General features: G+C 64.7%; 56 protein-coding genes, 1 tRNA gene and 1 riboswitch (2 of these 58 only partly in view). Of the genes, 27 read left to right on the forward strand and 30 right to left on the reverse strand.

The features are described 5' to 3' along the window. Positions 1–198, reverse strand: partial view of a MerR family transcriptional regulator gene (locus tag LZ536_RS07565; protein ID WP_249847799.1) — the start only. The gene continues 210 nt to the left of window position 1, outside the view; the window shows 198 of its 408 coding nt (coding positions 1–198); the start codon lies at positions 196–198; its stop codon lies beyond the left edge, outside the window. A gap of 640 nt (positions 199–838) precedes the next feature. Between LZ536_RS07565 and LZ536_RS07570 the strand changes: the two genes are divergently transcribed. Together LZ536_RS07570 and LZ536_RS07575 are read left to right on the forward strand one after the other, a co-directional pair. Then, complete coding sequence (locus LZ536_RS07570; RefSeq protein ID WP_249847800.1) at positions 839–1513, forward strand: hypothetical protein; 675 nt, start codon at positions 839–841, stop codon at positions 1511–1513. Between the two features lie 16 nt (positions 1514–1529). Then, complete coding sequence (locus LZ536_RS07575) at positions 1530–2726, forward strand: hypothetical protein (RefSeq protein WP_249847801.1); 1197 nt, start codon at positions 1530–1532, stop codon at positions 2724–2726. A 5-nt stretch (positions 2727–2731) separates the two neighbouring features. Here the strand turns inward: LZ536_RS07575 and LZ536_RS07580 are convergent, their stop codons facing one another. The 4 genes from LZ536_RS07580 to LZ536_RS07595 form a co-directional block, all read right to left on the reverse strand. Next, on the reverse strand, positions 2732–3034 hold the full coding sequence (locus LZ536_RS07580; RefSeq protein ID WP_249847802.1) for a hypothetical protein: 303 nt from the start codon (positions 3032–3034) through the stop codon (positions 2732–2734). 108 nt (positions 3035–3142) lie between these two features. Next, positions 3143–3535 (reverse strand): hypothetical protein, encoded by a 393-nt coding sequence (locus LZ536_RS07585; RefSeq protein WP_249847803.1) that lies wholly within the window; start codon positions 3533–3535, stop codon positions 3143–3145. 21 nt (positions 3536–3556) lie between these two features. Beyond that, positions 3557–5461, reverse strand: coding sequence for a phosphomethylpyrimidine synthase ThiC (gene thiC / locus LZ536_RS07590; RefSeq protein WP_249847804.1), 1905 nt, complete (start codon positions 5459–5461; stop codon positions 3557–3559). Positions 5462–5473: 12 nt separating this feature from the next. After that, positions 5474–5884, reverse strand: a complete 411-nt coding sequence (locus LZ536_RS07595; protein ID WP_249847805.1) for a DUF2065 domain-containing protein — start codon at positions 5882–5884, stop codon at positions 5474–5476. Beyond that, positions 5875–5982: riboswitch (TPP riboswitch) on the reverse strand. It overlaps the preceding gene by 10 nt. 189 nt (positions 5983–6171) lie before the next feature. Here LZ536_RS07595 and LZ536_RS07600 point away from each other — a divergent pair. Continuing rightward, a complete protein-coding gene (locus LZ536_RS07600) occupies positions 6172–7092 on the forward strand; it encodes a hypothetical protein (RefSeq protein WP_249847806.1) in 921 nt (306 codons plus the stop codon). A 1-nt stretch (position 7093) separates the two neighbouring features. Here the strand turns inward: LZ536_RS07600 and LZ536_RS07605 are convergent, their stop codons facing one another. Then, positions 7094–7594 (reverse strand): EF-hand domain-containing protein, encoded by a 501-nt coding sequence (locus LZ536_RS07605; RefSeq protein WP_249847807.1) that lies wholly within the window; start codon positions 7592–7594, stop codon positions 7094–7096. A gap of 221 nt (positions 7595–7815) precedes the next feature. On the opposite strand from LZ536_RS07605, the gene cysD reads away from it, so the two are divergent. The 3 genes from cysD to LZ536_RS07620 are packed head-to-tail and all read left to right on the forward strand — an operon-like array spanning position 7816 to position 10819. Then, positions 7816–8718, forward strand: a complete 903-nt coding sequence (cysD, locus tag LZ536_RS07610) for a sulfate adenylyltransferase subunit CysD (RefSeq protein WP_249847808.1) — start codon at positions 7816–7818, stop codon at positions 8716–8718. Continuing rightward, the gene (gene cysN, locus LZ536_RS07615) at positions 8718–10571 is read left to right on the forward strand and encodes a sulfate adenylyltransferase subunit CysN (protein WP_249847809.1); all 1854 of its coding nucleotides are present in this window, start codon (positions 8718–8720) and stop codon (positions 10569–10571) included. The genes cysD and cysN overlap by 1 nt, the downstream gene beginning before the upstream one ends. After that, a complete protein-coding gene (locus LZ536_RS07620; RefSeq protein ID WP_249847810.1) occupies positions 10568–10819 on the forward strand; it encodes a hypothetical protein in 252 nt (83 codons plus the stop codon). The genes cysN and LZ536_RS07620 overlap by 4 nt, the downstream gene beginning before the upstream one ends. Before the next feature lie 7 nt (positions 10820–10826). Here LZ536_RS07620 and LZ536_RS07625 read toward each other — a convergent pair whose 3' ends face one another. The 4 genes from LZ536_RS07625 to LZ536_RS07640 are packed head-to-tail and all read right to left on the reverse strand — an operon-like array spanning position 10827 to position 15293. After that, positions 10827–12062, reverse strand: a complete 1236-nt coding sequence (locus LZ536_RS07625) for an MlaA family lipoprotein (RefSeq protein WP_249847811.1) — start codon at positions 12060–12062, stop codon at positions 10827–10829. Positions 12063–12099: 37 nt separating this feature from the next. After that, entirely contained in the window at positions 12100–12438 is a 339-nt protein-coding gene (fdxA, locus tag LZ536_RS07630) for a ferredoxin FdxA (RefSeq protein WP_249847812.1), read from the reverse strand. 30 nt (positions 12439–12468) lie between these two features. Further along, positions 12469–12735, reverse strand: coding sequence for an RNA-binding S4 domain-containing protein (locus LZ536_RS07635; protein WP_249847813.1), 267 nt, complete (start codon positions 12733–12735; stop codon positions 12469–12471). Next, complete coding sequence (locus LZ536_RS07640) at positions 12732–15293, reverse strand: helicase-related protein (protein WP_249847814.1); 2562 nt, start codon at positions 15291–15293, stop codon at positions 12732–12734. The genes LZ536_RS07635 and LZ536_RS07640 overlap by 4 nt, the downstream gene beginning before the upstream one ends. A gap of 111 nt (positions 15294–15404) precedes the next feature. Between LZ536_RS07640 and LZ536_RS07645 the strand changes: the two genes are divergently transcribed. Continuing rightward, entirely contained in the window at positions 15405–16826 is a 1422-nt protein-coding gene (locus LZ536_RS07645) for a M23 family metallopeptidase (protein WP_249847815.1), read from the forward strand. On the opposite strand, the gene LZ536_RS07650 is transcribed toward LZ536_RS07645, so the two are convergent. From LZ536_RS07650 to LZ536_RS07680, 7 genes are all read right to left on the reverse strand, one after another. Continuing rightward, positions 16823–17242, reverse strand: a complete 420-nt coding sequence (locus LZ536_RS07650; RefSeq protein WP_249847816.1) for a hypothetical protein — start codon at positions 17240–17242, stop codon at positions 16823–16825. The two genes, LZ536_RS07645 and LZ536_RS07650, sit on opposite strands and share 4 nt — an antisense overlap. Before the next feature lie 12 nt (positions 17243–17254). Continuing rightward, positions 17255–17647 carry a DUF1810 domain-containing protein gene (locus LZ536_RS07655; protein ID WP_249847817.1) on the reverse strand — a complete coding sequence of 131 codons (393 nt, stop codon included), beginning with the start codon at positions 17645–17647 and terminating at the stop codon, positions 17255–17257. 1 nt (position 17648) lies between these two features. Beyond that, entirely contained in the window at positions 17649–18173 is a 525-nt protein-coding gene (locus tag LZ536_RS07660; protein WP_249847818.1) for a peroxiredoxin, read from the reverse strand. Between the two features lie 79 nt (positions 18174–18252). Continuing rightward, complete coding sequence (locus LZ536_RS07665; protein WP_249847819.1) at positions 18253–18954, reverse strand: transglutaminase-like cysteine peptidase; 702 nt, start codon at positions 18952–18954, stop codon at positions 18253–18255. A gap of 153 nt (positions 18955–19107) precedes the next feature. Beyond that, a complete protein-coding gene (locus tag LZ536_RS07670; RefSeq protein WP_249847820.1) occupies positions 19108–19260 on the reverse strand; it encodes a hypothetical protein in 153 nt (50 codons plus the stop codon). Between the two features lie 79 nt (positions 19261–19339). Continuing rightward, positions 19340–19525 carry a PspC domain-containing protein gene (locus LZ536_RS07675; protein WP_249847821.1) on the reverse strand — a complete coding sequence of 62 codons (186 nt, stop codon included), beginning with the start codon at positions 19523–19525 and terminating at the stop codon, positions 19340–19342. Between the two features lie 298 nt (positions 19526–19823). Continuing rightward, the gene (locus LZ536_RS07680) at positions 19824–20069 is read right to left on the reverse strand and encodes a hypothetical protein (protein ID WP_249847822.1); all 246 of its coding nucleotides are present in this window, start codon (positions 20067–20069) and stop codon (positions 19824–19826) included. A gap of 125 nt (positions 20070–20194) precedes the next feature. On the opposite strand from LZ536_RS07680, the gene LZ536_RS07685 reads away from it, so the two are divergent. From LZ536_RS07685 to LZ536_RS07700, 4 genes are all read left to right on the forward strand, one after another. Further along, positions 20195–22003 (forward strand): ABCB family ABC transporter ATP-binding protein/permease, encoded by a 1809-nt coding sequence (locus LZ536_RS07685; RefSeq protein ID WP_249847823.1) that lies wholly within the window; start codon positions 20195–20197, stop codon positions 22001–22003. Beyond that, positions 22000–23766 carry a DNA helicase RecQ gene (gene recQ, locus LZ536_RS07690; protein WP_249847824.1) on the forward strand — a complete coding sequence of 589 codons (1767 nt, stop codon included), beginning with the start codon at positions 22000–22002 and terminating at the stop codon, positions 23764–23766. The genes LZ536_RS07685 and recQ overlap by 4 nt, the downstream gene beginning before the upstream one ends. Then, entirely contained in the window at positions 23763–24170 is a 408-nt protein-coding gene (locus LZ536_RS07695; RefSeq protein ID WP_249847825.1) for a protein tyrosine phosphatase family protein, read from the forward strand. Before recQ ends, LZ536_RS07695 begins: the two co-directional genes overlap by 4 nt. Before the next feature lie 101 nt (positions 24171–24271). Beyond that, positions 24272–26431, forward strand: a complete 2160-nt coding sequence (locus tag LZ536_RS07700) for a M3 family metallopeptidase (protein ID WP_249847826.1) — start codon at positions 24272–24274, stop codon at positions 26429–26431. A 41-nt stretch (positions 26432–26472) separates the two neighbouring features. Here the strand turns inward: LZ536_RS07700 and LZ536_RS07705 are convergent, their stop codons facing one another. From LZ536_RS07705 to LZ536_RS07720, 4 genes are read right to left on the reverse strand one after another with little or no spacing between them, the layout of a single operon-like run. Beyond that, positions 26473–27012, reverse strand: a complete 540-nt coding sequence (locus LZ536_RS07705) for a DUF924 family protein (protein WP_249848584.1) — start codon at positions 27010–27012, stop codon at positions 26473–26475. Beyond that, entirely contained in the window at positions 27009–28430 is a 1422-nt protein-coding gene (gene tldD / locus LZ536_RS07710; protein ID WP_249847827.1) for a metalloprotease TldD, read from the reverse strand. Before tldD ends, LZ536_RS07705 begins: the two co-directional genes overlap by 4 nt. Further along, a complete protein-coding gene (locus tag LZ536_RS07715) occupies positions 28427–28627 on the reverse strand; it encodes a zinc-finger domain-containing protein (protein WP_249847828.1) in 201 nt (66 codons plus the stop codon). Before LZ536_RS07715 ends, tldD begins: the two co-directional genes overlap by 4 nt. A 38-nt stretch (positions 28628–28665) precedes the next feature. Next, positions 28666–29184 carry a DUF4402 domain-containing protein gene (locus tag LZ536_RS07720; RefSeq protein ID WP_249847829.1) on the reverse strand — a complete coding sequence of 173 codons (519 nt, stop codon included), beginning with the start codon at positions 29182–29184 and terminating at the stop codon, positions 28666–28668. A 246-nt stretch (positions 29185–29430) separates the two neighbouring features. Here LZ536_RS07720 and LZ536_RS07725 point away from each other — a divergent pair, with 246 nt between their 5' ends. From LZ536_RS07725 to LZ536_RS07745, 5 genes are all read left to right on the forward strand, one after another. Then, entirely contained in the window at positions 29431–30369 is a 939-nt protein-coding gene (locus LZ536_RS07725) for an ABC transporter ATP-binding protein (RefSeq protein WP_249847830.1), read from the forward strand. Then, positions 30366–31946, forward strand: a complete 1581-nt coding sequence (nadB, locus tag LZ536_RS07730) for an L-aspartate oxidase (RefSeq protein ID WP_249847831.1) — start codon at positions 30366–30368, stop codon at positions 31944–31946. The genes LZ536_RS07725 and nadB overlap by 4 nt, the downstream gene beginning before the upstream one ends. A gap of 194 nt (positions 31947–32140) precedes the next feature. Further along, the gene (locus LZ536_RS07735) at positions 32141–32671 is read left to right on the forward strand and encodes a GAF domain-containing protein (protein ID WP_249847832.1); all 531 of its coding nucleotides are present in this window, start codon (positions 32141–32143) and stop codon (positions 32669–32671) included. Positions 32672–32713: 42 nt separating this feature from the next. Then, positions 32714–34486 (forward strand): DUF885 domain-containing protein, encoded by a 1773-nt coding sequence (locus LZ536_RS07740; RefSeq protein ID WP_249847833.1) that lies wholly within the window; start codon positions 32714–32716, stop codon positions 34484–34486. A gap of 26 nt (positions 34487–34512) precedes the next feature. Further along, positions 34513–34908 carry an MAPEG family protein gene (locus tag LZ536_RS07745; RefSeq protein WP_249847834.1) on the forward strand — a complete coding sequence of 132 codons (396 nt, stop codon included), beginning with the start codon at positions 34513–34515 and terminating at the stop codon, positions 34906–34908. Here the strand turns inward: LZ536_RS07745 and LZ536_RS07750 are convergent. Then, the gene (locus LZ536_RS07750) at positions 34905–35084 is read right to left on the reverse strand and encodes a hypothetical protein (RefSeq protein WP_249847835.1); all 180 of its coding nucleotides are present in this window, start codon (positions 35082–35084) and stop codon (positions 34905–34907) included. The two genes, LZ536_RS07745 and LZ536_RS07750, sit on opposite strands and share 4 nt — an antisense overlap. Next, the gene (locus LZ536_RS07755) at positions 35081–36310 is read right to left on the reverse strand and encodes a cation:proton antiporter (RefSeq protein WP_249847836.1); all 1230 of its coding nucleotides are present in this window, start codon (positions 36308–36310) and stop codon (positions 35081–35083) included. The genes LZ536_RS07750 and LZ536_RS07755 overlap by 4 nt, the downstream gene beginning before the upstream one ends. A gap of 83 nt (positions 36311–36393) precedes the next feature. On the opposite strand from LZ536_RS07755, the gene polA reads away from it, so the two are divergent. Together polA and LZ536_RS07765 are read left to right on the forward strand one after the other, a co-directional pair. After that, complete coding sequence (polA, locus tag LZ536_RS07760; RefSeq protein ID WP_249847837.1) at positions 36394–39195, forward strand: DNA polymerase I; 2802 nt, start codon at positions 36394–36396, stop codon at positions 39193–39195. Then, positions 39192–40742, forward strand: coding sequence for a lipopolysaccharide biosynthesis protein (locus LZ536_RS07765; RefSeq protein WP_249847838.1), 1551 nt, complete (start codon positions 39192–39194; stop codon positions 40740–40742). Before polA ends, LZ536_RS07765 begins: the two co-directional genes overlap by 4 nt. A 139-nt stretch (positions 40743–40881) precedes the next feature. On the opposite strand, the gene purH is transcribed toward LZ536_RS07765, so the two are convergent. The 3 genes from purH to rpe are packed head-to-tail and all read right to left on the reverse strand — an operon-like array spanning position 40882 to position 44792. Next, positions 40882–42471: a bifunctional phosphoribosylaminoimidazolecarboxamide formyltransferase/IMP cyclohydrolase gene (gene purH, locus LZ536_RS07770; RefSeq protein ID WP_249847839.1), complete on the reverse strand. Its 1590-nt coding sequence runs from the start codon at positions 42469–42471 to the stop codon at positions 40882–40884. Positions 42472–42483: 12 nt separating this feature from the next. Then, positions 42484–44133 carry a heparinase II/III family protein gene (locus tag LZ536_RS07775; protein ID WP_249847840.1) on the reverse strand — a complete coding sequence of 550 codons (1650 nt, stop codon included), beginning with the start codon at positions 44131–44133 and terminating at the stop codon, positions 42484–42486. After that, on the reverse strand, positions 44130–44792 hold the full coding sequence (rpe, locus tag LZ536_RS07780) for a ribulose-phosphate 3-epimerase (RefSeq protein WP_249848585.1): 663 nt from the start codon (positions 44790–44792) through the stop codon (positions 44130–44132). The genes LZ536_RS07775 and rpe overlap by 4 nt, the downstream gene beginning before the upstream one ends. Positions 44793–44886: 94 nt before the next feature. Between rpe and LZ536_RS07785 the strand changes: the two genes are divergently transcribed. Beyond that, entirely contained in the window at positions 44887–46545 is a 1659-nt protein-coding gene (locus tag LZ536_RS07785) for a serine hydrolase domain-containing protein (protein ID WP_249847841.1), read from the forward strand. On the opposite strand, the gene LZ536_RS07790 is transcribed toward LZ536_RS07785, so the two are convergent. Genes LZ536_RS07790 through tsaD form a run of 3 tightly spaced genes read right to left on the reverse strand, consistent with a single transcriptional unit; the run spans position 46542 to position 49813 of the window. Next, complete coding sequence (locus tag LZ536_RS07790) at positions 46542–47792, reverse strand: RsmB/NOP family class I SAM-dependent RNA methyltransferase (RefSeq protein WP_348538820.1); 1251 nt, start codon at positions 47790–47792, stop codon at positions 46542–46544. The two genes, LZ536_RS07785 and LZ536_RS07790, sit on opposite strands and share 4 nt — an antisense overlap. Beyond that, positions 47793–48785 (reverse strand): NAD(P)H-dependent glycerol-3-phosphate dehydrogenase, encoded by a 993-nt coding sequence (locus LZ536_RS07795; protein ID WP_249847842.1) that lies wholly within the window; start codon positions 48783–48785, stop codon positions 47793–47795. After that, positions 48782–49813, reverse strand: a complete 1032-nt coding sequence (gene tsaD, locus LZ536_RS07800; RefSeq protein ID WP_249847844.1) for a tRNA (adenosine(37)-N6)-threonylcarbamoyltransferase complex transferase subunit TsaD — start codon at positions 49811–49813, stop codon at positions 48782–48784. Before tsaD ends, LZ536_RS07795 begins: the two co-directional genes overlap by 4 nt. Before the next feature lie 47 nt (positions 49814–49860). On the opposite strand from tsaD, the gene hemC reads away from it, so the two are divergent. The 6 genes from hemC (at position 49861) to LZ536_RS07830 (ending at position 54521) form a co-directional block, all read left to right on the forward strand. Further along, positions 49861–50781 (forward strand): hydroxymethylbilane synthase, encoded by a 921-nt coding sequence (gene hemC, locus LZ536_RS07805; RefSeq protein WP_348538821.1) that lies wholly within the window; start codon positions 49861–49863, stop codon positions 50779–50781. Further along, positions 50778–51425, forward strand: coding sequence for a uroporphyrinogen-III synthase (locus tag LZ536_RS07810; protein ID WP_249847846.1), 648 nt, complete (start codon positions 50778–50780; stop codon positions 51423–51425). Before hemC ends, LZ536_RS07810 begins: the two co-directional genes overlap by 4 nt. Next, positions 51422–52216 carry a hypothetical protein gene (locus LZ536_RS07815; protein ID WP_249847848.1) on the forward strand — a complete coding sequence of 265 codons (795 nt, stop codon included), beginning with the start codon at positions 51422–51424 and terminating at the stop codon, positions 52214–52216. Before LZ536_RS07810 ends, LZ536_RS07815 begins: the two co-directional genes overlap by 4 nt. Positions 52217–52325: 109 nt before the next feature. Beyond that, complete coding sequence (bla, locus tag LZ536_RS07820) at positions 52326–53402, forward strand: class A beta-lactamase (RefSeq protein ID WP_249847850.1); 1077 nt, start codon at positions 52326–52328, stop codon at positions 53400–53402. A 22-nt stretch (positions 53403–53424) separates the two neighbouring features. Beyond that, positions 53425–54030: a prolyl hydroxylase family protein gene (locus LZ536_RS07825; protein ID WP_249847852.1), complete on the forward strand. Its 606-nt coding sequence runs from the start codon at positions 53425–53427 to the stop codon at positions 54028–54030. 74 nt (positions 54031–54104) lie between these two features. Further along, a complete protein-coding gene (locus LZ536_RS07830) occupies positions 54105–54521 on the forward strand; it encodes a DUF6491 family protein (protein ID WP_249847853.1) in 417 nt (138 codons plus the stop codon). A gap of 27 nt (positions 54522–54548) precedes the next feature. Here LZ536_RS07830 and LZ536_RS07835 read toward each other — a convergent pair. Next, positions 54549–54623, reverse strand: a tRNA-Gly gene (locus LZ536_RS07835). A 158-nt stretch (positions 54624–54781) separates the two neighbouring features. Here LZ536_RS07835 and LZ536_RS07840 point away from each other — a divergent pair. After that, positions 54782–55687 (forward strand): tetratricopeptide repeat protein, encoded by a 906-nt coding sequence (locus LZ536_RS07840; RefSeq protein WP_249847854.1) that lies wholly within the window; start codon positions 54782–54784, stop codon positions 55685–55687. Continuing rightward, positions 55687–55721, forward strand: partial view of an LON peptidase substrate-binding domain-containing protein gene (locus LZ536_RS07845; RefSeq protein ID WP_249847856.1) — the 5' end (the start) only. The gene runs 595 nt beyond the window's last position; 35 of the gene's 630 nt are visible here — the first part of the coding sequence; its start codon is at positions 55687–55689; its stop codon lies off the right edge, out of view. Before LZ536_RS07840 ends, LZ536_RS07845 begins: the two co-directional genes overlap by 1 nt.

A 55721-nucleotide genomic window follows, 5' to 3' on the forward strand; every position in this document is an offset into this window, starting at 1 on the left:
ACCGGCGGCCTGGGCCGAGCGGATGAACTTCAATCGCTGGACATCCTCGTCGCAATAGCGGCGCACTTCGCCATGCGGCCGTGGCGGCTCGGGGAGCAGGCCGCGCCGCTGGTAATAACGGACGGTCTCGACGCCCACGCCCGCCGCCTTGGCGAGCCCGCCGATCGTGTCCGAATTTCCTGCTTGATTCCGTACCATGGTACGGAGGTTAATAGTCCTTTTGTCCACGGCGAATCAACGCCGCGACGGAAGGAGAAAAGAGATGCTTTCCAATACTTATCTTAGCGAGCTGCAGGTCCAGGCTGCCAAGCTCGACACGCGCGGTGGCTGCAAGTGCAAGCCCTGCACCTGCAAGAATTGCGCTTGCTGAATGGTGATGCCGCCGCCCGGCAAAACCGGGCGGCGGCTGATCAACCGGGTTGCACCAGCGCAGCAGCCAACCATTCGGGGCTAGGTGGCGAGCCGGCGGGCGGTTATGAAAGGCGGGTGCACGCCTGAGCGTGGGAGGAGACCGATCATGGCCAAAGGCCAAGTCAAGAAGAACAAGGAAGCCCGCAAGCCCAAGAAGGAAAAGGTGAAAGTCATCGCCGCCAACCCTTCGACGAAAGGGCGCTAGGCGCCACCGAGCGCAAGCGAGCGATTGCGAGGCAATCGCGACCTAGCGCGCAGAGATGGCGCCAGCCGGACGGCCTGCGCGGCTCGCCGCGACAGGACCTACGGCGCGGATTCACTCCGCGCCGAGCGCCACGGGCACCGATGCAGCCGGCAATTTTGCAATCTGCGGGCATTCATTTCATCCTGAACCAGAGACGAAATTGCTGGGTATGGGTCGCGGCGTATGACGAATACAGTTTGCGGAGCGGTAATTGACTGGGCCGCGACAGGTTCGATGCTCCAAGGGCTCGGCACCATCGCGGGCGTGTCAGCCGTCGTTTGGGGAACACTCAAGGCGACAGGGACTTGGAAGGCGCAAAAGCTGGCGGAACGGCGATCGGACAACGCTGAGAGAATACTTACAGCCGTGTACAAAGGTCGACGAGCCATTAAGTACATCCGCGGTGTAATGGTGTGGGCACACGAACTCAGCGCAGCAGAGGCGAAGCTAAAAGAGAATCCTGATTGGGAGCGCGCAACTGAAGCGCGCCAAAAGCGCTTAGTCACTGCTCAGGCTTATTATGACCGGCTAAATCGGACCAAGGACGAGCGTCTTGCTCTGGATGAATGCTTGCCAATGGCACGTGCCCTCTTCGGCGAGGAACTCGAAGCGGCCATTGAGAAGCTAAACCATCAGTTTTGGATCGTTCAGACGTACGTGGATGCCTACATCGATGATGAGAACGGGAATGACGCGGAATTCACAAAGAAAATCCGCCGCGCAATGTCCGAAGTCGAGCCAAGGGCGGGTGAAACAAGTGAGGTGTCAGAGGCTGTAAAAGAGACTGTCACCATCGTTGAGCGTATTTGCGTTCCGGCTCTTCAACTTGAAGGCGCGGAAATGGCAGCGTCTGCCTAGCTTATCGAAACAACGAATGGCCCAACAAGGCCCGATTTCGGAAACAGAGCTAATCCGAGCTGCACCGAAGCGTGTCTATCTGGACACCCAAGACTTCTCTAGGTTCGGAGAATTGGTCCGGGGTAAGCCCGACGGTCAATCAAAGGAGCTTTTCGACTACCTCCTGTCCAAAGCCGGCACAGGCGAAGTGCAATTTGTCTATTCGATGGTCACTCTGTCCGAGCTGCTCCAGTACCACCCCGACTTCGAAGCTACGACGATGGCTCGAGCAGAGGCAGTTGAGCTGCTTTGTAACGGATGGTGTTGCATCAATCCGAGCAGACTATTGGCACGAGAGGCGGCCATTGCCCTGAAAGGAAGCGGTCACGATCTCGCTGTGGTCCAATCACGGGATAATTGGACCCCCAATATTTCCAACGTCTTTGAAGACTTTGACCAGAAACTGACCGAGATAAAGCAATCCATCATTGCCGAGTCTGTCGGTATGAACCGCAGGGCCCGTCGGATTGCGGAGAAGGGTGCTTCGGATCGAGCATTCGCAAGGATGCTACACGAAGCCGCCCCGTTGATCGCGGGCGAGTACGGGCTTTCCGAAAAGGGTTTCCTCGGGGCATTTCTTCTTCATCACAAAGGAAAGATCAGTGCCGAAGACGCGTCGAAACGGTTTTTCTCAGAGGTCTCGAGGCCGACCAGATTTGTGAAAATCTACTTCGAGAAATATGATGGAGATAAGAATTTTCCTCAGTGGATAAGCGGCGCAGGTGAAAAGCTCAAAAGCGGCATGGAACGAACCATTGAAGGGTTAGCCGCGCTGCCACTCGACGCCGTCAAACACCACTGGGCTGGACTGTTTGAGGGCCAGCGTCAGAGAATCTCAGCCATGCTGCTTGGTTTGGCCGCTCCAGAGTTAGAGGAGTTTGGGCTATCGGAAGCAGAGTTGGACTCTCTGGAAGGCAACCATTTGGTCCGAACTATGATGCCCATTAGAGTCTATGTGGACTTACTGAAGGCCTATCTCGCCCAAACAATTGGCATTCATGGCACAAAGGCAGAGCTCGAACGGGGTTTAGCTGGCGATCTCATGCACTCCATGTACGCGCCGTACGTAGACGTTTGGCGTTCAGACCGACGATTTGCCGCGGTTGCTCGGACGGTCGACCTAGGTCGCGCAACGGTTTGCTCGCGTTTAAGCGAATTACCGAATTTGATCTGAAGCCCCTACCCCTTCACCGAAGCCAGCTCACTCGCCACCACCAACCCCTCCGTCACCTGCGGCGGATTTGGAAACAGGCCCGGCGCGTTGGCAATGATCCAGTCGTGGGCGAACTCGACCGATTTGTCGGCGCCGTCCTTGTCCTCGAACACGCTCAAGGACGCCATCACCCCGTTGCCGGCGTCGATCCAATAATAAGCGACGAAGCCGGGGATATCGTCGAGGCTGGGAAGGAAGCTTTCGCGGACCAGGCGGCCGGCTTCGGCATCGTCGACGATCCCCTCGTAGCGGCGAACGGCTGCGTACATGGGCAATCTCCCTTGACGGAAAGCGCCCAGCCCGATGCAGGGCGGAGGCGCATGCTTTGCCTCCGCCATCCGCTTGTCAACTCAAGGATGGTTAGCCGGTCGTCCGGCTTAACGTCCCGGCGGCGGCGTGCCCTTGCCCGGGGCCGGCTTTGCGGGCGTTGCCGCATTGGCGGGCTTGCCGCCTGCGGTTTCGAGCATGTCGACCTTGGCCTGGATGGCGGCGGCGCATTTCTGCATCGTCGGGCCGGCGTTTTCGTTGTTCAGCGTCTTGGTCTGCGCATCCAGCAGCGCCTTTAGCTGCGGGGCGGTCATCGAATTGCTGATCCGGCCGAGGTAGAAATAGACCGCCGCTTCGGCGATCTTCTGCCCCTTGGGGTCCTTGGCCTGGGCCGCGAAGGCGTTGCCGAGGATGATGCACTGGGCGTCGGTCGCGGTCTGCGCGGTCGCGGCGCCGCCGGTGGCCAGGAGCGCGGTCGCAAGGGCGATATTCAGGGTCTTCATTTAAGGATTCCTTCGTGAAAATCAGTCTGTTGCGGGCAGGTATAGCTCCCCGCCTTCGTCATGGAAACGCTTGCTCATTTCTTCCATGCCCGCCTCTGCATTAACGGCAGCAGACTCTTCGGCGGCCTGCCCACGCCGTTGACCCTTCGGGCCAGCTTCGCTTCCGACTTCGCTCAGGACGAGCGACGAGGGGTTGAGGCGGGCAAATTCTCGGACCTCCTGAGTAATCTTCATCGAGCAGAATTTCGGGCCGCACATCGAGCAGAAGTGGGCTGTCTTGGCGCCTTCGGCGGGCAATGTCTGGTCGTGATATTCCTCGGCTGTGTCGGGATCGAGGCTGAGGTTGAACTGGTCGCGCCAGCGGAATTCGAAGCGCGCCTTCGACAGCGCATCGTCGCGGACCTTGGCGGCCGGGTGGCCCTTGGCGAGGTCGGCGGCGTGGGCGGCGAGCTTGTAGGTAACGACGCCGACCTTGACGTCGTCGCGGTCGGGCAGGCCCAGATGCTCCTTGGGCGTCACGTAACAAAGCATCGCCGTGCCGTACCAGCCGATCATGGCGGCGCCGATGCCGCTGGTGATATGATCGTAGCCGGGCGCGATGTCCGTGGTCAGCGGGCCCAAGGTGTAGAAGGGCGCCTCGCCGCAGCTTTCCAGCTGCTTGTCCATATTCTCCTTGATCTTGTGCATCGGCACGTGGCCGGGGCCTTCGATCATCACCTGCACGTCCTGCCCCCAAGCACGCTTGGTGAGCTCGCCGAGCGTGTAGAGCTCGGCGAACTGCGCCTCGTCATTGGCGTCGGCGATGCTGCCGGGGCGGAGGCCGTCGCCCAATGAGTAGGCGATGTCATAGGCCTTCATGATCTCGCTGATCTCGTCGAAGCGCTCGTAAAGGAAGCTCTCCTTGTGGTGGGCGAGGCACCATTTCGCCATGATCGAGCCGCCGCGGCTGACGATGCCGGTGACGCGCTTGGCGGTCAGGGGCACGTAGGGCAGGCGGACGCCGGCGTGGATTGTGAAATAGTCGACGCCCTGCTCGGCCTGCTCGATGAGCGTGTCGCGGAAAATCTCCCAGGTCAGGTCCTCGGCAATGCCGCCGACCTTTTCGAGCGCCTGGTAGATGGGAACGGTGCCGATCGGCACGGGCGAGTTGCGGATGATCCATTCGCGCGTGTCGTGGATGTTGCGGCCGGTCGACAGGTCCATGACCGTGTCCGCGCCCCAGCGGATCGCCCAGACCATCTTGTCGACTTCGGATGCGACGTCGGAGGCGACGGCGCTATTGCCGATGTTGGCGTTGATCTTGACCAGGAAGTTGCGGCCGATCGCCATCGGCTCGGATTCCGGGTGGTTGATGTTGTTGGGGATGATGGCGCGGCCGCGGGCGACCTCGTCGCGGACGAATTCGGGGGTGACGAAATCGGGGATGGCGGCGCCGAAGCTCTCGCCGTCGCGGGCGTTGGCGCGGGCGCGTTCGCGGCCGAGATTCTCGCGGATGGCCACATATTCCATCTCGGGCGTGATGATGCCCCGCCTGGCGTAATGCATTTGCGAAACGTTGGCTCCCGGTCTGGCGCGAAGCACGCGGCGGCGGACGTTGGGGAAGGGCTGGACGCCGCCGGAGCGGTCGGGGCCGAGTTGGCCATTGTCCTCGGGCCGGACCTCGCGCTGCGCGACTTCCTCGACGTCGCCGCGGCCGCGGATCCAGTCGCGGCGAAGCTCGGGCAGGCCGGCCATGATGTCGATCCGCGCTTCGGGGTCGGTGTAGGGCCCACTGGTGTCGTAGAGGGTGACTGGCGGCTCGCCGCTGGTCGGTTCGAGGTCGACGGCGCGCATGGCGACGCGGCGGTCGCCGACGAAGATCTTGCGGCTGCCGCGGATCGGGCCAGTCGTGACGGAGAGTTCTGTGCGGGCGGGAATGTCGGCCATGACTGGACTTCCTTAAATAGCGATGGGATCAGCCCGGCCGGTCAGGCCGAGGATGATGAGGACGATTCCGAAGGTCGCGGCGAAGAGCGAAATCATCCGCTGGTTCACGACGACGGGCCTGAAGAAGATAAGCAGTGGGCGCGCGGCGATCATGATGAGCAGTCCTTCGACCAGCGCGATCCAGGCAATCGCCGAGACGATGATGGCGAGCAGGTCGGTCCAGTGGTGGTGGTTCATGATCATGACGCCGCCGATGACAAACACGACGAATCCAGTGACGAAGGCGAGCGAGGGCGAGCGTTCGAACTCCTCCATCATGGCCCGCCAGTCGATGCGGCCGGTGAATCCCGCGATGCCCGCGGCGAGCTCGTAGAGGCCGATGAGCACCAGGAGATGCAATGTCAGGGGTATGGCAGTCGTCATCTTCCTCTTCCTCCGCCGGTTTGAGCCGGATCAGGTTCGGCGGGTCGCGGCCTCAGCCGCCTCTCAACCGCTTGCGCGCGGTCCCCCGGGGAAGAGTCGCCTGTAGGCGGGATGGACGGCCCTGTCGATTGCCGCGAGGGCCGGGCGGTCCGTCGATTTGTCGAAAAGGCCGCGACTCCCGCTATCGCGAGCGGATAATACAGCCGCGATTTCAGCAGGAGCTCAGCTGGATCTCATGCCGCTCACCGGCCGTCCGGGTAGACATTGGCCGGAACAGGAGGACGTCCATGAACCGAGTGCTTTCCGTCACCATTGCCGCGCTGCTTGCCGCAGCCGGCGCAGTTCCGGCCGCCGCGCAGGTTGACGTCCGGGCGTCGAGCGCCAGCAGCAAGCAAACCGATGAATCCGTCGTCGTCACGGGCCAGCGCAAGCAGATCGCACAGGCCTTGAAGAAGCTGATCGAGCAATCGGACAGCGAGCAGTTCGCGCGGTTCGAGGACGAACTCTGCCCGATCGTCATCGGCATGCCGCGCGACTGGACTGCCAGCCTGACGCGCATGATCCGCGAGAACGTGATTGCCGTCGGCGGCAAGGCCGGTAAGCCGGGCTGCACCTTCAACGCCGCTATCATCTTCATCGACCAGCCGCTCGAGTTGGTGAAGGCCTTCGCAGAAGAGGAACCGGGCTATTTCAGCATGACCCCGAAAGAGCTTGCGAAGTTCACGGCCGTGCAACGCCCGGTGACGAGCTGGCATGTCACCGACATGCGCGGCCGGGACGGTCAGGAGCTGGGGCAGATGGGAATGCTTGGCGGAATGCCGGCGGACGCCAGGATCAATCGCAATGCCGCCGCCAGCCGACTCTACACAAATGTGCGCGAGGACATGCTGGTCGGCTTCGTCGTCATCGACCGGCAGCAAACGGTGGGGAAGAGCCTGCGACAGCTGGCGGACCTGGCGACCATGCACATCATGCTCGACGTCAGGCAGGACGCCTCGGAGCTGGACCCCGGCTCGATCCTGTCGCTGTTCGAAGCGCGCGCCGATAATAGTCCCGCTCCGGACCGCCTGTCACAGTTCGACCGCGGTGCGTTGCGGGGCTTCTACACCCAGCGCGAGAACAACCGTTCGGCGCGCCAGCAAGCAGAGAATATCGCACGGGCGATCGAGAAGGGCGCCGGCGACGAGCCCCCGCCGGCGAAACAGTAGATTAGCGCTTGGCGCGGGCCGCCGCGCGCTCCTCGTCAACGCTCAGCGTGCCGTCCTTGTTTGTGTCGGCGCGGTCGAACTGAGCCATGGCGGGGCCCCGATTTTCGGCAAGGCTGATCTTTCCGTCCTTGTTCGTGTCCATCTTGCTGAGCAAAGGCGCGACGTCGGCCTTGGGCAGCGCCTGAGCCGATGCGATCGCATTGAATTCCTGCAAGGTCAGCGTTCCGTTCTTGTCGGCGTCCATCTTGCGGAACGCCGCTTCGCGCTCCTTCAGGAGGGTTTGCTTGCGAGCCGCCAACCCCTTGGTCTCGGCCGCCTCCAGCTCGGCCCGATCGGCAAAGCCGTCCTTGTTGGAGTCGACGGCGACGAATGCGCTGTCGATCTTCTGCATGAAGGTCGCCTTGCTGAGGGGTTGTGGGCCCTGTGCGGGAGCAGCGGCCTGCGCGAGCGCCGGAGCAGCGGAGGCGAACAAGAAAGCGGTCACGATGATGCGATTGATCACGGTTGTATCTCCAGGGGTGGATGTCACTTGGTCAGTCCGGTGGCGTACGGTTCGTCTATCCCACGGAACCCCGACGAAAATCCTGAGGCCGCGGGCCGCTTAGACCGTTGGCAGCCAAAGGAAAAGCCGGACGAAACTGGCGAATGCTTCCTGACCTCATCCTGAATAGGCCATCCCCGGCCCGTTTCCTTTTCGCGGAGCGCGGGCTAACCCGATGGGCAATGAACGGATTGTCCTATCTCGACCGGCTCGAGGCCGAGAGTATCCATATCCTGCGCGAGACGGTCGCCGAAGCGAAGCGGCCGGTCATGCTCTATTCGATCGGCAAGGACAGCGCGGTCATGCTGCACCTGGCGAAGAAGGCGTTTGCGCCCGGGCCTCTGCCCTTCCCCCTGCTGCATGTCGATACGACCTGGAAGTTTCGCGACATGTACGCGCTCCGCGACAAGGTCGCTGCCGAGCCGGGTATCCGGTTGATCGTGCATACCAATCCGGAAGCCGAGGCGAAGGGCATCAATCCTTTCGACCACGGGGCGCTGCATACCGACCTGTGGAAGACCGAAGGGCTGCGCCAGGCGCTGGAGGCCGGGCAATATGACGCGGCATTCGGCGGGGCGCGCCGCGACGAGGAGAAAAGCCGCGCCAAGGAACGCGTCGTATCGCGGCGCTCCAAATCGCATCGCTGGGATCCGCGCGCGCAGCGGCCGGAACTGTGGTCACTCTACAATCTGCGGATGAAGCCCGGCGAAAGCGTCCGCGTCTTCCCGCTGTCGAATTGGACCGAGCTCGACGTCTGGCGATATATCCAGCGCGAGGGCATCGAGGTCGTACCGCTCTATTTCTCCGCCGAGCGCGAGGTCGTCGAGCGAGACGGCCGGATCCTGATGGTCGATGACGAGCGCTTCCGGCTGAATGATGGGGAGCACCCGATTACGCGGCGCATCCGGTTCCGGACCCTCGGCTGCTACCCCCTGACCGGAGCTGTCGAAAGCGAAGCCGCCGACATCTCTGCAATCGTCGCCGAGATGGAACGCTCGCGGACGTCCGAACGCCAGGGCCGCGCCATCGACAAGGAAGGCGGCGACCATGCGATGGAGCGGAAGAAAGTCGAGGGCTATTTCTGATGGGTGGCGGGGGTGGCGACCTGCTGCGCTTCATCACCTGCGGCAGCGTCGATGACGGCAAGTCGACGCTGATCGGACGGCTGCTCTACGACAGCAAATCGATCTTCGACGACCAGGCGGATGCGCTGGAAGCAGAGAGCGCACGGGTCGGAACGCAGGGCGAGAACATCGACTTCGCCTTGCTGGTCGACGGCCTCAGTGCCGAGCGCGAACAGGGTATCACCATCGACGTCGCCTATCGCTATTTCGGAACCGACAAGCGGCGCTTCATCGTCGCCGACACGCCGGGCCACGAACAATATACACGCAATATGGTCACCGGCGCGTCGACCGCCGACCTCGCCGTGCTGCTGGTCGATGCACGCAAGGGTGTGCTGACCCAAACCCGGCGTCACAGCCTGCTGGCGAAGCTCGTCGGCATCCGCAACATCGTCGTTGCGGTGACGAAAATGGACCTGGTCGATTACGACCAGGCGGCGTTCGATGCTGTGGTCAGCGACTATCGCGCCTTTGCCGATGGTGCCGGAATTGCGATTTGGATGGCGATCCCGGTCTCTGGCCTCAACGGCGACAATGTCGTCAGCGGCGGCGAGCGGACGATGCCCTGGTATGCCGGGCCAAGCCTGCTGGAGCACCTCGAGACGGTGCCCCTCGGCAGTGACGAAAACGCCGGGCGCCCGCTACGCCTGCCGGTCCAATATGTTGTCCGCCCCAATCTCGATTTCCGCGGCTTTGCCGGCCAGATTTCCAGCGGCACGGTGCGGGTCGGCGATGCGGTTCGGATCCTGCCATCGGGCCGGACGAGCAAGGTTGCGCGTATCCTGCTTGGCGAAGCGGAGCTCCACCTTGCGACCGCCGGGCAGTCAATTGTCGTCACGCTTACCGACGAGGTGGATTGCGCGCGGGGCGATGTCATTGCCGCCGCCGACGACCCGGCGCAGGCCGCCGACCAATTCGAGGCCGACCTCGTCTGGATGGCGGAAGCAGAGATGGTCCCGGGCCGCGGTTACTGGCTGAAACTCGGTGCCCGAACCGTCAATGCGACCGTGCATGCGCCCAAATATGCGGTGAACGTCAACACGCAGGAACACCTCGCCGCCAAGACTTTGGGCTTGAACGACATCGGGGTTGTCGAACTGACCACGGACGACGACATCGTCTTTGAGCCTTATGCGGACAGCCGCGCGCTTGGCGGCTTCATCCTGATCGACAAGCTGACCAACGCCACCGTCGCGGCCGGGATGATCCATTTCGCGCTGCGCCGGGCGACCAACGTCCACTGGCAGCACGTCGATGTCAGCCGAGACGTGCATGCGGCGCAAAAGGGGCAGAAGCCGGCAGTTGTCTGGCTTACGGGCCTGAGCGGAGCCGGAAAGTCGACCATCGCCAACCTCGTCGAGAAGAAGCTGCTGGCGCGCGGCCGGCACACCTTCCTGCTGGATGGCGACAACGTCCGCCACGGCCTCAACAAGGACCTGGGCTTTACCGAGGCCGACCGCATCGAAAACATCCGCCGTGTCGGCGAGGTGGCGCGACTGATGAGCGATGCCGGCCTGATCGTCATCACCGCCTTCATCTCACCCTTCCGTGCCGAACGCGACATGGTGCGGGCAATGATGGCGGAAGGCGAGTTCATCGAGGTATTTGTCGATGTGCCGCTCAGCGTCGCCGAAGAGCGCGACGTCAAAGGCCTTTATGCCAAGGCGCGGGCGGGCGAGATCGCCAATTTCACCGGTATAGACAGCCCCTATGAGCCGCCCGAAAAGCCCGATCTCCGCATCGACACGACGGCGATGACGGCCGAGCAGGCCGCGGACATGATTGTCGGTGCGCTGATGGGGAGGATGCAATGACCCGCCCGAACCTCAAGGATCCGGACGAGTTGACCGCCTACAAGCGCGAGCTACGCGGGCTCTACAAAGTCTGGCGCTGGGTAGGTCTTGCGGTTGTCCTTGCCGGCGTCGTCGTGATGTTTGTGCGCGGCGGGCAGTTCGACCTTTATTCGGGCGCGCTGCTGTTCGTCGGCTGGGCAATCCTGATCGCGGTCGTGATCCAGCGCACACGTTACCACAAGCGGCGTATGGCCGAGCCGGCTGCCTGACGGCCGCCTACCAGGCGAGCTCGATCCTTCCGCCCCACTCGACCGCCACAGCGCGCAGGTCGACGGCGGGCCAATCAGCGAAATCCACGGCCAGAGGCGCGGCGCGGCCCGCACCGGAAAGCGACAAATTGCCGGCGAGCTGCCCGGCGTCGAGCAGTTGGCGACCGACGTCACTACCGATGCTGGATACGCCGCTGGAGCCCGCCGGCATCTGCCCTTCAGGACGGTCCGGGACAGGCGGTGGTGTCGCCGCCGGCGCGGTAGACGTGTCGGCGGAAGCCTTACGGCCGTGGAGAGCATCGATTTCGGCTTGCCGCTTCTGCAGATAATAGGTGCGCGCGGCGACATAGGGATCCAAAGTCGCGTGAATCCTGGTCAGTTCGTCATTGAATTCCAGGCGACGTCCGAGTTCGCTCAACACCCAGACAGGAGTGACGATCTCCTTCCTGGCAAACCACTTCGGAAAGATCGCCGGCATGACCATCAGGTCCAGCCGGCCGCCGATGAAGTCGCGCAACGTGGTAGGCCCCACCAGCGGCAGATAGAAATAAGGTCCCGGCTTCACGCCATAATAGCCGAGCGTATTGGCGAAGCCGTTTTCGCGATGGGGCAGGTTGAAGGGCTTTCGCTTAGCGATATCGATCACACCGCCCCAACCGAGCGTGGTGTTGATCGCGAAGCGCCCGAGGGTCTCGGCTGCCTTGCCCGGCTTCAGCTGCAGCATGTAGTTGATGAAGACGACGGGCTCGCCGAGGTTATGCAGGAAGTTGCGCAGGCCCTTGCGGACCGGGCGGGGCATGATCTCGCCATAGGCGAAGGCGACCGGGGCGACGAAAGACTTGTCGACCGTCTGGGCGACCTCGTACGATTGCGAATTGAGTTCCTCAAGCGGGTCGGCTGGGTTGGGCTTCCGTCCGACGACGATGATGTCTTCCTGTTCGCCGCCCGGGGGCGAAGCCTGGGAGTCCGTTTGCGTCGCCGGAACCTGAATGATCGGGCGGGCCGGTTCGGCTGGTCCCAGGTGGATTGGATTCTGGGGTTCGCTGGATTGGGGCGACGCCGGAGCCTGGGCCGTTGCCGAGGATTGGAGCGCCTCGGCGCCTGCCGCCGTTGCGACTTCCCACTGGTCACGATCGGCCGCGGCCAGCACCGTCGCGACGGACGCCGCCGAGGCCGACGCATTACCGTTGGGCACCGCCGCGGCTGCTACCGTCATCGCAGTCGTCAGTGCCGTAACGCTCATTCACTCATCCCCAGCGCAGCGTCCGATCTTGTCGACCTCAGTCGCCGTCGCCGGGATCGGCCGAGAAATATTTGTCGTACTTGCCTTCCTCGCCCTTGTGCTCGTCGGCGTCGGCAGGGCTTTCCTTCTTGCGCGTGATGTTCGGCCATTGGGTGGAGAAGGTCGCATTCAGTTCCAGCCATTTTTCCTGGCCGGACTCGGTGTCGGGCAGGATCGCCTCGGCCGGGCATTCCGGCTCGCAAACGCCGCAGTCGATGCATTCGTTCGGGTTGATGACGAGCATATTGTCGCCCTCATAGAAGCAGTCGACCGGACAGACCTCGACGCAGTCCATGTATTTGCAGCGGATGCAGGCGTCGGTGACGACGTAAGTCATGGGTCGGCTTCTCCCTTGTTGCCCCCGTCGCTAGGTCGCGGCGCTGGTCTCGTCAATCTCCGCGTAGGCGGCGCGCGCTTCGCTGGCCGGGCCGCGGCGATCTGGCAGGGCGAGGATACGGATGACGCGGACCTTGCCATGCAGTGGCAGGGCAATGACGCTGCCGACCGTCACCGTGTCGCTCGGCTTCTCGACACGCTTGCCGTCGATGCGGGTCGTTCCCTGCCTGATGATCGCCTGTGCGAGTGAGCGGCTCTTCGCCAGCCGGATGCGATGCAGGAAGAGGTCGATCCTCACTTCTTCAGCTTGGCGAGCTCGGCAAAGGCATGACCGGCGGACGGCGAAGCTGCGGGCCGGCGGTCGGGGCGGCGACCGCGCCATTTCCAGGCGCCGTCGCGGGTCTCGAATCCGACTTCCTTCATCAGCCGCCCGATCGCTTCTTCATCGAGGCCAAGGGACGTGACCAGTTCGCGGTCGACCGGATCGTCGCCGCCATTCCCTCGGACCTGGTGGGCGTGGGCGGCAAGACGCTCGACGAGGTCGAGACGGAGCCAGGTTGCGCCGAAGCGGCGGAAGGCCAGCTCGGCGCCGCGCGGGTCGGCATCGCCTGAAAGCACGGCTGCGCCTGCCGCAGGCAGGACCGGCATGGGCTGGTTGGTGCGGACCGCGAGCAGCGCCGCGCGCCAGTGCTGGGCCCCCGGCTTCAGCAAGGCGGGGATGTGGATGTCGAGCGCGCCCAGGCGCACTTTCATCCGGCCAAGGACGTAGCGATCGGCCTTGTTGAGCGCGGCGATCTGCGCGGCGACGGCGCGGCGCGGGATGACGCCGCCGGCATCGACGAGCATCGCCGCGAGCGCCCGGACTCCGGCCGTCGCATTGGGGTCGGCGGCGGTTCGCGACAGCGCCTTGAGCGGGCCGAGCTGGCGCTGGATCGACCGATCGAGCCAGGACTCGAGGCGGGCGCGCAGGGCTGCCCGGCGCTGCACCGATAGGCGATCCAGGGCGCGGCTGGTGCGTAGGGCGGGTTCGAGAAGGGCGCGGCCGGGAGCGAGGCGGGCGAGGACATGGCCCTCCCATGTCACGGCAAGCCCGCCGTTCTCCTCGACCGCCAATCCGAACCAGTCGTCGTCCGCTTCGATAAGGGTGCGCGCGCGACGGTCGAGTTCATCGCCCAGGCGCCGCTCGGCTGCGGCGAGCAGCATACGCTTGTCGGCGAGGCGCGCGTTGGGATCGACGCGGAAATCGAAGCCGGCGAGGTGGCCAATTGGCTCCGGCCCGACGCTGACCTCGCCATCGGCGGCGACAGTCACCGGCAAGGCATCAGCGCCGCGCGCGCCGATGTCGCGGACCAGCACGGCGGTGCGGCGGTCAACGAAGCGCTGGGTCAGCCGCTCGTGCAATGCATCGCTGAGCCGGGCTTCGACCTGCCGCGTGCGCTCGGCCCAGCGTTGCGGATCGGCGAGCCAGTCGGACCGCTGGGCGATATAGGCCCAGCTGCGGATACCGGCGAGGCGGTCGGCCAGCACCTCGATATCGCCCTGGACATTGTCGAGCCGGGCGACCTCGGCCGCGAACCATTCGTGCGGGACGTGGCCGCCCTCGCCGATGTAAGAATAAAGGCGGCGGACCATGCGGGCATGGTGCATCGGGCCGACCTTGCGAAAGTCGGGTAGGCCGCAGACGCTCCACAGCCGTCGAGCCGCCGAACCGCGCCGCGTCGCAATCGCCGGATCTTCAGCAAGCAGCTTCAGAACGGCGAGGTCGATCGCCAGCGGCGCCGGACGCAGCAGTGGATTCTCAGATTTACATTCGAGGCTGGCGATGAGGCTCGTCACGTCGGTGTAATCGAGCTCGTTGTTGCGCCAGTAGAGGAAGTCGAGCGGCCGGAAACGGTGGTCCTCGATGGCCTCAATCTCCTCGTCGGAGAATTCCGGCGCGGCATCTCCGCCAAGGCCCAAAGTGCCGAAGCTACCGTCCTTCTGGTGACGCCCGGCGCGACCGGCGATCTGCGCCATTTCGGAGATGGTGAGGCGGCGGTCGCGGCGCCCGTCGAACTTGCTGAGCCCGGCGAAGGCGACGTGCGTAACGTCCATGTTGAGGCCCATGCCGATGGCGTCGGTGGCGACGAGATAATCGACCTCGCCGCGCTGGAACATGTCGACCTGGGCGTTACGGGTGGACGGCGACAAAGCACCCATGACGACCGCGGCGCCGCCCTTGAAGCGGCGCAGCATCTCGGCGAGCGCGTAGACCTGCTCGGCCGAGAAGGCGACAATGGCGGAGCGCGGCGGCAGGCGCGAGAGCTTGACCGAGCCGGCATAGCGCAAGGTCGAGAAACGCGGTCGGCTGACGATCTCCGCTTCCGGCAGCAGCTGGCGAACCAAGGGCTTCAGCGTGTCGGAGCCGAGGATCAAAGTCTCCTCCCGGCCGCGGGCGCGCAGCATGCGATCGGTGAAGACGTGGCCGCGCTCGGGATCGATACCGAGCTGGGCCTCATCGATGGCGGCGAAAGCGAAGTCCTTCGGGAAGACGGCTTCGTGAGCGCGGTCATCGCGGCCCCCGACCACGGGCATGCTCTCGGCGGTGCACAGCACGTAGCGCGCTCCTTTGGGGACGATCCGCTCCTCGCCGGTAATCAAAGCGACATTGTTCTCGCCCTTGATCTTGCAGACGCGGTCGTAAACTTCGCGCGCCAGCAGCCGCAATGGGAAGCCGATGACCCCGCTGGAGTGGCCGCACAAGCGTTCAATGGCGAGGTAGGTCTTGCCGGTATTGGTGGGCCCAAGGATGGCCCGCACAAGGGAGTCACCGGACATGCTTGCGATGTTGGCATGGCCACCGCGAAGCGCAAGCATTGTCTTTGTTACTGGACCCCGGCCTACGCCGGGGCGACTGGTTTTCAAGCCAGTCGATTAAACCGCTATTAACCTTGTTTGGGCACAGCGGACCCCAAGGAGAGCGGCGTCTTGCGCGAGGCATGGGTTCAGCAGCAGTTTCTGACGGCGGCCCCAGCGCGGGCGCCGGTTGGCTTCGGGCGCGCCAAACCTCCGTTCAGTCTTGTCGTCGACCTCAGTGACAATCCGTTTTCGAGGGACTGGTGGCGCGGCCTCGCGACGCTTGGAGCGCTCGTCGTGTTTGCCATCGCGCTGCGGCCCGATTTTGGCCCGCTGCCCGCCGGAACCCCGGAAATGCCGAAGGCCATCGAGGACCAGTGGGACGCGACAGCGATTGGATCTCTGGATCGCGGCTCCCCGACCGGCATGCGCATGGCCGCCAATAGCAGGGTCGAGCCGATCGAATCTGCGCCCGAACGGGCCTTCCTCGACCTGTTCGCCACCGTCGGCCGCGACGGGCTGGCGCGCTCGCTGGTGCGCATCGGCGCTTCGACCGGCGATGCCGTGCAAGTCGAGAGCCTGGTCCGCGGGGAGGGCGGGCGCGTCATTCCCGGCACCGGCATTTCCGTTACCCTGGGCCGCAAGGAGGCCGCCGGGCTGAGGCCGATCCAGAAGATTGTCGTCCGCACCGGCCTCGACATGCGGATGGCGATCGAGCGCGGCGACACGGGCCTGACCCTGACGAAAATGCCGATTGCGGTCGATAACCGGCCGCTGCGCATCCGCGGCCGGGCCGGCGAAGGGCTCTATTGGGCGTTGCGCGCAGCCGGCGCATCGAGCCAGTCCGCCGCATCCTATCTGAAGGCGCTGGCGACGCAGATCGACGTCGGCGCCATCGCACCCGACGACCGCTTCGACCTTGTGCTGGCCAATCGCCACACGGCGACGGGCGAGAACTTCCCAGGGCCTCTGCTTTATGCCGGGCTCGAGCGCTTCGGGCAGCGCCCGGTGCAGCTGGTCGCATGGAATATCGGCGGGAAGATCAATTGGGTCGATGCCGCCAACAACCAGCCGGTGCAGGCGTCGAACGCGATGATCTGGCCCGTGAATGCCCGCATCACCTCGACCTTCGGCATGCGATACCATCCGATCCTGCACTTCGCGCGGATGCACAAAGGCATCGACTTCGGCGCCGCCTGGGGCACGCCGATCCATGCCGCCGCCGACGGCCAGGTCGCCAGTGCCGGCTGGGCCGGGGGCTATGGCGAGCAGGTGAAGATCAACCACGGCGGCGGCCTTGCCACCAGCTACAACCATATGAGCCGGATGATCGTGTCGCCGGGAATGCCGGTCCGCCAAGGGCAGGTCATCGGCTATGTCGGCACCACCGGCCTCTCGACCGGCGCGCACCTTCACTATGAAGTCCTGCGCAACGGCGTCCAGGTGAACCCGATGGCAGTGCGCATGACCAGCGCGCCGGCGATCGACCCGGCGATGACCGAGGCGATCAAGGCTCGGCTGAAGGCGCTGCTCGGCGTCGGGACTAAGACCTAGCAGCCGAAGGAGAGGCTGGTCTCGCCCTGCTTGACGAGGCGGACCCCATCCCGGTTCGTACCGGGCGCGGTTTCGACCGTGAGGTCGTCGAGGTCAGGCCCGCTCTTGCTGAACAGGGTCGCGAAATGGCGCTGGCCGAGCATCATGTGCTCGTCGAGCGGTTTGCAGCCCGTCGACTTCACCTGACGCAAGCCGACGAGATAGCCGTCGGCATTGTAGAGCTCGGCGTAACCCCAATTTCCCTCGAACGAGCCGTCCTTGAGGAAACCAGAGCATTCCCTGGCGATAACCTCGCACACCTTTTCGGTTTCGGGGTCCTCGGTCCAGCGCGGCTTGGGATCAAAGGTGAAATCGGCGGGGCGCTGGGCCGCCGCCGCCAACACGATTCCGGAAACGGCGATCAGGATAACGCGCATTCCACCTCCCCCTCAGTCCAATAGCTCCAGAACTTCGCTGGCACAGGTTGCGCCCGCAGCGGCAAAAATCTCCATCGAGGATTTGAGTTTGAGCGCGTCGACCGGACCAAGAATCGCCTTGGCGCCCACGCCCCGCTGAAGATGAAGCTGTATCGCCTCGCAGCATTGGATCAGGCGCGGGCCGAGGATCGGGTGATCGAGATAGGCACGCGCCTCATCGGCACCGGTCAGCCCGAAATGCTTCGCAGTCGGGCTGTGGCCGAGATCGACGTGCTGCGGGAAGACGAACCACATCCAGTGACTGCGCTTGCGACCGTCCCGGAGTTCGGCGAGCGCCTGTTCGTGGACGCCGCCCGCTTGCGCATCGACGAAGCGTTGCAGGTTGAACGGGTCGGCGCCCGCCACCCTATTTGCGCTTCAGGCCCTCTGCGACGGCGAGCGCCTTGGCGACATGCTGCGTCGCGTCGAGATTGTCCTGCACGAGGACGATGATGCCGCCCTTTTCGATCACATAAGTGGTGCGCGTCGTCAGGCCGGGATGCTCTTTCCAGTCGACGTCGAACGCCTTCCGGATTTCCGGGGTCGCGGTCGCCACCGGGAAGGCACCCGCGCACTTGGCGGTGGAGAAGGTCGTCAGCGTCGCGTTGTCGTCAGCGCTCATGCCGATGACGCGGGCGTGTGCCGCCTTGAACTGGGGCATGGCTTCGCTGAACAAATGGGCTTCGAGATCGCAGCCCTCGGTGTTGGCCTTGGGAAAGAAGTAGAGCACGACCGGGCCGCTACGCAGCTCCCGCTTCAGGTCGAACGCGTAAGGCTTGCCGGCGAAAGCGCCGTCCGCCTTGATCAGCGGGGCCTCGGTACCGGCGGGCAAAGCGGCGAGTGCCGGAGCCGCGAGCAACGCCAAAGCGGAAAAGCCAAAAGTCCTGCGCATGCCACTCCCTCCACAAATACAGCGTGCAGGCTAGCGCGACGCGCGCGGCGACGCCACGGGATTCGTCACTCAGGCAGGATCAACGGGCGCTGAGGCGTGAGGATGAGCCGTTGATGCGGCGACCGTGGACCCAGCTTTTGCCTTCGCCCAGCGTCAGGATCGGCGTGAACAGCCCATGTTGGGACGCGTTGACGGGATGGTCGAACTTGTCGTCGAGCATGTAGAAACCGCTCGGCGCGCGCGCGAGCAGGACAATGTGACTGCCGACGCCGAGTTCACGGCCAATGCTCATGTAGAGGTCGCGGGCATTCCAGCCGGCAGCCTTCAACACCTGCATTTCGACGACGGCGATATCTTCGCTGTCGCCGGCGCCACGTTCCAGCGTCTCGCCGGCATTGGCCCAAAGGTCGGCAACCTTCATGGTGTCGAGGTCCTGGGCCCAGCGGACGCGTTGCTTCACTTCGCGCTGGACGGTCGCGAGCTGCTCCTCGGGCGTCAAGCTGCGGACGGTATCGGCAAGTGCAACCACCATCGGATGGGCGCGGTCGGTGTTGGAGACGCGGCGGAAACGCGCATCGTAAAAGGTCACCCCGGCGCTGACGGCGGCAGTGCCGAAGACGTCCGGTGTCACCGGCGTCACGCCATTTTGCGGACGGTAGGTCAGGTCCTGGAGGCGGTTGTATTTGCCGGCGGCCGACTCGGGGCCGACCCGGACTTGCGCCGTGGCGGCGCCAGCGATGCAGGCAACAGCCAACGTCGCGCAGATGAAGCGTGCGTGCATCGCAAGTCGTTCCTTTATCGGAATAATCCCCCGTTACGCCAAACCTCTGCCCACAGTTCCGTTAAAGGAAGCGGTTTACGGTGTGCCGACAGCTTTCGCCGTCGAAACGATGGAATTGTACAGAAAAAGGCGGTTTTCGGCAGTTATCGAAGGTTAACGGAAGACCGATCCGACGATCCAGATTAACGACATCAGGATAACGACGAGCAATAATGAGACGCCAAGGACATAGCGCATGACGTGCGGCTGCACGGCGCCGGTGACTTCTTCCTGGCTGACATGAACTTCATCGCCCTGGCGTTCCATGCACACCCTCCTGAGCTATGCGAGAGTCGGAAGGGTCATCATACGCCTCGCGAGAGACGGCGGGTAGTGGTGGCCGCGCCTAGCGGTCAGCGGCCACCAGCCCGGTGACGAGGTAAAAGATGATCGCCAGCGGCGCGGCGATGAAAAAGGCCGCGACGAAGCCGAGCCTGACAAGCAACGGATCGACACCGGTATAATCGGCGAGGCCGGCAGCGACGCCCATGACCTTGGCGTCACGGCGGTTGATGAGGAAACGGCCATTCATGGCTTTATCCTTACGCAAGTACAGTTCAGGCGAAGAACGGCAGCGGGCCGATGGCGGCACTGACGAACAGCAGCGAGGTCAGAAGCGCACCGGCGAAGGTGACGGCGATCTGGCGTTCCGAAGAAACAATGGCGTTCATTTCAAATTCCCCTTTTGCGCCCCCCGATGGGGCGATGCATTTAATAATGCAGGGAGCGTGCCAATTGGAAATTATACAATAAAATCAAGGTGCGCGTAGATTTACCAATGCCCAGTGTTGGGAAATTTCACAATAATATTGGGAAATTTCACCTATCGGTCAGGCCGAGGCGCTGTCTTTCGGCGCTGGCTTCGGCTTGGAGGCCGTCGCCTTGGGCGCGACCGGCTGGCATTCGGCCAAGAGGGTCGGGAAATCGAGGTCGCTATTGGCCATGAGTGTGTCATTGCGAGCGGCGAGGCAGGCCTGCTCGGTCGCATAATGGGCAGCCGGGGTCGCGACCGTCTGGCAGTCGATGGCGCCGTCGCTGCAGCCCATGATGGCGATGACGAAATATGCCGGTCCCATTGTCAGTCCGCTTCCCGCTCACTGGCCGTTTAACGCGAATCAAAACCCCGATTTAACGTTGGAGTTCCAGCCGCTTGGGGGAATTATTTGCCCAGCTCCATCGGTGTTCCTACCTAGGATGACTGATGGCAGAACAATCGGCAGATTCGGCGCCCCGCAAGGCGGGCTTCAATACGTTGGTGCGCTTCCTGCCCCTGCTCTGGCCCAAGGGTGAGGCCGAGCTGAAGGTCCGTGTCGTCGTGGCCCTGACGCTGGTGCTGGCCGGCAAGGCGATCGCGCTCCTCATGCCCTTTGCCTACAAAGCGGTGGTCGACGGCATGTCCGCCGACCGCCAGGCCTTCGGCGCGGTGCTAATGCTGGTGGCCGCCTATGCCGCGGCGCGCTTCGGCAATGTGCTGGCCGACAACCTTCGCAACGCGGTATTCGAGAAGGTTGGGCAGCAGGCCGGGCGGCGCCTGGCGGCGATGGTGTTCCGCCATGTCCACAATCTGTCGCTTCGTTTCCACCTCGAACGGCGCACCGGCAGCCTGACCAAGATCGTCGAGCGCGGCACCAAGAGCATCGACATGATGCTCTATTTCATCCTCTTCAACATCGCCCCGACAGCGATCGAGCTGACGGCGATCTGCATCATCTTCTTCGTCAAGTTCGGCATCGGCCTGGTCGCCGCGACCCTGGCGATGGTCGCTCTCTATATCGTCTTCACGCGGACCGTGACCGACTGGCGCGCCAAGCTGCAGCGGGAGATGAACGAGGTCGACAACAAGGCGATCGGCCGCGCGGTCGACAGCCTGCTGAACTACGAGACGGTCAAATATTTCGGCGCAGAGGAGCGCGAGGCCAGGCGCTATGACGACACCATCGACGCTTTCGCCAGGGCGGCAACGAAGAACGAGGTGTCGCTGGCCTGGCTCAACATCGGCCAGTCGGCGATCACCAACCTGATGATGGCCGGGGCGATGGGCTACACCGTCTGGGGCTGGAGCCAGGGCCGCTTCACTCCGGGCGATGTGGTGCTGGTCAATTCGCTGCTGATGCAGCTGTTCCGGCCGCTCGACCTGCTCGGCTGGGTCTATCGATCGATCAGGCAGGGGCTGATCGACATGGAGGCGATGTTCGAGTTGGTCGATACGCGGGCGGAGATCGTCGACGCGCCGGACGCGCCGTCGCTGCAGGTAGGGCGCGGGCTGGTAGCGTTCGAGGACGTGCACTTTGCCTATGAGCCCGAGCGGCCGATCCTGAACGGCGTCAGCTTTGCGATTCCGCCCGGGACGACGCTGGCGGTGGTGGGGCCGTCGGGCGCCGGCAAGTCGACGCTCGCGCGACTGCTCTACCGTTTCTACGACCCGACCGGCGGTGACATCCGCATCGACGGGCAAGATATATCCAAGGTCACGCAGGGCAGCCTACGAGCAGCGATCGGCATTGTCCCGCAGGACACGGTGCTGTTCAACGACACCATCGGCTACAACATCGGCTACGGGCGCGAAGCGGCGAGCGAGAGCGAGATCCGCGGCGCCGCGCGCGGGGCGGCCATCGACCGCTTCATCGCCGCTTTGCCACAGGGATATGAGTCGATGGTCGGCGAGCGCGGGCTGAAATTGAGCGGCGGCGAGAAGCAAAGGGTCGCCATCGCCCGCACCCTGCTGAAGGACCCGCCGATCCTGATCCTCGACGAAGCCACCAGCGCGCTCGACAGCCGGACCGAGGAGGCGATCCAGGCGACGCTCGACAATGTCGCGGAGAACCGGACGACCATCATCATCGCGCATCGTCTATCGACCATCGTCAACGCCGACCGCATCGTCGTTCTCGACGCTGGCCGCGTTGCCGAGAGCGGCACGCATGCCGAGCTTTTGCGGGCGGGCGGGCTTTACGCGGAGCTGTGGGCGCGGCAGGCAGCCGAAAGGGCGCTGGAGGAAGCCGCCGAGTGATCGTTCACGAGATTCTGCGTAACATATTTGGGTTCGATCATTTCCGCGGAGTGCAGGAGCAGGTCGTCAAGCGGGTGATGGCCGGCAAGGACAGCCTGGCGGTCATGCCGACCGGAGCCGGCAAGTCGCTTTGCTATCAATTGCCGGCCCTGGCGCGCGAAGGGACCGCGATCGTCATCTCGCCGCTGATTGCGCTTATGCACGACCAGATCCGCGCGACCGAGGGCCTTGGCATTCGCGCAGCCTCGCTGACGTCCGCGGACAGCGACCGAGAGACGACCATCGCGCGGCTGCGGAACGGTGAGCTCGACTTGCTCTACGTCGCTCCGGAGCGGGCTACGACAGAGCATTTCCGGCGACTGGTCGAGCAATTGCCGATCGCGCTCATCGCCATCGACGAGGCGCATTGCGTCAGCGAATGGGGCCATGATTTCCGGCCCGATTACCGCCAGCTGCGGCCGCTGCTCGACGCGCATGGCGATGTGCCGAGACTGGCGCTGACGGCGACCGCCGACCGGCGGACGCGCGCGGACATCCTGACACAATTGGGAATTCCGGAAGACGGGCTGGTCGTGACCGGGTTCGACCGGCCGAACATCCGCTACCATGTCCGACCGCGCGACGGGATTGGCGGGCAGCTGAAGCAATTGCTGGCCGGCCAACCGGGGGCCGGCATCGTCTATGCTCCGAGCCGCGACAAGGCGGAGAAGCTGGCGGAAGGGATGGCTGGAAGCGGCCGTCCGGCGCTCGCCTATCATGCCGGACTCGACCCCGCCGTGCGCAAGCGGAACCAGGCCGCGTTCGTGTCGTCGGAGGAAATGGTGATGGCGTCGACCGTCGCCTTCGGCATGGGCATCGACAAGCCGGACGTGCGCTTCGTCGCCCACGCCGGCATCCCGAAATCGATCGAGGCCTATTACCAGGAGACCGGCCGCGCGGGCCGCGACGGCGAGCCTGCCGAAGCGTGGCTGTTCTGGGGTGCCGAGGACTTCGCCCGCGCCCGGCAGGGTATCGAGACCGAAGTCGAGCCTGCGCGCCAGCAAGGCGAGCGCGAGCGGCTGAATGCGCTTGCGGCGTTCGTTGAGGCCGCGACCTGCCGGCGCGCGATCCTGCTGCGGCATTTCGGCGAGGACCCGCCGGCGCAATGCGGCAATTGCGACAATTGCCTGGAGCCGCCGGCGACGATCGACGCCACCGAGGTCGCGCGCAAACTGCTCTCGACGGCATTCCGCACGGAAATGCGGTTCGGGGTCGCGCATCTTTCCGCGGTGATGGCGGGCGACGACAATGAGAAGGTGCGCGGCTTCGGCCATGACCGGCTGTCGGTGTTCGGCATTGCGACACCCGACGAAATCGCGCTGGTCCGCCCCGTCGCCCGTGCCCTGATTGCCCGCGATGCGCTGCGCGCCGATGCCTATGGCGGACTGTCCTTTGGCCCTGCCGCAAAGCCCATCCTGAAAGGCGAGGAGACGGTAACGATCGCTGTGCCGCCGCCGCGCAAGAAGTCACGCCGCCGCGATACCGGCGGGCCGACGAGCCCATTGTTCGAAGCTCTACGCGCCAGGCGACGCGAACTGGCCGCCGAGATCGGCGTGCCGCCCTATGTCATCTTCCATGATTCAACCCTGCGCGAGATTGCGGAGGCGAAACCGGCGACGCTTTCCGACCTTTCGCGCGTTCAGGGCGTGGGCGAAGCCAAGCTAAAGCGCTATGGTGAGGCCATGCTCGCGGCGGTCGCGGATTTTGAGGAGGGGAATCAATGATCCGGCAATTGGACGACAAGACCATGGTCAGCGGACAGCTGATGCCGGACCAGATCGCCGATTTGAAGGCGCACGGCGTCACCATGCTGGTCAACAACCGGCCCGACAATGAGGATGCCGGGCAGCCCCTTTCCTCAGACCTTGAGGCGGCGGCGCGGGCGGCGGGCATGGAATATCGCCACATTCCGATCCGCTACGGAATGGGGCCGTCCGATGTTGAAGCCATGCGCGACGCGATCAATGCGACGGGTGAAGGCAAATTGCTGGCCTTCTGCCGCTCCGGCAATCGCTCGACTCTGGCCTGGGCGGTCGCCCGGTCGGAGGATGGCGCCGAGCCGGATGAGCTGCACAAATGCGCCGAAGCCGCCGGATTCAGCCTGGCGCCGGTCGCGCATCTTCTCTGAACCGGTAAGCCTTTCGACAAACGGCTGAAATTCAGGCTTGCGTAAGGCGCGAGTCGGTTGAAGGGCAGCCAAGCTGACCGAATAGTCCTTGAGGAACCACCATGATCCGCACTCTTCTTCTGGCGACAGCCGCTGTCGCACTCGTTTCCACTGCCCCCGCCGATGCCGCCGCCAAGAAGGCGGCTCCGGCTGCCTCGGCGAGCCTGCCGGCGAGCAACCCGTTCGCCAAGCCGAGCACATTGCCGTTCGAGACCCCGGATTTCTCGAAGATCAAGGACTCGGATTATTTGCCCGCGCTCCTGGCCGGCATGGCGCAGCAAAAGCGCGAAGTGGCGGTGATCGCTAACCAGAAGGCGGCGCCGACCTTCGACAATACCGTCCTTGCGATGGAAAAGTCCGGCCTGCTGCTTGAGCGCGCCAATCTGGCGTTCAGCGCGGTCAATGGCGCCAACACCAACGACACACTGCAGGCGACCGATACCAAGACGGCGCCCCTGTTCGCAGAGCATTACGACTCCATCTTCCTCAACGCGAAGCTGTTCCAGCGCTTCAAGACGCTGCACGACAAGCAGGCGGGGCTGAAGCTCAACGCCGAACAGGCCAAGCTGCTGGACGTCTATTACAAGCAATTCGTTCACGCCGGCGCCGAGCTGTCGCCTGCCAAGCAGGCCGAGCTCAGGGTCATCAACAAGCGCCTGAGCACGCTGTCGACGGCCTTCAGCCAGAAACTGCTGGCCGCGGCCAAGGCCGGCGCGCTGCACTTTGACGATCCGGCAGCGCTTGCGGGCCTGTCCAAGGAGCAACTCGCCGCGGCCCAGGAAGCGGCGAAGGGTCGCAAACTCACCGGCTATGTCCTGCCGCTGCAGAACACGACCCAGCAGCCGTCGATCGATTCTCTGACCAGCCATGACACGCGCCAGAAGCTGCTCAACGCCAGCCTCACGCGCGCGGAACATGGCGATGCCAATGACACGCGCCCGATCGTGGCCGAACTGGCTCAGCTCCGCGCCAAGAAGGCCGCTTTGTTCGGCGCCACCAATTTCGCCGACTACACTTTGTACGACCAGATGGCGAAGGACCGCGCGACTGCGGTCGGCTTCCTCGACCGGCTGGCGCCGGCGGTTTCGGCCAAGCAGCAGAAGGAATGGGCCGACATCGTCGCGCTCGCGAAATCGCAAGGTGCGGCCTTCCAGCCGACGGCCGCCGACTGGAACTATTACGCCGAGCAGATCCGCAAGGAGCGTTATGCGCTGAACGGCGACGACCTGAAGCCCTATTTCGAGTTCAACAAGGTGCTCGAAGACGGCGTCTTTTATGCCGCGAACCAGCTCTATGGCCTGACGTTCAAGGAGCGGAAGGACATTCCGACCTGGAACCCCGACATGCGCGCCTTCCAGGTCTACGACCAGGACGGCAAGGAGTTGGCGATCTTCATGATCGACCCGTGGAAGCGCGACAACAAGAACGGCGGCGCGTGGATGTCGAACCTGGTCAACCAGGCCTATCTGCGCAAGGCCAAGCCGGTCATCTTCAACGTCGAGAATTTCACGAAGCCCGCGCCCGGCCAGCCGGCACTGATCAGCTTCGATGATGTGACGACCATGTTCCACGAGTTCGGTCACGCATTGCACGGCATATTCGCCGCGCAGGAATATCCGACGCTTTCGGGCACCAACGTGGCGCGCGACTTCGTCGAGTTCCCCTCGCAGTTCAACGAGAATTGGGCGCTCGATCCGAAGATCCTGCCCCACTATGCGGTCCATTATCAGACCAAGCAGGTCATCCCGCAGGAGCTGATCCAGAAGGTTCTCAACGCCCGCACCTTCAACCAGGGCTATGAGGTCGGCGAGGCGCTAGAAGCCGCGCGGCTCGACCTCGACTGGCACTCGCTGCCGGCCACGGCCGCGCTGCAGGATGTCGACAAGTTCGAAGCGGATGCCCTCGCCAAGGGCGGGTTCGACACCAAGGACGTGCCGCCGCGCTATCGTTCGAGCTATTTCCTGCACATCTGGAGCAACGGCTATTCGGCCAGCTATTATGCTTACGCCTGGACGCGCATGCTCGGGCAGGACGCGTTCGACACGTTCGAAAAGAACGGCGGCCTGACCCGCGCCAATGGGCAGCGCTTCCGCGACATGGTTTTGTCGCGCGGCAATACGCAGGACCTTGCCGCCATGTACCGCAACTGGGCGGGTCATGATCCGCAGATCGACCCCTATCTCACCTACTATGGCTTGGGATCGGACGGTCCGACCAAGTAAGACTTAAGCTGGGCCGGGAGACGCTTCCGGCCCAGTTCTTTTCACCAGGGATTGGTGTTGCCGGCGGCGCGCTCGTCGGGGCGCGGCTGGCGGCCAAGCATGGCATTGCGGTGCGGGAAGCGGCCGAAGCGCTTGATGACATCGAAGTGCTTTTTGGCGAAGCCGAGCAAGTCATCGTCGCCAAGGGCGGTGAACAGGATCAGTGAGTGCTCCTGGTCGGCGAGGTTCTCGCTATGCTCGAACGGCATGTAGAGGAAGGTCTTCTGGTCCTTCGTAAGCTGTTCGTCATACCCGCGATCGACGGCGCCCTTGGCGATTCCAAGCGCCAGACTGTCGGTCATGAACTGGTCGGCATGACCGCGGAACATGTTGCGCGGCAGCTGGTCGAAGAGAATGACACCGGCGAGCGCCGTCAACGGACCGTCGAGGAAGCTTTCCGGAGGTAGCTGGCGCTTTTCGGCGTAAAGGTCCGCGACGCGATTGCGGCAGAGGGCGTCGACCCCTTCTCCGCCGCGCCACCAGTGATCGGGCCCGACCTCGTCGAACCAGAAGGCGAGAACCCGTTCGCGCCAGTCGCTCAGGCCGCCGTGCCTCCAACCGTCAGGCCGTCGACCAGCAGGGTCGGCTGGCCGACACCGGCCGGCACCGACTGGCCGGCCTTTCCGCAAATGCCGACGCCCTCGTCGAGCGCGAGGTCGTTGCCGATGCCCCTGACGCGGGTCAGCACGCTGGGCCCGTCTCCAATCAGGGTTGCGCCCTTCAGCGGTTCGGCGATCTTGCCGCCGCGGATGCGATAGGCCTCGGTGCAACTGAAGACGAACTTGCCGCTGGTGATATCGACCTGCCCGCCGCCGAAGCTCTTGGCATAGACGCCGTCCTTGACGCGTGAGACCAGCTCGTCTGGGTCGTCCTGGCCGGCGAGCATGAAGGTGTTGGTCATGCGTGGCATCGGCGCGTGGGCGAAACTTTCGCGGCGGCCGTTACCGGTCGGCTCCATGCCCATCAGCCGGGCATTCAAGCGGTCCTGCATATAGCCCTTGAGGATGCCGTCCTCGATCAGGACGGTGCGGCCGGTCGGCGTACCTTCATCGTCGATGGTCAGCGAGCCGCGCCGGTTAAGGATGGCGCCGTCGTCAACGACCGTGACCCCCGGCGAAGCGACACGCTCGCCGATGCGGCCGGAGAAGGCCGACGTGCCCTTGCGGTTGAAGTCGCCTTCGAGGCCGTGGCCGATGGCTTCGTGGAGCAGCACTCCCGGCCAGCCGGGGCCGCAAACGACCGTCATCTCGCCGGCGGGCGCGGCGATCGATTCAAGGTTCACGAGCGCCTGGGCGAGCGCGACGTCGATCGCCCGGTTCCACTCGGCTTCATCGAACAGCTTGTCGTAAAGGTAACGCCCACCTAGGCCGTGGAAACCGGCCTCGCGGCGGTCGCCGTCGCGGGCCATGATCTGGACACCGAGGCGGACCAAGGGGCGGACGTCGGTGGCGGTGAAGCCATCGGCGCGGTGAATGTCGATGACACTCCAACTGGCGAGCAGCGAAACGCTGACCTGCTCGACTCGCGGATCGCGGGCGCGGGCGGCGGCGTCGATCTTCTGGCAGAGCGCAACCTTTTCGGCGAAAGGCACAAGGCTGAGCGGATCTTCGGCGCCGTACATCGCCTGGTTGGTGCGCGCCGGCGGCGGCGCGGCCGGGCCCTTGGCAGGGTCGAGCAATTTGAGGGTCGCGGCGGCGCGTTCGATGGCGGCAGCGCTGATCTCGTTGGCGTGGGCGAAGGCGGTGGTTTCGCCGGAAACGCCGCGCAGGCCGAAGCCCGAGGCGCTGTTGTAGTCGGCGGTCTTCAGCCGGCCGTCGTCGAAGCCGAAGGCCTCGCTGACGCGATATTGAAGATAGAGCTCGCCATCGTCATGACCGGCGAGATGGCGGCCGGCGAGTTTCTTGGCCGCGTCGGGGTCGAGGCTCCGGTAGAGGAAGCCGCGCGGGTCTGCGTAAGTCATGCGCCGGTGGTGCTAGTGTCGGCGGGTCCGCCCTCGAGCACGAAACGGCGGTCGCAATAGCCGCAATCGACGAAACCGGTCTGGTCCTCGATATGAAGATAGACGCGCGGATGGCCGAGCGCGGCGGGTACTTCGCCCGAGCCGTCGCAGGCGACTCGGACCGATTTGACCTTGATGGTTTCAGGAGGCGGAATCATGGCGCCGAGGTAGCGCCGAGGCCCGCCCGCTTCAATGGCTACTGATAATCCGCCGTCAGGTCGTAGGTCGCCGAATAGAGACCCTCTGGCTGGTTGACGTCGATGAAGATCGTCCCGCCGACGCCGACGAAGAAGCTCTGGTTGGCGGCGATCGTGCGCAGCGCCGGGCCATCGAGGGTCATGCCGATGACGGTAATCTTGTCGCCAGCCGGGTTGGCGAGCTCGGTCGGCGGCGTCAGGTCGATGAAGACCTTCTGGCCCGCCGAACCGGCGCCTGCGAACCGGCCGCGCTGGCCCTGGTCGGTGCTGACGAGCGTGATGCCCGCCGAGCCAGTGCGCCCGCCGGTCGTGGCGTTGATCGTTACGAAGCCCGCCGTCGTCGACGAAGGAATGATCGTGCCGAAATGGATGTCCTGCACCTTGGTCAAGGTGAGGGGAATGAGCAGCAGCGCGCGGCCCGGCGGGGGCGAGGCGACGCTGACTGGCGCGGCCATCACGGGCGCAGCGGCGATGAAGCTGGCGGTGACCGCCAGCGCGGCATGCTTGAGGTTGAACACTGGCCCACGCTCCACGAAAATCGAGTTGCCGCCATTATCAGCGGAAGGCGCTACTCAGCGTTGAAAGGAGAAGGTTCGCGTAAAATTAACTGCGTATCTCAGGCAGTTGCGCGGACGGAATCGCCATAATTCCCCTCTGGGGCGCGCTGCAGGGTTAATGCGGCAATTACCGCGGTCAGTAAGGTAAAGGCCTGTTTTGCCGCGCCCCTTTGCCGCTTGGCGAAAGCGCCGCTAGTGAGTCTCGCCATGTCCGAGACCGAGCCAGCCATCCGCATCGAATCGCTGTGCAAGACCTATGCGGCCAAGGGCGTCGAGCCCAAGCGCGCGCTGGACGACGTCAGCTTCGACGTGCCGCGTGGGCAGATCTTCGGGCTGCTGGGCCCAAATGGCGCGGGCAAGTCGACGCTGATCAACATCCTTGCCGGCCTAGTCGTAAAGACGAGCGGCAAGGCGGCGATCTGGGGCTTCGACATCGACCAGCACCCGCGCAACGCCAAGCTGTCCATCGGTATCGTGCCGCAGGAAATCCTCTTCGACCCCTTCTTCACCCCGCGTGAGGCGCTGGAAATCCAGGCGGGACTCTACGGCGTGCCGAAGGACAAGCGCATCAGCGACGAACTGCTCGCGGCGATGCATCTGACCGACAAGGCGCATGCCTATTCGCGCACCCTGTCCGGCGGCATGAAACGCCGCCTCCTTGTTGCCAAGGCGATGGTCCATTCGCCGCCGATCCTGGTGCTCGACGAGCCGACTGCGGGCGTCGACATCGAACTTCGCCAACAGCTCTGGGCCTACGTCCGCGGCCTCAACCAGCAGGGCGTCACCGTCGTGTTAACGACCCACTATCTCGAGGAAGCCGAGGAGTTGTGCGACCGCATCGCCATCATCAACCACGGCAAATTGATCGCCAATGAGCCGACACGGCAGCTGGTGGCGCGGGCACAGGACAAGGCGGTGGTGGTCACGGTCGATCGCGACCTGACCCAGGCGCCGGCCAATGCCTGCTTCGACCGGATCGAGGTCAAGGGCGAGCGGGTCCTGGAGATCGGCTATCGCAAGGACAAGGTGAATGCCGGCGAGGTGCTCGACGCGCTGCAGAAGGAGGGCTTCGGCATCGTCGACGTTTCGACGCGCGACCCCGACCTTGAAGACGTGTTCCTTAGTCTGACGCGGGAGAATGCGTGAGCCAATACGACGTCCTCATCGTCGGGTCGGGCGCGGCGGGGCTGACCGCGGCGCTGAACCTTGCCACGGACAGGAAGGTCGCCGTCATCGCCAAGGGCGCGCTGGGCGACAGCGCCTCGGCCCGCGCGCAGGGCGGCATCGCGGCGGTGCTGGAGGAAGGCGACAGTTTCGAGGCGCATGTCCGCGACACGATGATCGCGGGCGCGGGACTCAACAACCTGGAAGTCGTCGAGCATGTCGTCGCTGAAGCGCCAGCGGCGATCGCGCGGCTCGCCGAGCTGGGCGTCCCGTTCAATACCGATGGTCCCGACGGCTGGCACCTGACCCGCGAGGGTGGCCACAGCCACCGCCGCATCGTCCATGTCGCCGACGCCACCGGTTGGGCGATCCAGCAGGCGCTGGAAGCGGCGGCCGAGGCGAACCCGAACATCACCCTCATTCCCGACATGGCGGCGATCGACCTGGTCACCGGCCGCCATGCGCAGGAGTTTTCGACATCAGGCGCGGTGCACGGACTCTATGCCTTCAACCGGCGCACCGGCGCGGTCGAGACACTGACTGCGCGGGCTACAATCCTTGCGACCGGAGGCGCAGGCCGTGCCTATCTCTATTCGACGGCGCCGCGCGGGGCGACGGGCGACGGCATCGCCATGGCCTGGCGCGCCGGCTGCCGCATCTCGAACATGGAATTCATGCAATTCCACCCGACCTGCCTCTACAACCTTGAGGTCAAGAACTTCCTGATCACCGAGGCGGTGCGCGGTGAAGGCGGGATTTTGAAGCATCCGGAAACCGGCCACCGCTTCATGCCCGATTACGACGAGCGCGCCGAGCTGGCGCCGCGCGATATCGTCGCCCGCGCCATCGACGGCGAGATCAAGCGCGACGGCCTCGACTACGTCCATCTCGATATTTCGCACCGCGAGCCGGAGTTCGTCCGGACACATTTCCCGACCATCTACGCCAGGCTGCTGGAGCTCGGCATCGACATCACGAAGCAGCCGATTCCGGTGGTGCCGGCGCAACACTACACCTGCGGCGGGGTGCTGGTGGACATCCACGGCCGCACCGACGCGCCGGGGCTCTATGCGGCGGGCGAGGTGACGCAGTCGGGGCTGCATGGGGCGAACCGGCTGGCGTCCAATTCGCTTCTGGAGTGCCTCGTATTCGGCGAGGCGGCGGCGAAGCACATTTTGGAATGCTGGGACCAACTGCCCGAGCCGCCGGCGGTCCGCGGCTGGGACGAAAGCCGCGTCACCGACAGCGACGAGGAAGTCGTCATCCAGCAATGCTGGCGCGAGATTCGCCAGTTCATGTGGAATTTCGTCGGCATCGTCCGCACGACCAAGCGGTTGGAACGCGCCAAGCACCGCATCGACCTGCTGCGGCAGGAGGTGAATGAGTATTACAAGCTGTTCCGCGTCACGCCGGACCTGATCGAGCTCAGGAACCTCGTCGAAGTCGCCGACCTCATCATCCGCTCGGCGCTGGCGCGGCACGAAAGCCGCGGGTTGCATTACACGCTCGATTATCCGGAGACATCGCTCGTCCCGCACGACACGGTGCTGGTGCCATAGGTCGGCGTCAGCCGGGCCAGCGTGTCGGCCGGCCCTTCAGCGAGGGAGTGATGGCCTGTGCTGGCGGACTATGGTAGCCCGCGGACATCGCTCGTGCCCCTCGTCGGGTAGTGAGCGTCCAAGCGGCGCAACTCGTTTTTTTGGATAAGGTCCATACTGTCATGTCCGTAGTCATCGATGTTGTCCGAAGCAGGGTGCTGGACGAGATGCAGAAGGGATCCGCTCCTGATGAAATTCTCAACGACATTTGCCTGTCGTTCGAAGCTAATTCGCCGGGCGCACGGGCCGGAGTGACCATGCTGGACCCGACCCTGCACACGTTTGAGAATGCTACTTTCCCATCGCTTTCGCCGGAATATGCAAGAGCGCTTCAAGGCATTGCGGTGGCGGACAAGCCCGGGTCCTGCGCGCTTGCGGTCTATGAGGGCAGGACGGTCGTCAGCACCGATGTCGCGACGGATTCGAGATTTGCGCCTGCCTGGAAAGACCTTGGGTTGAAGCATGGGCTCGAGGCCCTGGTTTCCATTCCTGCAAAGCAAGCCGACGGGGTGGCCTTGGGAACCTTTGTCGTCGCCTATCCGCCTAAATCGGGTCTCAGTCGCGGCGATTTGCTGACAGCGGACGCTTTCGCCGAGCTGTGTGGGCTCGTGCTCAGCTATCGCCGCAGCCGATTGACGCCGGGTTCGGTAGCCCAATCTTACGAAGCCCAAAGTTCCCCCATCTGAGCCGTCTTGCCAGCTAGGCGCTTCCCGCTAGGCTCCCGCCGCATGACAAAGCTCGCTCTCGCCGTCCTGCTCTCCGCCGCCGCGCTGCCTGCGCAGGTCGCTTTCGCCCAAACGCCCGCTCCCGCCGCTTCGGCACCCAGCGCCGCCGACAAGCAGTTGAAGGCGCTCTATGAAGGCTATTCCGACTGGGTCGCCAAGGAGTTCGGCACTTTCCAGGACGCCAAGGGCGAGGAGCAGCAGGGCGGGAGTTTAGCCCATGTCGACCCGGCTTCGAACATCCGTCGCGCGGCGCATGAACAGCGGCTCCTCACACAACTGAACGCAATTCCCGCCACGCAATTGTCGGCGGACGAGAAGGTCAATGCCGGCGTGCTCCGCCAGATCCTGGAGAATGACGTCGCCGACGCGAAATATCGCGAGTGGGAAATGCCGGCGAACAGCGACAGCAATTTCTGGACCTATCTCGACGAGCGCGACACCCTATCCGACGCTGGCGCCTACCAGCGCTACATCGGCCGGATGCGCGACATCCCCCGCTATTTCGACGAGAATGTCGCCAATATGCGCGATGGGCTGAAGCGCGGGTTCACGCCGCCGGCCGCCACACTGGTCGGCCGCGACGGGAGCATCGCCAGCTTCATCAAGGACAAGGCCGAGGACAGCAGCTTCTACGCGCCGTTCAAGGCGATGCCGTCGAACATCAGCGCGGCCGAAGCGGCCAAGCTGCAGGCGGAGGGCAAGGCGGCGATCGAACAGGCCGTGATGCCTGCGTACCGGAAGCTGCTAGCCTTCTATCGCGACACTTATGTGCCTGGTGCGCGCAAGACCGTGTCGGCGCACGATTTGCCGGACGGCGATGCCTTCTACCGGGCGCAGATCCGCGAATATACGACCACCGACATGACGCCCGAGGCAATCCACCAGCTGGGCCTCAAGGAAGTCGCGCGCATCCAGGCGAACATGGACAAGACCATGCGCGAAGCGGGCTTCAAGGGGACGTTCGCGGATTTCCTGACCTTCCTGAAGACCGACCCGCAGTTCATTGCCCGCACGCCCGACGAGCTTCTGGGCGTTTCGGCCTATGCGGTGAAGCGCGTCGACGGGAAGCTGGCGCAATATTTCGAGGTGCTGCCGCGCGGCCGTTTCTCGATTATCCCGGTGCCGGACGCACTGGCGCCCTTCTACACCTCCGGCCGCGGCGGACGCGAAAGCTGCCAGATGAACACTTACGATTTGAAGAGCCGGCCGCTCTACAACATCCCGGTGCTGACGCTGCACGAATGCGAACCCGGCCATAGCTTCCAGGGAGCGCTGGCCGAGGAGGGCAAGCAGTTGCCGCGCTTCCGCCGTAACATCTATTTCTCGGGCTATGGCGAGGGCTGGGGCCTCTACAGCGAGTATCTCGGGTACGAGATGGGCATTTACCGCACGCCCTATGAGAGGTTCGGCGCCGAGAGCTACGAGATGTGGCGGGCGGCGCGGCTCGTGATCGACACCGGCATTCACCGCTACGGCTGGTCGCGTCAGCAAGCGATCGATTACCTCGCCAGCCACACGGCCTTGTCGCAACACGAAGTGGAAACCGAGGTCGACCGCTACATCAGCTGGCCGGGGCAGGCTCTGGCCTACAAACTGGGCGAAATCACCCTCCGCAAGATGCGTGGTGTAGCCGAAACGGAACTCGGGACGAACTTCAACATACAGAAGTTCCACAGCATGATCCTGGGCCTGGGGTCGGTGCCGCTGCCGGAGCTGGAAAACCAGGTGCGACTGTGGATCGCACGGCAAAAGGCGGCACCCGCCCCGGCGCCATGAGGGGTCAAATTTCGGGAGGGGAATCTATGCCGGTTGAATTGAGGATCGCCGCCTTTGGCGCGGCGCTGTTGATCGCCCACATCGTCATCGCGGCGGTATTCAAGACGGGGCAATATGGCCTGAAATGGGACTTCAGTGCGCGCGACGAAATTCCTTCGCCGCCCAGCGAGGCGACCGGGCGCCTCATCCGCGCGCAGGCCAATTTCGAAGAGACCTTCCCGATCGCGATCGTCGCATTGCTCGGCGTCGTAATTGCAGGCCGGACGAGCGAGGCCACGGCCCTGGGCGGCTGGATCTGGCTGGGCGCGAGGGTCGCCTATCTACCGCTTTATTGGGTAGGCATTCCGGTCGTCAGGACGATCGTCTGGCTCGCCAGCGTCGCCGGCCTGGTCATGATCCTCAAGCCGCTGCTGGCCGGCTAACGAAGCTTTGAAATCTTGAGCCCGTCGAGCTTGGCCCGCGCCTGGATGGATTCCTCGCTGCGGGTCAAGGCCTTGGACAGGGCCTTCAAGGCCATGCCCTTGCCCGCCAGGCGGTGAAGCTTCTGAAGCTCGTCGCTCGTCCACGGCTGCTTATGGCGCAGGAAACGGTCGGTCACAGGCAATCCCCCTCTGGGCAATCCTCTTCGCCATGCTCCTCGACCAACCCGAGCTTGCGGACAAGCGGCGGCATCGTCAGCCCCTGGACAAAAATGGAGAAGGCGACGACCAGGAATGCGGCAGCGGCCACTTCGCCGCGTTCGGCGAGGCTGGCGGGAAGCGCCAGCGCCAGCGCCAGGGCAAGCGCCCCGCGAAGACCGCCCCAGAAGAGCACGTGCTTGTATTTCCACGGGACCGCGAGGCTTGATCGCGCGAAGGCGAGGCTGCACGGGTAGACGGTAACGGCGCGGCCAGCGAGCGCGGCCATTGTCGCCACGACCGCCACTGGAACGGCGGCCCACAAAGCGGGCGTGGCCTCGGCACTGCCGATGAGGATGAAGACGAAGCTGTTGGCGAGGAACGCCGCGAACTCCCAGAAATTGAGCAGCATCGGCCCGCCCCGCGATGACAAGGAGCCGAGCTTGCCGAAATTGCCGATGACGATCCCGGCAGCGAGCGTCGCCAGCACACCCGACATGTGGAATCGCTCGGCGAGGAGGAAGCTGGCGTAGGCGGCGATCATGGTCAGGCTGATTTCGACCAAAGGGTCTTCGGTCTTGCCGGCAATGAACAGGCAGGCCCAACCAATCGCGATCCCGCACAGGGTGCCGCCGATTGCGATGCGTACGAGGGCGATCCCGACGTCCGCAGGGCCCGCTGAAGCTCCGGCCGCAATCCCGAGAAGCACGGCGAACCCCAGCGCCGCAACGCCATCGTTCAGCAGGCTTTCCGCTTCGACCAGCAGGTGAAGCCGGTGCGGAACCCGCACCTCCTTGAACATGGCGATGACAGAAACCGGGTCCGTCGCGGCGATCAGCACGCCAAAGAAGGCGGCGGCCAGCCAGCTCCAGCCGATGACATAATGCATGGCGGCTGCGACCAAGGCAGCGGCCAGTGCAACGCCGACAGTGACCAGCATCAGCAACAGCGGGAATTCCCGCTTGAAGGGCCTCCACTGGATCTGGATCGCCGCCTCGAAAATCAACGGTGGCAGGAACACCTGCATGATGAGTGCCGGCGTCAGCTGGAGGTTGGGGCCGATTGGTGTCAGCGCCAGGATAAAGCCGGCAATGACCAGGCCGACGCTATATGGCATCCCGATCTTGCGGCAGAGCATCGCCGTCAGCGCGGCCACGATCAGTATCAACCCAAGAAGCGAGAAATCGACAGGTGGTTGATGCCCCATGGCGTCTGGCTAGCGAAACGCGTCGACGCGGCCAAGCGCAAGCGGGTGGAAAAGGGGGAAACCCCTGCTACATCGCCAGACAAATGTCCGACGCCCAGCCTCATCTCTACCTCGTCGACGGGTCGAGCTACATCTTCCGCGCCTATCACCGCTTGCCGCCGCTGACCAACCGGCACGGCCAGCCGGCGGGCGCGGTCTATGGCTATACGGCGATGCTGTGGAAGCTGGCGGACGGCCTCAACAAGGCCGACGGGCCGACCCACATGGCGGTGATCCTCGATGCGTCGGAATCGACGCACCGCAACGAAATGTACGATCAGTACAAGGCGAACCGGCCGCCGCCGCCCGAAGACCTCATCCCGCAATTTCCGCTGATCCGCGTCGCCACGCGCGCGTTCTCCATCCCCTGCATCGAGCAGAACGGACTGGAGGCCGACGATATCATCGCCTGCTATGTGCTGGCGGCGACGAAAGCCGGCTGGAAAGTGACGATCGTCAGTTCCGACAAGGACCTGATGCAGCTCATCGAGGACGGCAAGGTCGACATGCTCGACACGATGAACGACCGCCGCATCGGCCGCGAGCAGGTGCTGGAGAAGTTCGGCGTCGGGCCGGAGAAGGTCGGCGACGTACTGGCTTTGATGGGCGACAGCGTCGACAATGTGCCGGGCGTGCCGGGCATCGGGCCAAAGACCGCGAGCCAGTTGATCCAGCAATATGGCGATCTCGACACGGTGCTGGCGTCGACCGACGAGATCACCAAGCCGAAGCTGAAGCAGAACCTCATCGAGCATGCGGATGCGGCGCGATTGTCGCGCGAGCTGGTGCGGCTGGTCTGCGATGCGCCTTTGCCGGAGCCGCTCGACGACCTGGTGCTGACGGGCATTCCGCCCGAGCCCCTGAAGGAGTTCCTCGAGGACCAGGGGTTCAAGTCGCTGCTCAACCGCGTCGCTGGTGGCGGTGCCTCTTCGGGCGGAACGCGGCCAGTTGACGTCATGGCGTCAAAGCCGGTGGCCGCGGCGCCGACGCCGCCGGAAGCGCAGGACATCAATGTCGACCGCTCGGCCTATGAGACGGTGACGACGATGGAAGCGCTCGACCGCTGGATCGCCGAGGCGACCGCCAACGGTTTTGTCGCGCTCGACACCGAGACGGACTGCATCGACTGCGTCATCGCGCGGCTGGTCGGCGTCAGCCTGGCGACCGCCCCGAACAAGGCCTGTTACATCCCGGTCGGCCATGTTTCGGCCGACCTGCTGTCGGATGCGCCGAGCCAGATGCCGATGGCCGATGTACTGGCGCGGCTGAAGCCGCTGCTGGAGGACCCGGCGGTCCTGAAGATCGGCCATAACCTGAAATACGACTGGGTGATGTTCGCCAAGCAGGACATCAACGTCGCGCCCTATGATGACACGATGGTCATGAGCTTCGACCTGGATGCGGGGCGGGGCATTGGCGGGCACGGCCTCGACGAGCTCGCCAGAGCGATGTGCAACCATGAGTGCATTCCGTTCAAGCAGGTCTGCGGCACGGGGCAGAAGGCGATCACCTTCGACAAGGTGCCGCTCGCGCAGGCGACCGAATATGCCGGGGAAGACGCCGATATCTGCCTGCGGCTGTGGCAGCGGCTTAAGCCACGATTGGCGTCGGAGAATGTGACGCGCGTCTATGAGATGGTCGACCGGCAATTGGTCACGACCGTCGGCCGGATGGAGCGGCGCGGCATCAAGGTCGACCGCGACTATCTCGCCAGCCTGTCGAGTGAGTTCTCCAAGGAGATTACGGCGCTGGAAGGCCGCGTCTATGAGGCGGCCGGCGGTCCCTTCACGATCGGATCGCCGCAGCAGCTTGGATCGGTGCTCTACGACCGGCTTGGCCTGAAGGGCGGACGCAAGGGCAAGAGCGGCACTTACTCGACAGACGTCAACGAACTGGAACGGCTGGCGGGCGAAGGCGTCGAAGTCGCTAATCGCGTTCTGGAATGGCGGCAGCTGACCAAGCTGCGCTCGACCTACACCGATGCCCTACAGGCGCAGATTAATCCCGAGACCGGGCGGGTCCACACCAGCTATTCCCTCTCGGGCGCGCAGACCGGCCGCCTGTCATCGACTGAACCGAATCTGCAGAACATTCCCATCCGCACCGAGATCGGCCGCAAGATCCGCGACGCCTTCGTCGCCGAGCCCGGCTATCAATTGATGAGCGCGGACTATTCGCAGATCGAGCTTCGGCTGGCGGCGCAGATGGCGGACGTGCCGCAGCTGAAAGAGGCGTTTGCGGCGCACGAGGACATCCACTCGATGACCGCCGAGGAATTGTTCGGCAGCGTCGACCGCGACACGCGCGGCAAGGCCAAGACCGTGAATTTCGCCATCCTCTACGGCATTTCATCCTGGGGCCTGGCGGGGCGGCTGGGCGTGCCGAAGGAAGAGGGAGCGGCGATTATCGCCCGCTATTTCGAACGCTTCCCGGGCATCCGCTCCTATATGGACGACACGCTGGCGTTCGCACGGACCAACGGCTTCACCCGCACTTTGTTCGGCCGGAAAACGCATTTTCCGAACATCCGCGCCGGCAACCCCAACCATCGCGCAGGTGCAGAGCGCGCCGCCATCAATGCTCCGATCCAGGGCACCAGCGCCGACCTCATCAAACGGGCCATGAACCGCATGGACGAAGCATTGGAGAAGGCAGGCCTGGAAGGCGTGCGAATGCTCTTGCAGGTCCACGACGAATTGCTGTTCGAGGTGCCCGACGGGCGCGAGCAGGAAGCAGCGGCGGTTGTGCGGGAGGTCATGGCCAAGGCCGCCGAGCCCGCGATGAAGCTGGATGTGCCGCTGGACGTCGAAGTGGGCTGGGGCGCCAATTGGGGTGCCGCGCATTGAGCACCGCGGCGGATCAGGGGGCGGCAGACACAGCAGATCTCGCGGCGCTTGCGCGCGGCGGCCGGATCAATTTCTTCGGATTCGTGCTGCGCCTGGCGGCGCGCCTGCCGTTCCTGTTCATCGCCGGCCGCATCTATGGCGCCGAGCAATTGGGCCGCTTCGCCTATGCGGTGCTGATCGTCGAATTCGCGGCGCAGCTGGCGACGCTCGGCCTGAAGCGCGGCCTCGCCCAGCAGCTGGCGCATACCGACAAGCCGCATGTTTGCGTCGTCTGGGATTCGCTGATCGTCGCCGCCTTCGGTTCGGGCATCGCCATGGCCGCGCTGATGCTGTTCCCGACGGCAATGTTCCCGAACAGCGAAATCAACGGTCTTGAATGGCTGTTGCCGGTCACGATCTTTGCTCTTGCATGGTCTGACATCACGCTCGCCGCCTTGGCCTATCGCCATGACGTCGGCGCGACGGTTCGGGCGCGGGCGATCGTCGAACCGTGGACGATCAGCATCGCCGCCTTCGCCTGGTCGTTCATTTCGACCCGCGATGGGCTGATCATCGCCTACGTGCTTTCGATGGTAGGGGCGCTGGTCGCCTCGCTCGTTCCATTCCTGAAGAGTTATGGCCTCCCACGCGGCTGGAGCCCGGACCCAGCCGGCCTGTGGCGGATGGCGCGACGCAACCTGCCGGTCGCCGCCGCCGACGCCGTCGAATGGGGATCGCGGCGGGTCGACATCGCCATCCTCGGGCTGTTCTTCCGGCCCGACATCGTCGGCATCTATTATGTCGCGCAGAACGTCGCTTCGCTTCCGGCCAAGCTGAAGACCAGCTTCGACCCGATCCTTGGCCCCGTCATCGCCCGCAACATCGCCGCCGGCGATCAGGGGGCGGTCGCCAAGCAGGTACGGCAGGTCGGCTTCTGGGTGATCGCCGCGCAGCTGGGCGTGGCGCTGGCGCTGGCTATACCGGGCGAGGCCGTAATGGGCCTGGTCGGACCGGCCTTCGTCGCCGGTACCGGGGCGCTGGCCTTCCTGCTGTTCGCCGAAGTCATCGCCGCGACGGCGGCCGTCAGCGAAGCCGCGCTCATCTATGTCGCCAGGCACCGCAACATGATGATCAGCCTGTCGATGATTGCGTTCCAGGCGCTGTTGAGCGTCGCGCTGATCAAGCTGATGCAGGCGGAGCATTGGCCGGTCATGGTCCAGGCGACGGGCCCGGCGACGGCGCTGCTCATCTCCCTTGGGCTGGCCGCGATCATCAAATCGCGCCTGCTGGGGAGTATATTGAAGGCGCGCGTGTCGGGTTGGCGCTGGGCCCTGATCTGGGCGAGCGCGGCGGGAATCGTCGTCGGCTGGCTGTTCACCTTGCTGCCGCACAGCTTCGAATGGCTGGAATTGGTCGGTGGTATCCCCGCGATCCTGCTGGCGTTTGGGCTGGTCGTCTGGACCAGGGGCTTCGGGCCGGAAGACCGCGAGCTCTTCCGCATGCGCAAGGAAGAGATCGAAGAATTGAGCTTGCCGGACCCTTCAACCGGAGGCGACGCGCCCCGCTAAGCCTGTTGCCGCCGTGGCCGGCGCGAAGTGAATTCGCGCCGTCAGTCCTGTCCGCAGCGCGGCAGGCTGGCCGCTACTCAGCCTCTCTCACGCTGCTCCGGCGACACTGCGTGTCGGCGTCGCTGCGCTCGGGTCTTCGTCAATGCCGGAAGTGCCGCATTCCTGTAAAAACCATCGCCAAACCCGCGTCGTCTGCAGCAGCGATGACGTCCTCATCGCGGATTGAGCCGCCAGGTTGAATTACTGCCGTCGCGCCCGCTTCGGCTGCGGCGAGCAAGCCGTCGGCGAATGGGAAGAAGGCATCAGAGGCGACCGCTGAGCCGACCGTGCGCGGCTGTGGCCAGCCATTGGCTTCGGCGGCTTCGACAGCGCGAATGGCGGCGATGCGCGAACTGTCCCGGCGGTTCATCTGGCCGGCGCCGATGCCAGCCGTGACACCGTCCTTCGCGTAGACGATCGCGTTCGACTTGACGTGCTTGGCGACGGTCCAGGCGAACAGGCAGTCGGCCAGCTCCTGCTCCGTTGGCGCGCGCTTGGTGACGACCTTCAGGTCATCCCGGCTGATGCGGCCGTTGTCGCGCGACTGGACGAGCACGCCACCGGTGATGGTCTTTAGGGCGAATCCTCCGCGCGCCGGATCGGGCAAATCGCCGGTCAGCAACAGCCGCAGGTTCTTCTTCCGCGCGAAAGCGGCGATGGCACGTTCGTCAGCGTCCGGGGCGATGACGACCTCGGTGAAGATCTCGGCAATGGCCTCGGCGGTCGGGCCATCCAGCGATCGGTTCAACGCAATGATGCCGCCAAAGGCCGAGACACTGTCGCACTCGAGCGCATGCCGGTATGCCTCGACCAGCGACGAAGCGGTCGCGACGCCGCAAGGATTGGCGTGCTTGACGATGACGCAGGTCGGTTCGGCCGCGCGGAATTCGCTGACAAGTTCCAGCGCCGCATCGCCGTCGTTGATGTTGTTGTAGCTGAGCTCCTTGCCCTGCACCTGTCGCGCGCCGGCGACTCCCATCGCCCCGCGGGATTGCGGCAAATAGAGCGCCGCTTTCTGATGCGGGTTCTCGCCGTAGCGAAGCTCGCTGCTCTTGGTCAGAGCGATAGGCAGGCTGTCAGGGAAGAATTGTTGTTGGTCGGCGAACGCGAACCAGCTGGCAATGGCGGAATCGTAGGCGGCGGTCAGCGCGTAGGCCTTGGCCGCCAAACGCTTTCTGAGTTCAAGCGTCGTACCGCCCTTTTCGTCGAGCTCGGCCAGTACGGCGGAATAGTCGGCGGGATCGGTGAGAATGGCGACCGAGGCATGGTTCTTGGCCGCCGAGCGCACCATCGACGGGCCGCCGATATCGATATTTTCGATGATCGTGTCGCGGTCGGCGCCGCTCATGACAGTATTGAGGAAGGGGTAGAGGTTGACGACGACGAGATCGATCGCGCCGATGTCATGCTGGGCCATCGAGGCTTCGTGCTCGGCATTGCCGCGCACCGCGAGGAGACCGCCGTGGACCTTGGGATGGAGGGTCTTCACACGCCCGTCCATCATTTCCGGGAAGCCCGTAACTTCACTAATTTCACGGACATCGAGACCAGAATCGCGAAGTTTGGCTGCAGTGCCGCCAGTCGAGACGATTTCAACATTGTGCCGGGCGAGGCCGGCCGCAAGCTCCTCAAGGCCGGACTTGTCGGACAAGGAAATTAGCGCGCGCCTTACCGGCACCACATCGGTCATGAACGTCTTCCCTTAGCTTGAACGGCGGAATTGCCAGGCGGTCTGCCCGCCCAGCGCCGAAACTTCGCCGACCACGGCCAATTGCAGGGTCGGTATCACTTCGCCCGCACCGGAGACATGCAGGCTTTCCTCGATCGACAGCATCGCGCCCCGGCAACGGAAATTCCAAGGCGGCGCCCCGGGAGGGCGCAGGATCGCGCCCATGCCGTCGGCGGTTGCCGTCGCCTCGATCCCCGGCGCGAGGTGGAAGCGGATGGCGAATGGCGCGGATTCGCGGATCTTCTTGCGGCCCTTGGGCAGCAGCTGGTCGTTGCCGCGCACTTCCTTGCCGTCGTTGCCGAGGACGATGCTGCGCTGGTGCAGAAGGCCGAAGCCGCGCAGATAGCCGTCGTGGCTGGCGGTGACGCGCGAGCTGTCATTGTCTTCCGAGCGGTCGATCACGACGTCGCTGACTCCCTTGCCCAACGATCCGTCGTCGAGAATGGCAGTCGAGTTGGTGTCATCAAGCGTCAGCGTGCTGTGCGCGGCGGTGGTGCGAAGGGCCTGGACCAGTTCATGCGGCAGATGGTGCGGCAAGAGGCCCGGCCCACCGCAATTGACGACGATGCGTTGCGCGCCGTCGCTGAGCTCAAAAGCCAGGGTCGAGGCGCTGCCGGCCAGCATCTTTGGCGGCGGCGGCGGCGCGGCATCCATGACGAGGATCGTGCCAAGCGCCGACAAGCGGTGATAACCCCAGCCTCGCGCCTGACGCAGCGGGCGGGCGCGAAGGCCGCAACCTTCGATGAGTGCGGCGACGCGGGCCGGATCACCCGGATTGCCACCCTGCCAGCTGGAGAGGCCGCCATCGCCCATGGTGACACCATGAAGCGCAGCCAATGCTGCTGCGGCGGCGCTCTCCAGCAAGTCGGGCAGCGTCTGCTTGGCGGCAAAATATGCGGCGCGCAGCAGGCCGAGGCGGTCAACCAGCAGCAATTGCTCCTCGGGCGAGCGACTCATCAATCCGCCGTCTTCGAACTGGGCGGCGGCAAGGGCGCGCATCAGGCCGGCCTCCGACCGGGCGACCCGCGGGAGGCCGCCCTGGATCAGCAAAGCGGCGGCGACGACGCCTGCCCAGGCGGTGATGCGCGGCAAGCCCGCGGGCGCCTTGTCGGCGTTGGCGTCAAGGTGGCGCGCGCCGCGAGCGAGCGTGTTGAGCAATGCCGAGCGATAACCGCTTTCCCGACTGGACAGGACGTAAGGCGCATAGGCAGTCCAGAACAGGATGCGCTCGCCCCAGAGTTCCGGCGCCCAGGCCTCGTCGATGCGGGTGCCGTGGGCGACGAGCCAGCGGCCGACCAGGGCTTCGGCAACCTTGGCGCCTTTTTCGCGTCCGGCCGCGGCGGCGAGATCGCGCAGCCAGGAAAATCCCTGGAGGCTTTCGGCGAACGGACCGTCTGCGCCAAGCGCGGCAAAATCGAGGTCGGCGAGCGGCACCGCCTCGCTGCCGAGCACGAAGCGGCCCGCAAGCAAGGCGTCGCCCCGCGCGCGGTTTCCATCGACATGGTCGCGCGGCACGGCGGTAAGCCGGAGCGGGCTCTTGCGCGAGCCGATGAGCCGGGAGAGCAAGGAGCCCCGCGCCAGCTTGCCGACGATTTCACTTCGGGCCGCGTCGGCTGCGCTCATCCTTCTCCCCGGAGCGCTCGGATGTTGGCGGCATAATGGTTGGGTCCGCCGCGGAAGGCGGCGGTGCCTGCGACTAGCGCCGTGGCGCCTGCATCGACCGCCTGGCGTGCGGTCTCCGGATCAATCCCGCCGTCGACTTCGATGGTGACGTCAAGATTTTCCTTCGCGACGCGTTTGGCGATCGCTTCGATCTTGCGCAGCTGGCTGGAAATGAACTTCTGGCCGCCGAAACCGGGGTTGACGCTCATCACCAGGACGAGATCGATGTCTTCCAGCACATAATCGAGCGCCTTCGCCGGTGTTGCGGGATTGAGCGACACGCCGGCCTTCTTACCGAGCGATTTCACGTGCTGGATCGTTCGGTGAAGGTGCGGTCCGGCTTCCGGATGGACCGTGATGATGTCGGCGCCCGCCTCTGCAAAGGCGTCGAGGAAATTATCGACCGGCGAGATCATCAAGTGGACGTCGAACGGCTTCGACGTGTGCGGACGGAGCGCTTTCACGACACCCGGGCCGATGGTGAGGTTGGGCACGAAATGCCCGTCCATGACGTCAATATGGATCCAGTCGGCGCCCGCCTGGTCGATGGCGCGCACTTCGTCGCCGAGCTTGGCGAAGTCGGCGGAGAGGATCGACGGCGAGATGATCGGCTGGGCCATGGAGCCGATTAGACGGGAAACCCCCTTTTCGACAAGCGGCTTGACCACCAGCCGTATTATTTCAATAATACAGTGCTGAACAGGGAGGTAATTGATGAGGAAGCGCGTCTTGTTGGGAGCAGCGGCGGCGCTGGCGGTGGCGGCTCCGGCCCATGCTGTGCCGACCGATTTCAAGGCCGAGGCAGACGCGCTCCTGAAGAAGAGCTTCCCCGATGCGGGGCCGGGCGCAGCGGTGATCGTCACCGAGCATGGCAAGCGGGTCTATGAAGCAGGCCAGGGTCTCGCCGACGTCAATGCCAAGACAAAGATCACGCCCGAGACGGTCTTCCGCATCGGATCGATCACCAAGCAATTCTCGGCTGCGATCATGTTGCAGTTGGTCGCCGAGGGGAAAATCAGCCTCGACGACAAATTGTCGAAGTTCCTTCCGGATTATCCCAAGCCCGGCGCGGATGCGACGATCGCCGAACTTCTGAACCATACGGTCGGCGTGCAGAGCTACACCGATATTCCCGGCTGGATGGACGAGAAGCACACCGCCAAGGCCTATACGACCGAACAGATGATCGCCGAGTTCAAGGACCTCCCCTCGCCGTCCAGGCCCGGCGAGAAATGGGCTTACAACAATGGCGGCTATGTGCTGGTTGGCGCGGTGATCGAAAAGGTCACTGGCAAGCCCTGGTACCAGAATGTCGAAGAGCGGATCGCCAGGCCGCTCGGTCTCAAGACCATCCAATACGGCATTGTCGAGGACAGGATGCCGCACATGGCGAAAGGTTATACGCTGACCGACGACAAGGTCGCGGCTTCGCAGAAGATCCACATGAGCGTGCCGCATGCGGCGGGTGCGCTCATCGGGTCTGTCGAGGATCTGGCGAAATGGGATGCAGCGCTTCGTCACGGCAAGGTCATTCCGGCCGAATTGTATGCCAGGATGAATTCGCCGACGAAGCTGCCGGATGGTTCAACCGAGCCTTATGGCTTCGGAATGGGCATGCGCGACCTCCGCGGCCATGAGGCGCTAGGCCATGGCGGCGGCATCTTCGGCTTCGTCACCGACAGCATCTATTTGCCCAAGGAAGACGTGTTCGTCGCCGTATTCAGCAATAGCGACAGACCGGCGACCAGCCCGGGCCTGGTCCTGCAGAAACTGGCGGCGATGGCTATTGGCGATCCCTATCCCAGTTTCCAGAAGGCTGCGCTGGATACGAAAGCGGTCGAGCCGTGGGTTGGACTTTACAAGGTCAAGGACGGTGAGCGCCGCGTCTTCCTGCGCGACGGCAAGCTGATCACGCAGCGCACCGGCGGCGGTGAGCTGGAAGCGCTGTCCGGCGGAAACGGGCGGTACTTCTATGACAACAGCCTGACCTGGTTTGAGCTGAAGCGCGACGCGGCCGGCACACCGGTCATGGCCATGTACCAGCAAGGTGCGGCGACTGCAGAAGAAACGCCGCGCGCCGGCCCGATTCCGGCGGAGCTGCCGGTCGCGGACGTGCCGCGTGCTACGCTCGAAAGCTATGCCGGCCTGTACGACACGCCGGCCGGGCGGCTGACCGTCGCCTTGCCGGCCAGCGGGCCGATGACGGTCATGCTTGAAGGCCAACAGGCCATTCCTGTGCTGGCCGTCACCCAAACCGAGTTCCGCCTCGTCGGGGTCGATGCACGGATCGAGTTCAAGGCCGAGAACGGCAAGGTCGTCGGCGCGACGATCAAGCAGGGCGGACGGGACCTGCCAGCGAAGCGGGCCAACTAATCCCGGCGGAGGCGAGCGACGAAGAAGCCGTCCAGCCCGCCTTCGTCCTCGAGCAAGCCGGGCAGGACGCGCACCCAGCCTTCCGGCGCTGACGTCACGCCGTCAGGCAGCTCGCCTGTTCGGGGCGGATCGATGTCGAACCCGGGATTGCGATCGAGGAAGACGGCGAGCGTGCCCTCGCCTTCCTGCGGCTCCAGTGAGCAGACGGCGTAAATGAGATAGCCGCCGGGCCTCACCATCTTTGCAGCGCGGTCGATAAGCCGGGTCTGCAGATCGGCGCTCTGGCCGATGATGGAGGGGCGGGCCCGGTAGAGGACTTCAGGATGGCGCCGGAAGGTGCCCGTTGCCGAGCATGGCGCATCGAGCAGGACGGCATCGAATTGCCTTGGCGGCTCCCAGCCTAGGGCGTCCGCTGTGACGAGTTCCGCCCTGAGTCCGGTGCGGTCGAGATTGCTGCGCAGTCGTGCGAGACGACTTTCCGACTGGTCCAGTGCGGTGACGCGATGGCCTGCCGCAGCCAATTGCATGGTCTTGCCGCCAGGGGCAGCGCAGAGGTCGAGAATGTCCGCGGGCTCCCTCGACATCAGTCGCGCGGGAAGCGACGACGCAAGATCCTGCACCCACCAGCCGCCTTCATCGAACCCAGCCATCTTGGTCACGGATTGGCTGGCAAGGCGGACGTGGCCGGGAGCGAGGGACTTGCCGTCGTGCTCCGAGGCAAAGGCCTGGGCGTCAGAATCGTCGCGGAAGCTTAGGTCGAGAGCCGGCCGCCCGGCGATGGCGCGGCGAGCAGCGAGGAGGACGTCTTCGCCCCAGGCCTTGCCCCATCGCTCTTCGACCGCATCGGGCAGGTGCGGTGCATCGATTGGCGGCACTCCGCGCCGAAGCAAGGTGCCGAGTACGCCATGCACGAGGCGACGCGGGCCGCCTGCGACGAGCGGCAAGGCGGTGGCGACAAGTGCGTGCTCGGGCGTCTGCAGCGCAATTTTCTGGGCCAACGCGATCCTGAGCACCATTCGCGCCTTGGAATCGTCGGGCAGGCGTTGGCGGGTAGCGCTGTCGATCAACGCGTCGAGGTCGGGCAGTCGGCGCAGGGTCTCGCCCGCGATGGCGATGGCCAGCGCCGCGTCCGCAGGCGGAAGTTTGGTACCCTGGGAGGCTGAGTCCAGTGTCCGCCCGCGACGGAGCACCGCATCAAGCATCGAGAGCGCCGCCTGGCGCGCACCGAGGCCTTCGACCTTGTCCACCTAATGCAATTCGGTGCGGCGGGGCGGACGAGTGCGTAGCGCCTCGAGCACCTCGGGAAGGCTGCGCCGTTCGGCGAGCAGGTCGTCGACGGCAGTGACGATCGGCATGTCGATGCCCTGCTCATCGGCGATGCGGCGCAGCACCGGGGCGGTGAACGCTCCCTCCGCGACGGTGCGGCGGTCGCTCATCAACTCCTTCGCCGAGCGGCCTTCCGCGATCGCCTTGCCGAGCGAGAAGTTGCGGGAGCTGGTCGAGGTGCAGGTGAGAACAAGGTCGCCCAGGCCCGCCATGCCGGTCAGCGTTTCCAGCCGGGCGCCATGGGCCAGGCCGAAGCGCGCCATTTCGGCGAAACCGCGGGCGATCAGTGCGGCACGGGCGTTCTGGCCGAGGTTCGAACCTTCGACGACGCCGCACGCGATGGCGAGGACGTTCTTGACCGCACCGCCGATCTCGGCGCCGGTAATGTCGTCGGTGAGGTAAATGCGAAAGGACGGCAGAGCGATCCGTTCGCGCAGGTCCTCGCCGAGCTCCCAATTGGCGCAGGCCAAGGTGACCGCCGTCGGCTTCGCGGCGGCGACTTCATGAGCAAAGGTCGGGCCGGAAATGACGTTGATCGGCGAATCCGGGCAGACTTCAGCGGCAACATGGTGGAGCATCAGGCCCGTCTTGTTCTCGATCCCTTTGGAGCAGAGGACGAGAGGCTTGCCCGAATGCGGCGCCTGCTCGAGCACCGAGCGCATATGCTGGGCGGGCGTCACCACCAGCCACGCGTCGCAATCGGCAAGTGCGCCAAGGTCGTTGGTGGCGCGGATCGCCGGCGAAAGCGGGACGCCGGGCAAATAGAGACTGTTCTCGCCGATCGTATTAATGGAATCGGCGACCTCGGTTTCCAGCACCCAGAGCAGGGTTTCGCGGCCGGACCCGGCGGCGACCTGGGCCAGCGCCGTTCCCCAGGCGCCGCCGCCAATCACCGCCAGCCTTTCGATGGTCATGCCTTCACCCCCGCTCCGCGCACTTTCTCCGCCGCTTCGTCGAGCGGCCAGCGGGCCCGCGCCGGTGCATCGAGGCCGTCGCATTTCCCCGCCGCAAAACGCTCTGCCCCCGCCCAAGCGATCATCGCCGCATTATCGGTACAGAGCCAGGCCGGCGGCACGCGGAAGCGACGTCCGTTAGCTGACGCCAATTCCGCGAGGGCCGATCGCAAAGCGCGATTGGCGGCGACGCCACCGGCGACGACGAGCGTGGGCGCATCGCTCTTCTCGAGCGCGACCGAGGTGCGGTCGACCATGCAGTCGACGACGGCTTGCTGGAAGCTGGCGGCAATGTCGGCTGGCTTGTAAGTCCCCGCCGCAACCGCGCGCTGCACTGCGCTCTTGAGGCCGGCGAAGGAGAAATGCGGTTCGCCGCTGCCCACGAGCGGACGAGGAAGCGGTACGGCCTGGGGGTCGCCGTCTTTCGCCAATTCCTCGATGGCCGGGCCGCCCGGATACGGCAGGCCGAGGAGCTTCGCCGCCTTGTCAAACGCCTCGCCGGCGGCATCGTCGATGGTTGTCGCCAGCCGCGAATAATCGCCGACGCCGCGCACTTCGAGCAGCTGGCAATGACCGCCGCTGGCGAGCAGCAGCAGGTAGGGAAATTGCAGGTCCGGATCGACGAGGCGCGGGCTTAGGGCGTGGCCTTCGAGATGGTTGACCGCGACCAGCGGCTTGCCGCTAGACAGGCTGAGGCCCTTGCCGGCGAGCAAGGCGACCATGACGCCGCCGATCAGGCCGGGGCCGGCGGTGGCGGCGATTGCGTCGACCTCGCTGATGCTGACATCCGCCTCCGCAAGGACCTGGCGGATGAGGCCAGGCAGGATCTCGACATGGGCGCGAGCGGCGATTTCAGGGACGACGCCGCCGAACGGACGATGCGCTTCGTTCTGCCCGACAATCGCCTGCGCCAGAATCTGGCGGTCGGACGTTACCAGCGCTGCAGCGCTGTCGTCGCAGGAGGATTCGAGGCCAAGGATGAGTGCCATCGCGAAGTCCTTTGCCTCATGGGGCAGCGCTCGGCTAGTGCGGCGCCGTGGATAGCTTCCTCAAGCTCGGGACGCGCGGATCGCCGCTGGCGCTGGCGCAAGCGCATATGGCGGCGGCGGCGCTGGAGGTCGCGCATCACTGGCTAGGCGGCCGCGTCGAGACCGTCGTCATCAAGACCAGCGGCGACAAGGTGCAGGATCGGCCGCTCGCCGACATCGGCGGGAAGGCCCTGTGGACCAAGGAGCTGGATGCGGCCTTGGTGAAAGGCGAGACGCATGCATCGGTCCATTCGATGAAGGACGTCGAAACCGAGCGGCCCGCTGCTCTGTGCCTGGCGGCGATGTTGCCGCGCGCCGACGTCCGCGATCGATTGATCGGCGCGGAGTCCATCGAGGCGCTGAAACATGGTGCGAAAGTTGGCACGTCCTCCCCGCGCCGGGCCGCGCAACTGCTGCGGCTTCGGCCTGACCTGGAGATCGTCATCTTCCGCGGCAATCTCGGCACTCGCCTCGCCAAGCTCGAGGCCGGCGAGGTCGATGCGACCCTCCTCGCCGCCGCGGGGCTGGAGCGGCTGGGCCAAGGAAGTATCGGCGTGCCGATCCCGATTGACGTCATGCTGCCGGCTCCGGGCCAAGGCGCGATCGGCATCGAATGCCGCAGCGACGACCATGAGACGCTTTCCCAGCTTGGTCGGGTCAACGACCATCAGACGTCAGCGGCGGTCAGGGCCGAGCGTGCCTTTGCCCGGGCATTGGGCGGAAGCTGCCATTCGCCAGTCGGCGCCTATGCGGCGATCAAGGCGAACGAGGTGTACCTGCGCGTCGAGATCCTGAGCGAAGACGGCAAGGACCGCATTGCGGATGAAGCTCGTTTCAGGGTCGGGGACGACACAAAGGCGGAGGCTCTTGCCAAGTCCATGTTGGCCAACGCACCTGCCAGCATTCGGCGGCTGTTCGCAGCGGGATGAAGCCACTCGTCATTCTGCGGCCCGAGCCCGGCGGCAGCCGGAGCGTCGCGCGCGCGCAAGCGCTCGGCCTCGAGGCTATCCATATCCCGCTGTTCGCGGTCGTGCCGATCGAGTGGCAGGCACCGCATCCCGGCGACTTCGACGCAATCATCCTCACCAGCGCCAATACAGTGCGCCACGGCGGCGAGGAATTGCTGAAGCTAAAGAGCCTGCCCGTTCATGCGGTTGGCGAGGCGACCGCTGCCATCGCGCGCGCTGCAGGTTTCATTGTTGTCAGCGTCGGCGAAGGCGGAAGCCGGGCCATGAACCTGCCACAGGGGCAAAGGCTGCTCCATCTCACCGGCCGCGATCATCAGACCTTCCCTGGCGCCACGAGCATCGCCGTCTATGAGGCACGGACAGTCGATGAGCCTGAAGGGATCGCGGAACTCAAGCATTGTGTGGTCGCCGTTCATTCGCCGCGAGCCGGCGTCCGGCTGGCTGAACTGGTCGAGGACCGAAATAAGATTTCCATCGCCGCGATCAGCCAGGCCGCCGCCGACGCGTGCGGCCCGGGCTGGCAGAGCGTCCACATCGCCGCCGAGCCCAATGACATCGCGCTGCTAGCCCTCGCCGCCAGCCTGTGCGAAGGTCATGACGCATGAGCAACGGAACCACTCGGCGCGAACGCGGCTGGACGGCCACATTGGCCTGGATCCTGCTGCTGCTCGTCGTCGGTGCGGGTCTCGCCGTCTGGGGATTGACCCGCTGGGATGCAGCGGCCCGCTTCTTCGGCATTGCGCCGCAACCTGCGCCGATCGCTGCGCGCGCGCAGCCGCAACAGGCACTGGCCCAATCGCAGCAGGCGGTCACCGCCGATCCCGACCAAGCCGCGAAGATCGCCGATCTCGAGGGCCGGCTGCGCGCGGTCGAGAATAGTTCGCGCCGTACCGCGGGGTCGGTCGGCCGGGCCGATGCCTTGCTCGTCGCGTTCGCCGCCCGGCGCGCGATCGATCGCGGCGTTCCGCTAGGTTATCTGGAAACTATGCTGGCGGACCGCTTCGGCGACACCAATCCGCGCGCGGTCGCGGCAATCATCAATGCCTCCCGCGAGCCGGTCACGCTCGACCAGCTAATTGCCGATTACGACCAGCTAGGGCCGGCGCTTCGCCGTGGGGCCCCGAACGAAGGATTGTGGGCGGGGTTCAAGCGCGAGATGGGCTCGCTCATCGCCGTTCGCCGCGCCGCGACCCCGTCGGGCAAGCCGCAGGCCCGCTATGAAAGGGCGACCGCACAGCTGCAGAATGGCCGCGTCGATGCCGCCTTGGCTGAGACCATGCGCTTGCCCGGTGCGCCGCGGGCGGAAGATTGGATCGCGAAGGCCCGCCGCTACGTCTTCGCCCATCGTGCGTTGGACGAAGTGGAAAGCGCCGCCTTGCTGTCCGGCGGGCGCTGACTCGACTGGTCGTCAAAAGGATTCGACTTGCCGCAGCCCAGCTTCCGTTCAGCTTCGCAAGCGCACGATAAGTGACTGAAATGTTGGGCGTGCTGGGGGACAGGCATTCATGACGTCAATCGGTTTGCAGAGGATGTTGGCAATCCTGCTGTGCCTCACGCCTGGCGGCGCCGCATGTGCCGCGCCGGACGCGGCTGCGACGCCAGTCCGGGCGCAAACCCAACGCACCGTCCATGCCGCCGCACCGGCCGCGCTCGCCGCTCGCATCCGCGAGCTCGGCGCCGGCTTCGACGGCCGTGTCGGCATTGCCGTTCAGTCGATCGACGAAGGCTGGCGCACCGGGTGGAAGGCCGACGAGCTTTATCCGCAGCAGAGCTGCTCCAAATTCTGGGTGTCGCTGACCGCGCTCGATGCCGTCGACCGCGGCAAGGTGTCGCTCGACGACCAGGTTTCGTTCGGCCGCGATGACCTGACCCTGTTTCACCAGCCGATTGCCGCGCAGATCCTGGCCGGAGGCTATACGACGACGCTTGGCGACCTGATGGTCAAGGCGATCACCACGAGCGATAATACGGCCAACGACAAATTGATGCGCTCGGTCGGCGGGCCGGACGCGGTGCGCAGCTTCCTTGCCCGCAAGAACATCTCGTCGGTCCGCTTTTATAATGGCGAGCGCGCACTGCAGTCGAAGATCGCGGGCCTGATCTGGAGCCAGAGCTATTCGATCGGCGATGCTTTCTACAAGGCGCGCGATGCGCTGCCGCTATCGGTGCGCAGGGCGGCCTTCAACCGCTATATCGAAGATCCGTACGACGGCGCCTCACCCAACGGATTCGTGTCCGGCCTGGCTCGGCTGAAGCGCGGGGAACTGCTTTCACCATCCTCAACCGCGCGCCTGCTGCAGATCATGGGCAATACGAAGACCGGCGCCAACCGGCTGAAAGGCGGGCTCAAGCCCGGCTGGTCGCTGAGCCACAAGACGGGGACCGGTCAGGTGTTGGGCGATGTCCAGGCAGGCTATAACGACATCGGCATCCTGACGGCGCCGGACGGGCGCAGCTATGCGGTCGCGGTGATGATCAAGAAGACGTCGGTCCCGCTGCCGACGCGCATGACGCTGATGAACAATGTCGTCCGCGCGGTAATCGACAGCCATCAGATCAATGGGGCCGCCTATACCCTCTAGCCTCCCAGACGTCGGTGTCCGGATGCGCGCCACTCCCGGCGTGCAGCGGGTACCGACGCCGAATCTCGAACTATTCATTGTGAAGCATTTCCTGGGGCCGGACCTCTGCGCCGAGATGATCGAGCGTATCGACCGGCGTCGCCGGCCCAGCACGATCGCCGACGACAAGGGGATCGACGCTTATTTCCGGACCAGCGAAACCTGCGACCTCGACGGCGGCGACCCGGTCGTCGCCACCGTTAACGCCAGGATTTGCGAATTGCTGGGACTGCCCGAAGATCTGAGCGAACCGTTGCAAGGGCAACGTTATGCACCGGGCCAGGAATTCAAGCCGCACACCGACACGTTCGAGCCTACCGGCGTCGACTATTTCCAGCATTGCGCGGAGCGCGGCAACCGCAGCTGGACCGCCATGTGCTACCTGAACGAGCCCGACGACGGCGGCGCCACACGCTTCAAAATGATCGGCAAGACAATCCGGCCGGCGGCTGGCAAGCTCCTCTGCTGGAATAATCTGTTGCCTGACGGGCGACCGAACCCGGCGACCCTTCATCAAGGGATGAAGGTGCGCAAGGGCACCAAATATGTGCTCACCAAATGGTTCAGGGAGCATGCAGATGTCCTTTGATAGCCGTAACGGCAACCGGCGGCGTGGCTGAAGCGTTGCGCCGGGTGAACAGGGTCTCTCGAAGGAGAGGGAGTATGCGCCTCGTCGTTCCTGCCGCGCTCGCGGCTACCGTCATCGGGCTTGCCGCCTGCAACACCTATGCCGAGCCTGCCAGCGCCGCGAATGCGGCAGCCGCCGGCGGGCGCCAATGCTTCTACGCGCCGAACGTCACCGGCTATCGCCGCGGCCCGGGAGATACGGTGATCGTCAACACCAACAGCCGCGACTATTATCAATTCGACACGCAGCCTTACTGCGCCGACCGTATCGTCTGGGAGAACCGGGTCGCGCTGCGCTCGCGCACCGGTACCTTCATCTGCAATGGGTACGATGCCGAGCTGTATGTGCCCGACGCCGTCGGCGCGGCCTATTGCCCGCTCTACCACATGCACAAGCTGACGCCGGCCGAAGTCGCCGTCGAGCGGGCAACACCGCCCCGTGACAAGCGCTGAACTGGTTCAATCCGGAGGACTAGTCGCTGGAGCGGGCGAAGGGATTCGAACCCTCGACCCCAACCTTGGCAAGGTTGTGCTCTACCCCTGAGCTACGCCCGCTCTGTGCGCTGGACCGCCGGAATCGAATGACCGGCAGCCGGGTGAGGCGGCGCGCCTAGCATGGCCCGCCGACGCCGCGCAAGTAGGGCCTGATGCCTTGCCGTGCAAGGCCCGCTCGCCCATATGCCGGCAAGCTGATCAGGCGGAGTAATTGAAGCGTGGCGACCCTCGGCATCAGTGAAGCGGAACGGGAGGCAATCGCCCGGTTTGAACGCGACGTCATCAATCCGTCGATGACGCAGCTCGTAGTCCTGCAGTTCACCGCCGAATGGTGCGGGCCGTGCAAGCAACTCTCGCCCATCCTCGACAAGGTCGCCACCGATTATGCCGACAAGGGTGTCGCTCTGCGCCGGATTGACGTCGACCAGGAGAAGATGGTCGCGGCCCAGTTCCGCATCCAGTCGATCCCGACCGTCTACGCTCTCTTCCAGGGCCAGCCGGTCGCCGACCTGACCAATTACCGTAGCGAAGGGCAGATCAAGAGCGCGCTCGACCAACTGCTCGGTCAATTGCCGGTTCAGGGCGAGGCGCAGGAACTAAAAGCCCAGATCGAGCCGTTGTTGGAAATGGGCGAACAAGTGCTGTCCGAGGGCGATGCTGACCGTGCCGCCAGCATCTTTGCCCAGATACGCGACATGGCGCCCGAAGATCCGGAGGTGGCCGGCGGCCTGGGTCGCGCGCTGGTTGGGGCCGGGAAGACGGACGAAGCGCGGGCCCTGCTCGATTCGCTCGATGCAGAGATCGCCAAGCACCCTGCCGTCGCCCGGGCGCGAGCAGCGCTGGAAGTCGCGGCGGCGCCGGTAGCCGACGTATCCGTGGAGGAAGCGAGGCTCGCCGCCAATCCTGACGACCACGAAGCCCGCTTCGCCATCGCCAATGCGAAAATGGCTTCCGGCGACCGGGACGGTGCAGTTGACGACCTCCTGGAAATCATCGGCCGCGACAAGGAATGGAACGAAGGTGCGGCCCGCACCCGCTTCCTGCAGTTGCTCGAGGCGGCTGGGCTGGAGGATCCCTGGGGCCGGGCGCAAAGGCGGCGGCTATCTGCGGTGCTGTTCACGTGATGGGCGCGAAACCAGCGCGGGTGCCGATCTTCCC

The organism is Sphingomonas alba, from assembly GCF_023516555.1.
Classification (GTDB): domain Bacteria; phylum Pseudomonadota; class Alphaproteobacteria; order Sphingomonadales; family Sphingomonadaceae; genus Sphingomicrobium; species Sphingomicrobium album.

Bases quoted from the DNA above. Each gene is read 5' to 3' on its own strand.
- LZ536_RS07740 (WP_249847833.1), top strand. From the start codon at position 32,714: ATGACAAAGCTCGCTCTCGCCGTCCTGCTCTCCGCCGCCGCGCTGCCT.
- LZ536_RS07680 (WP_249847822.1), bottom strand. From the start codon at position 20,069: ATGGGACCGGCATATTTCGTCATCGCCATCATGGGCTGCAGCGACGGC.
- LZ536_RS07685 (WP_249847823.1), top strand. From the start codon at position 20,195: ATGGCAGAACAATCGGCAGATTCGGCGCCCCGCAAGGCGGGCTTCAAT.
- LZ536_RS07825 (WP_249847852.1), top strand. From the start codon at position 53,425: ATGCGCGCCACTCCCGGCGTGCAGCGGGTACCGACGCCGAATCTCGAA.
- fdxA (WP_249847812.1), bottom strand. From the start codon at position 12,438: ATGACTTACGTCGTCACCGACGCCTGCATCCGCTGCAAATACATGGAC.
- LZ536_RS07575 (WP_249847801.1), top strand. From the start codon at position 1,530: ATGGCCCAACAAGGCCCGATTTCGGAAACAGAGCTAATCCGAGCTGCA.
- LZ536_RS07695 (WP_249847825.1), top strand. From the start codon at position 23,763: ATGATCCGGCAATTGGACGACAAGACCATGGTCAGCGGACAGCTGATG.
- polA (WP_249847837.1), top strand. From the start codon at position 36,394: ATGTCCGACGCCCAGCCTCATCTCTACCTCGTCGACGGGTCGAGCTAC.
- LZ536_RS07625 (WP_249847811.1), bottom strand. From the start codon at position 12,062: ATGAGCGTTACGGCACTGACGACTGCGATGACGGTAGCAGCCGCGGCG.
- bla (WP_249847850.1), top strand. From the start codon at position 52,326: ATGACGTCAATCGGTTTGCAGAGGATGTTGGCAATCCTGCTGTGCCTC.
- LZ536_RS07640 (WP_249847814.1), bottom strand. From the start codon at position 15,293: ATGCTTGCGCTTCGCGGTGGCCATGCCAACATCGCAAGCATGTCCGGT.
- cysN (WP_249847809.1), top strand. From the start codon at position 8,718: ATGGGTGGCGGGGGTGGCGACCTGCTGCGCTTCATCACCTGCGGCAGC.
- rpe (WP_249848585.1), bottom strand. From the start codon at position 44,792: ATGGCCCAGCCGATCATCTCGCCGTCGATCCTCTCCGCCGACTTCGCC.
- LZ536_RS07745 (WP_249847834.1), top strand. From the start codon at position 34,513: ATGCCGGTTGAATTGAGGATCGCCGCCTTTGGCGCGGCGCTGTTGATC.
- tsaD (WP_249847844.1), bottom strand. From the start codon at position 49,813: ATGGCACTCATCCTTGGCCTCGAATCCTCCTGCGACGACAGCGCTGCA.
- LZ536_RS07830 (WP_249847853.1), top strand. From the start codon at position 54,105: ATGCGCCTCGTCGTTCCTGCCGCGCTCGCGGCTACCGTCATCGGGCTT.
- LZ536_RS07585 (WP_249847803.1), bottom strand. From the start codon at position 3,535: ATGAAGACCCTGAATATCGCCCTTGCGACCGCGCTCCTGGCCACCGGC.
- LZ536_RS07665 (WP_249847819.1), bottom strand. From the start codon at position 18,954: ATGCACGCACGCTTCATCTGCGCGACGTTGGCTGTTGCCTGCATCGCT.
- LZ536_RS07715 (WP_249847828.1), bottom strand. From the start codon at position 28,627: ATGATTCCGCCTCCTGAAACCATCAAGGTCAAATCGGTCCGAGTCGCC.
- LZ536_RS07815 (WP_249847848.1), top strand. From the start codon at position 51,422: ATGAGCAACGGAACCACTCGGCGCGAACGCGGCTGGACGGCCACATTG.
- LZ536_RS07600 (WP_249847806.1), top strand. From the start codon at position 6,172: ATGAACCGAGTGCTTTCCGTCACCATTGCCGCGCTGCTTGCCGCAGCC.
- LZ536_RS07810 (WP_249847846.1), top strand. From the start codon at position 50,778: ATGAAGCCACTCGTCATTCTGCGGCCCGAGCCCGGCGGCAGCCGGAGC.
- purH (WP_249847839.1), bottom strand. From the start codon at position 42,471: ATGACCGATGTGGTGCCGGTAAGGCGCGCGCTAATTTCCTTGTCCGAC.
- LZ536_RS07755 (WP_249847836.1), bottom strand. From the start codon at position 36,310: ATGGGGCATCAACCACCTGTCGATTTCTCGCTTCTTGGGTTGATACTG.
- LZ536_RS07570 (WP_249847800.1), top strand. From the start codon at position 839: ATGACGAATACAGTTTGCGGAGCGGTAATTGACTGGGCCGCGACAGGT.
- tldD (WP_249847827.1), bottom strand. From the start codon at position 28,430: ATGACTTACGCAGACCCGCGCGGCTTCCTCTACCGGAGCCTCGACCCC.
- LZ536_RS07580 (WP_249847802.1), bottom strand. From the start codon at position 3,034: ATGTACGCAGCCGTTCGCCGCTACGAGGGGATCGTCGACGATGCCGAA.
- LZ536_RS07620 (WP_249847810.1), top strand. From the start codon at position 10,568: ATGACCCGCCCGAACCTCAAGGATCCGGACGAGTTGACCGCCTACAAG.
- LZ536_RS07670 (WP_249847820.1), bottom strand. From the start codon at position 19,260: ATGGAACGCCAGGGCGATGAAGTTCATGTCAGCCAGGAAGAAGTCACC.
- LZ536_RS07595 (WP_249847805.1), bottom strand. From the start codon at position 5,884: ATGACGACTGCCATACCCCTGACATTGCATCTCCTGGTGCTCATCGGC.
- LZ536_RS07795 (WP_249847842.1), bottom strand. From the start codon at position 48,785: ATGACCATCGAAAGGCTGGCGGTGATTGGCGGCGGCGCCTGGGGAACG.
- LZ536_RS07700 (WP_249847826.1), top strand. From the start codon at position 24,272: ATGATCCGCACTCTTCTTCTGGCGACAGCCGCTGTCGCACTCGTTTCC.
- LZ536_RS07660 (WP_249847818.1), bottom strand. From the start codon at position 18,173: ATGCGCAGGACTTTTGGCTTTTCCGCTTTGGCGTTGCTCGCGGCTCCG.
- LZ536_RS07775 (WP_249847840.1), bottom strand. From the start codon at position 44,133: ATGAGCGCAGCCGACGCGGCCCGAAGTGAAATCGTCGGCAAGCTGGCG.
- LZ536_RS07785 (WP_249847841.1), top strand. From the start codon at position 44,887: ATGAGGAAGCGCGTCTTGTTGGGAGCAGCGGCGGCGCTGGCGGTGGCG.
- LZ536_RS07725 (WP_249847830.1), top strand. From the start codon at position 29,431: ATGTCCGAGACCGAGCCAGCCATCCGCATCGAATCGCTGTGCAAGACC.
- thiC (WP_249847804.1), bottom strand. From the start codon at position 5,461: ATGGCCGACATTCCCGCCCGCACAGAACTCTCCGTCACGACTGGCCCG.
- LZ536_RS07675 (WP_249847821.1), bottom strand. From the start codon at position 19,525: ATGAATGGCCGTTTCCTCATCAACCGCCGTGACGCCAAGGTCATGGGC.
- cysD (WP_249847808.1), top strand. From the start codon at position 7,816: ATGAACGGATTGTCCTATCTCGACCGGCTCGAGGCCGAGAGTATCCAT.
- LZ536_RS07650 (WP_249847816.1), bottom strand. From the start codon at position 17,242: ATGCGCGTTATCCTGATCGCCGTTTCCGGAATCGTGTTGGCGGCGGCG.